Origin of the sequence: Ketobacter sp. (genome assembly GCF_003671495.1) — a bacterium.
In the GTDB taxonomy this organism is placed as follows: domain Bacteria; phylum Pseudomonadota; class Gammaproteobacteria; order Pseudomonadales; family Ketobacteraceae; genus Ketobacter.
The window spans coordinates 115,343-173,013 of the sequence record NZ_RCHN01000019.1 but is presented as its reverse complement, the minus strand read 5'-3'; the positions used below and the strand labels follow the sequence as shown (position 1 = coordinate 173,013).

Genomic DNA, 57,671 nt, shown 5'->3' with positions numbered 1-57,671 from the left:
ACACCTACGGTTCCTTCCGGGGCTGGGCCAAAGCGCACGGCAAGCACAGTAATATCGGCTACGAGCGCCCTAAAGACATGGATGAAAACCAATCCGCCAAGCTCCGGGTGGGCACCAACAATGATCCCCGCATCTCCACTGCCGAAATGCAGAAGTACACCTGGGAAAAGGCCAATACCAACACCACACAAACGCTGGTGGATGCCGCCCAACGCCTGGTGGACGAATTACCCGAAGGCACCCCGGCCGACCAGGTCTTGAAACACTGGATTGAGTCTGCCCGCCGTGCGGACGAAGCCCGCGGTGTGGTGTGGCCGGTGGTGGACCCGGCCCATGTGGCAAAAAGTGGTACCGCCTGGCAGGTGTTCCCCAATTTCCAGATCGGCCATGCGGTCAATAATGCACTGTGCTACAGCGCCCGTCCCTACGGTTATGACCCGGATAAATGTGTTTTTGAAGCAGCGGTATTCGAACTGTTTCCCGCCGGCCAGGAACCCAAAACCGAATGGGAGTTCTGCCCTCCCACAGAGGAGGACTGGTGTTACGTATTGTCCCAGGATTTCTCCAATATGGCGGCTGTACAGCAAGGCATGAAATCCGCCGGGTTTAGCGGTCCGCGCCCCAACCCCTACATGGAACGGAGCACCGCCAACTTCCATCGCAACTTGGCGCAGTACATGGGTATCGGCCAACCGGAGCCGATGAAAAATGGAAATAAATAGAGCATTGACGAAGTAGATACCATGAAAAATAACGACAATAAAACCACACGCAGCGGCCCCCTTGCCGGGGTACGGGTAATCGATCTGACCGCTATGGTAATGGGGCCCTATTGCACTCAAATGATGGCCGATATGGGCGCTGAAGTGATAAAAATTGAACCCCCTGGCGGGGATGGCACCCGCTTTATTTCACCGGGGCCCATTCCGGCCATGGGTGGGGTTTTTGTCAATGTTAACCGTGGCAAACGCAGCGTCGTCCTCGACCTGAGAAAGGAGGAGGACAAGGAAGTGGTGCGCGAGCTGATCAAAACGGCGGATGTTTTTATTCACTCCATGCGGGCCAAAGCCATCAACAAGCTGGGATTCAGCTACGAAGCGGTCGCTGCGTTGCAGCCTAACATCATTTACACCAACTGCTATGGTTACAGCCGTCGGGGCCCGGATGCTGACCTGCCGGCCTACGATGATACCATCCAGGCGGAGTGTGGGATTCCCATTGTCCAAAAAATGCTGACCGGTGACGCCAACTATGTGGGCACCATCATGGCCGATAAAATCGCGGGTATGACGGCACTTTACGCTACCGTCATGGCACTGTATCACCGTGAGCGTACCGGCGAGGGCCAGGAAGTGGAGATTGGAATGTTCGAGGCTATGGCTTCCTTTATGCTGGTGGAGCACGCCAATGGCATGTTGTTTGATCCACCGCTGGGCCCGGCCAATTATCATCGGGCGGTGGCACCGAATCGCCGTCCTTATGAAACCAAGGACGGTTATATATCTGCGCTGGTGTACAACGACAAACAATGGGGCCTGTTCATGGATGCGGTCAAGCCCCATTGGCAAAGCGAAGAGTTCGCTACCCTGGAACAACGGGCCAAGCAGATCAACAGGCTCTATGGGCTGCTGGGGGAAACGTTCAAGGAGCGCACCACGGACGAATGGTTGAGCCTGTTGCGTGAATTGGGGATTCCTTCTGCGCCACTGCGTACCCCTGATGAGCTGTTCGACAACCCACATTTGAATGCCGTTGAATTCTTCCAGGAGGTGGAATCGCCCTATGGAAAAATCCGCTATCCCGGTGTTCCCACCTGGTTCTCAAAGAGTCCCGGCACCATTGCCGCCCCCACTCCCATTGTTGGGGCTGACACCGATGCCGTGCGTGAAGAGCTCGGATTGAATATTCCTGCTGCAGAAGCCAATTGAGGATCGAACCGTGAACTTTTCATTTACCGATGACCAACAGAAAATTCGGGACGCTGTACTCAAACAGTGCAGCGAATTCAGCGACGATTACTGGCTGGAGCGGGATCGGGAGGGTGTGTTTCCCCATGATTTTCACCAGACCATGGCCAAGGCTGGCTGGCTGGGCATTGCCATGCCGGAATCCGTGGGCGGGTCTGGGCTGGGCATCACCGAAGCCGCCATCATGATGCAGGCCGTAGCGGAATCCGGTGGCGGTATGACGGCCGCATCCAGCATCCACGGACCTGTGTTCACCATGAAGCCTGTAGAGCTGTTCGGTACAGAGGAACAAAAACAGCGTATGGTGCCGCCGGTGATCAATGGCGATGACTTAATTTGTTTTGCCGTGACGGAACCCAACACCGGACTGGACACCACCAAACTTAAAACGCGCGCCGTAAAGCAAGACGGCGGGTATCGGGTGAATGGTGAGAAAATCTGGATTTCGGTTGCCAAGGTGGCAAAAAAAGTCATGTTGTTGGCCCGCACCACACCGCTGGAAGAAGTCAAACGCAAAACCGACGGACTCACCCTCTTCTTCACTGACATCGACCCGGAAAAAATGGAAGTGCGTACCATCCACAAGATGGGTCGGCATGCCGTGGATTCCAACATGCTGTTCATCAACGATCTCTGGATACCGGAAGAAGACCGCATTGGTGCCGAAGGAGACGGATTCAAGATCATCCTGCACGGTTTGAATCCGGAGCGGGTGTTACTGGCGGCAGAAGCCGTTGGACTGGGCCGGGCAGCATTGAATAAAGCCGCCCGCTATGCCAATGAGCGCGTAGTATTCGATCGACCGATTGGGATGAACCAGGGAATCCAGCACCCACTGGCAAAATGCTGGGCTCAGTTGGAAGCGGCCAACCTGATGGTGATGAAGGCCGCCACACTATTCGATCAAGGCCTGGATTGTGGCATCGAAGCAAATGCCGGCAAATACCTGGCGGCAGAAGCCGGGTTCGAAGCATGTCACACCGCCATGTTGACTTTGGGGGGGATGGGGTATGCGCAGGAGTATCACGTGGAGCGCTACCTGCGTGAGATCCTGATTCCCAGAACCGCCCCGGTCAGCCCCCACATGATTCTGAATTTTCTGGCAGAGAAAGCCCTGGGCTTGCCGAAATCCTATTAAGGTTGAGGAACCCCCATGAACGACGCCGTATTGTTTGAAACCCGAAGTGACGGGATCGCCGTCATTACCTTGAACCGACCAGAAACCCGCAATGCTTTAAGTCAGGAAATACGCCAGGGATTATTCGAAGCCTGGGATCGTTTTGAACACGATACCAGTTTGCGGATCGCCATCCTCACCGGCGCTGGGGAAAAAGCCTTTTGCGCTGGTGGCGATTTAAAAGAAATGGTGGACCGAGGCCTTAAAGTACCCCCCAGGGATATGTTCCCGGTGCCTTATGATTCGGTGGAACTGTCAAAGCCAACCATTGCTGCTGTCAACGGCGTTGCCTTTGCCGGTGGCTGGATGATCGCGCAGGCCTGTGACCTGTGTGTCGCCAGCACCCAGGCCCGGTTTGCTGTGACCGAGGTAAAAGTAGGTCGAAGCTCGCCCTGGGCTGCCCCCCTGATCCATATGATTCCGCAACGGATCATGATGGAAATTTTGCTCACCGGTAAGCCCATCACCGCACAACGCGCCTACGAGATCGGCCTGGTGAATCGTCTGGCAGAGCCTGCAGCGGTGTTGGATACCGCGCTGGAATTGGCCGCTGAGATTCTGGATGGCGCCCCCCTGTCGGTGAAGGCCGCCCGGGAAACCGTTATGCTGTCAACCGAGATGGGGCGCTCAGCTTCACTTGAAGCCGCCCGCTTCGCATCTGAATATTGTTACAACAGTGATGATGCCCAGGAAGGCCCCCGTGCGTTCGCCGAGAAGCGCAAGCCGCAGTGGAAGGGATGTTAACGTTTCAGTTTTGAATGTAAATGGGTGACCCCAGGTTGGTGCCACCATCCACCGGCAGTATGGTTCCCGTTACCTGCGCAGACAGGTCACTGGCAAAATACAGCGCCGCATTGGCCACGTCCTGGGGCGTTCCCTGCCGTTGCAATGGCTGCGTTTTTTTGATCCGTTCCGAGATATCATAGAACGTCATACCCGCGGGTATGTGTCCTGGGGCGATACAATTTACCCGAATGCCATGCACCCCAAGCTCCCGGGCAATACACTGGGTCACTTGCATCACCCCGGCCTTGGCAGCCCGGTAGGTAATCAAAGGCAACCCCGGTTTCAGGGCAGCCAAGGATGACGTGTTGATAATAGAACCGCCGCCATTCCGGGACATATAACGGGCAGCGACCTGACAACCCACCATGGTGCCAAACAGATTGACCGACATCACCCGCTCAAAATCCGCCAGATCATCTTCCAGAAAACTCTGATGAATCGCACCACTGATGCCGGCATTGTTGTACATCACATCCAAGCCACCGAAGCGTGCAACGGTAAAATCCACTAGCGCCTGAACCTGATCAGCACAGGCAATATCCACGGCTCTGAACGCCGCCGAATCACCAAGTGATTGGGCCAGGGATTGGCCCTGCTCCTCATTCACGTCGGCGATCACCACCCTGGACCCATGTTCTATGAACAGCTCTGCGGTGGCACGCCCCAGTCCACTGGCAGCGCCGGTAATAATGGCCACTTTACCGGACAGTAATTCACTCATGAATAAACGACTCTTGCATGAAGGTTAGTGTGGGAATATCAGGGAATCTGGCTGGACATGGCTTCGACCAACGGCCATAAGACCTCATCCGCGGTTTTGGTACAGAAATATTCATTGACTTGTTTGATTTTTCCGCCAGCCAATGTGAATACCATGCAGTACTGGTTGTGATAGGGCTTGCCGTCACAGGTTTCAGCATTGCCTTCAAACTCTACCACCACTCTGTCACCTTCTGCGGTGAAGCTCACGAACTCCGGCCGTAAGCCGGTGGGTAACAGCGTATTGAATGCGTCGATGGTGCCGACAATGGTGTCGTATTCGCGCACTCCGGCAAACTGTCCAAAACCCTTCGCCAGGGTAAACGCATCCTCTGCCAGACAGGCTGAGGCCGTCTTGCCATCACTGCGTCCCATAGCCTGGATGAATTCTTTTACGACGTGTTTATTGATTTCGGTCGTGCTCTGCTCAGGCGGTTGGCTCATCACGCACCCTCTCCCTGCTTGTTTTTGTGTGCTTTGGGCTTTATTCCAAACAACCCCTTGAACCAGGTAGCGCACACCAACCAGGTGGACCTCACCATACCCTTGAACATGGGCCAGGCGAAACCGGTATCGGCTGCACTTTCCGTTCCCACGCCGGCAGCCAGCTCGATCTCCGCCTTCAACTTATGCGCAAACGTTTTGACGAACTCAGGGAGCATGGGTGTACCCACCGCCTCCCACATGGGCGCCATTGGGCCGCTACCAATGATACACACCTTCAGGGTGACCTGAGTTTGATTCTGCCCCACTGCGGCTGCCTTGTAACTGCCATTGCCCTCAACGGGAAGATCATCCACTTTGAAAACGAAATCCACCTGCTGCGGCTTATCCCATTTTTCCACATGCACCTGAACCCTGTCGGTGCGGGTGACACCGGCGGCACTGACTTTGATTGTCCACTGGGAATCGTCTGCATTGATCAGTTTGCAATCCTGGTGACCGGGGAAGATGGCCGCCCAGCCTGGAATGTTCTCAACATACTCCCAGACGTCATCAACGGACGTCTCCACCAGAAAACTGTGTTCATTTTCGATCATGTTTCTCCCCTATATTCCGGTGTTCAGAGCTCAAATTGCCGCAGGGCCTTATCCAGTTCATCGCTGGGCTTACCCGCGGCGTGGCGGCCTGCCAGATAGCCATGGGTGAGACCGCGGGCGTTGGTGATTCCGCTCTGCATGAAGGCACCGTTGTCCAGGCGCGCCTGCGAGTTGCCGGCCACATACAACCCTTCCACCGGTTTGTCGTTCCAACCCATGACCCGGCAATGCTGATCCGCCATAATACCGGTTGACGCAATACCACCACCGGCAAGACGGTGCAGGCGCACCGCATAGTATGGACCCTTCTCCAGCGGCCCCAGGTTACCGTTGGGTTTGCGGGTCTGGTCACCACACATCAGGGCACCCCAGGGGTGAGTGCCCCGCTGGAAGTCCTCATCCACACCGGTTGCACAAAAGCCGTTGAAGCGTGCGACCGTGGCTTCCAGGGCAGCCTGATCCACTCCGATCTTCTGCGCCAGCTCAGCCAGGGTGTCTGCGCTGGTCCCCAACGCTTCTGGCATTTCCTGCATGGGCATAAGCGATCCAAAGGGATACTTCTCCCGCGCCTGGCGATCGAACACCGCCCAGCACGGAAAGTTGGCATGAGTTTGTGTGTTGCCATCAATGACATCGGTGGCGTAATAGATGGAACGATAGAACCCTTCATTGGCAAAGCGCTTACCGGCTTTGTTAACCACTATGGTGTGAGGTAAACCCAGGAATGGTAGCGCACCGCGCCACAATGGCAGGCCGTTTTCCTGCTCCTCACCCGGCACGTGGAAACCCAGTAAGGTGACATCCGGAACCCGTGCAATGCGCCCGCCCACCTGCCCTGCCAGCCGTAAGTGGGCGCCATCCACTGTCGGCATCACCATGGATTGAACTTCCAGTTGATGACCCAGTGTTTTGGCGTAACTGGCATTGCGTTCATAGCTGCTCACCGCCAGCACCACACCGCGATGGGCTCTCACATGGATGGTCTTGCCGTCCCGAGTGGCGCGCACACCGATGATTCGCTCCCCGTCGCTGATGAGTTCTTCGGCGTGAACGCCGGTATGAATCGGTATCTCTAGGTCCAGCGCACCTTTAACAAAATAGGCGGCCAAACCCGGGCCCGTGGTGCGTTCATCGTGGGTCAGGCGCTTTGCCATCACCTCATAATCCCAACCCGCCATATTGGCCATACCACCACCGCGGAAAATGTCCTCGTGCGTCAGGCTGTAAGGCACGTGGGGGGAAACCCGAGTCTTGCTTTGCCACTCCCCCAACGCGCTGGCGGGAAAGGGAACCGCTTCCAGATAACGACCTTCAGGCAAACCATCCTCGGAGTACGGGTAGTAGTAATCCGGCAGATCCCGAATCACAGACATCTTAAGGCCGATGGTGTCTTCAAAGTATTTGAGGGCAATGGGGCCATGCACTGACTGGTTCAGGATTGCCAGGGGCTCGCCGTAACCCATGGACAGGTTTTTTACGTAGCGGTAGCCCTTTTCGATGGAATCCTCGATGCCCGCGCCGGGTGCCAGATGATTCCCGGGTATCCACACTTCACCCATCGAATAGGCCGTCACCCCGCCGACCTGGTCGCTGCTTTCCAGTACCAGAGCACTGATACCATGATCGACGGCGGTAATCGCGCTGGTCAATCCAGCTCCGCCGGAACCAACGGCTACCAAATCCGCTTCCAGATCCCAGTGCGTGGGTAGGTTGATCGTCATATCCCTGCTCCTTCGAATTATTGTTGTAATGCGCTCAAGCTCTTCAGTGGTCGAGGTTCAGGCGAAAGGTTCTTCGCCCAGCAGTGTGCTCCGGTTCATTACCCTTCCGCAATCCAATGGATAAGGCTCCACGCGATGGATAACGCCAGTGTTGTCCCAGATCACCAGATCCCCTGGCGTCCAATGGTGGCGGTACACAAACTCCGGCCGGGTCGCCCATTCCAGGAGTTCAGCCAGCAGTACATCACTCTCCGACTTGTCCATACCTTCAATGTGTGACGCATGACAGCCGATTACCAGGGATTTTCTGCCCGACTTGTGGGTCCACACCAGGTTATGGGTTTTGCTGGGAAAGCTGCGCCAATATTCGAGGTTTTCTTCTGTTCTGGAAATACCTGCCCGGGTCATGGAGACTTCCACGCTATGAACCACCTTTAATCCGTCGATCCTTTTTTTCATATGCGGAGAGAGCGCTTCGTAGGCAGCATAGGAATTGGCAAACTCTGTTTGTCCGCCCTCTTCCGACAGGGTGATCCCCGTCAGCAAGGTCGCAAAAGGCGGTACATTGTCATGGGTGCCGTCGATATGCCAAAGGAAGGAGCCTTTGAGGAACTCTGCATGGGCGTTGGATTTCTTATCCAGCGTGATTTTATAGATGCCCTTGCCCAGCTCTTCCCGCAGACTGCCCAGGTGTCGAGCCAAGGCCATTTGCTGCACCTCATCCAGATGCTGCTCCCTGAGCACCAGCACACCACGGTCAAGCAATAAAGATCGCAGTTCGGACGCCACTTCCGGACGACTCAATGCCTCTGTGGTGACACGAATTTCAGATCCTATGTGCTCGTTCAGCGGATGCACTTCAAATACCATGTTACCGATCCCCCCGATCTGGGCTGTGAGCGTTACGTACCGGTGAGTATCCGCAGGGTTTTAATGGTACGGATACGTATCATATTTCATATGATACGTTTGAGTACTAATAAAGGTCAAGGCCGTTTCAGTAAGTTATTTTGATTTCGCTACCATTGCGCCCGTGCAACCAGCAAAGTATGAACGGCACGATCCACCCAACGCTTGCGTTCTGCTGCAGTAACCGTTTGATTGGTCAACATGAGGTTGGTGTACCAGCCGCGAATCATGAAAATAAACACTTCCGCCACCGCTTTGGGGTCCTGACATGGGATTCCGTCCTCTATGGCACAATCTGCAATAAAGGCCTGTATGCGGGCGACCCCCAACTGGGTACGCTCCGCCGCCGCAAGACCCAGCTCGGGAAAGCGACTGGCCTCGCTGTTGATGAGCCGGTTTACCTCCAGCATCTCGGGCTTGAGACTGAATTCCAACATATTATTGGCGTAGGATTTCAAGCCGTTTTCGAGGTCGTGGGAGGTGGAGTGAAGTTTGGACTTAAACTTGGGATTGCTATTTAACTGGAGATTGCTTTTTAAATAGGAGCCAGGATCGATGCGACTGATCTGCTGCGACACGACCGCACGAAACAGGTCCTCTTTGCATGGGTAACGGGAATACAGCGTGGTTTTAGAAACAGATGCATTCTTCACGATTCTTTCAAGAGACGCGTTGCCATAACCCCGCTCCAGAAACTCTGCCAGTGCCACTGCCAGCAAATGATTTTCCAGCTCCGCAGCCTGCTCCGGTGTGGGCCTGCCGGCACTACGATTTCTTTTGTTATTTGTTTGGGATGTTTTGGCCATCGGTCACCCTGGATGCGCTTAGATCTGTTAATCGTTACGCCTATTATAGGGTCACCGCACGGAAATAAAAAAAGGCTGCCGAAAAGACCCGGCAGCCTGATTCAAGGTTTGGAACGGGAAATGTTTACTGAGCACCCTCCGCATACCAGGTGCGGAATTCGTCGTAATTGGGCGTATCCTTGTTTTCATTGCCACCATGATTGGCTACGGGGTCAATGGGAACGTGAATCACCACCGGCTTGCCCATGGCAAATGCTTCCTGGATCGCAGGGCCTAATTCCTCGGGTTTTTCCACGTACATCCCGACGCAGCCCAGGCCGTCTGCGATTTTGTCGAAGCGCACGTTCTTGCCCCAATGTACCCCGGGTTCATTGGTATTGCCGTGACCAAAGGTGCGCTTGTATACACCCACCTCAAGCCCCCACTGATTGTCCACGGCCACCACGGTGACGATGGGCAGGTTGAATCGGGCAGCGGTTTCCAGCTCACCAATATGGAAGAGGAATGCCGAATCGCTGGTGGTGAACAATACCGGTCGTTTTCCACCATCAGCGATGGACGCACCAATCGCATAAGGTAAGCCTGTGCCAAGATGACCGAAATTCTGGTTCCAGATCACGTCATGGGGCTTGCACTGCAGGTATGTCCAGGTGAAGATGACCGAACCGCCCCCATCCCGGACATGAATACCGTTTTCCGGAAAGGCTTTTGTGGCCTCGGTTACCCAGCGGGCAGTGTGCATTTTGCCGCTGTCCGTGGTTTTGCTCTCGGCTTCTGCTGCCAGATCGATTAAGCGCTGACGATCTTCCTCGATCCAACGGGCCAGATCGGCGCTGGGCTTGCGGGGGCTGTCTTTAAGCGCTGCAGAAAGTTGCGGCACCACTGTACGCAAATCACCGACCAACGGCACATCGATGGGACGGTTTTGGCCAATGGCCTCATCGTCCAGCTCTACATAAATCCACTTGCGACTGTCTTTGTTGTTTTCCCAGTGACGCCAGCGACCATAGTGAACCGGCTCACCCAGCTCCGTGCCTATAGCAAGACAGAGATCCGATTGGGATACCGCTTCATTGGCAATTTTGGAGAAACCGTAGGGGAAGGTTCGATCTTCCATACCGGGGATGAACGCAGTACCGCCGGAGGTCTGGACAATGGGGCAACCCATCAGCTGCGCCAGCTCTTTCACCTGCTCACCACCGCGGGAGGTCTGGACCCCGTGGCCAACCAGTAAGATCGGATTGCTCGCAGCTTTGATCAGCTCAGCCGCCTTCGCCACCATGTTGCCGTCCGCACCGGGTTTCACCAGACGATAGACTTCCGGCGCAACCGGCTCCGGTACATCCAGCTCTTCCTGAATGATGTGGGAGGGATATTCAATGTAACAAGGGCCAGGAGTCCCGGACTGGGCCACTCGCAATGCGTGGCGGATGATCTCGTCGGTCTGGTCCGCGTATTCAATGCTGGCGCTGTATTTTACCGAGTTTTCAAACAGCGGAGCCTGCTTTACAAACTGGATACGGCCTCTTCGTACACGTTGCTCTGTAACCCGAGCCCGTTGTCCACCCAAAAAGATAATGGGTGAATTCTCAACCTTGGCGCACATCATGGCACCGGCGGCGTTGGCAATACCCGGCCCCAGTGTAGCAATACACAGCGCCGGTGTGCCTTTCATGCGGGCGTAACCTTCAGCCATAAAGCCCACGGCCAGCTCATGATGGGGTGCGACCACATTCCAGCCACGCTTTTCCGCGGCGACAAACATGTGCACGAAATTGGGATCCGGTATGCCGAACAGCGTGTTGATCCCTTCGGCCTCAAAGAGCTCCAGAATTCGTTCGTATACTTTTACTGCCATCGTCACTATCCCTTTAATTGTTGTTGGTATTAATACGCGTCTTCAGCTTCAGCGCCGTATCCCGCTTTAAAATCTGTATACCAGGATTTGAATTCTTCGTAGTTCGGTGCGTCCATTGCATTGGCGTCCGCATCAATGGGTACCTGGATCACGGCCGGTTTACCGCTGGCAATGGCCCGCTCCACCGCCGCGGCGATATCCTGCTCCCGCTCCACATATTCACCGTGGGCACCAAACCCTTGGGCGATCTGGTCGAACCGAACCCAGTTGCCCCAATGGGCTTCGGTCTCGGGAGAGTCGGGCCCGACCTGCTTGCGCCAGCAGCCCACTTCCAGGCCCCAGGAATAATCGCAACCGACCACACAGATCACCGGCAGCTTTTTGCGTACTGCGGTCTCCAGTTCGGCAATGTGAAACATAAACGACGAGTCACCGGTGACCAGTACCACTGGGCGTTTCCCATCCGCTGCGATGGCCGCGCCGATTGCATAGGGTAAGCCGGTGCCAAGGTGGCCCGTGTTCTGGTTCCATACCAAATCACGGGGCTGGTACTGGCTATAGGTCCAGCCAAAGATCGTCACAGAACCACCGTCTGCCGCATAAATCGCATCCTGTGGAATGGCTTTGGTGGCTTCCACAATGAATCGCGCCGGATGCACCGGGTCAGTGCCGGAAGGAACGGATTCCAACAGCTGCGCTTTCCACTCGGTTTGCTGTTGTTTCCAGGACTGGAATTCGCTGGAAGCGGACCGGGGCGTCGCTTTCAGGGCATCGATCAGCTGCGGCACGATGTCACGAATATCCCCCACTAACGGCACATCAATGGGCCGATTCACGTTCATGGCCATTGAGTCCCGCTCAATATGAATCCATTTACGCTGTGCGTCGTTCTTTTCCCAGTGGCGACCAATCCCCATATGCACCGGTTCACCCAGCTCGGTCCCAATTGCTATGCATAAATCTGAGGCATCGGCAGCAGCGCGACCGGCCGGCGAAAATCCATATGCGAAGGTGCGATCCTCCATGCCTTCGATCACCATGGCACAGCCGGAAGTCTGCAGAATGGGGCAATCCATCAAGGTGGCCAGTTCGCCCACCACCTGATGGGAGCGGGAGGTAAACATGCCCTGCCCCACCAACAACACTGGATTTTTTGCCTGCTGAATCAGCGCCACGGCGCGCGCAATCATCGGCGCACTGGCTGCCTGCTCCACCAGACGATATTGGCTGGGTGCCATCAACGGTGGCCAGTTATAGGTTTCGTGGATCACACTTAAAGGCAACTCCACATAAGCTGGACCCGGTTTTCCTGACGTGACCTGGCGAATGGCCTCGCGAATAATTTCATCGCACTGATCCGGCTCTTCTACAATTCCCACATACTTCATCATCGGTTTGAAATTGGAGACCTGATCAATAAATTGAATTCGGCCTTTGCGCGCGCGCTGATAAGCTACCCGCGAACGTTGCCCGCCGAAAAAGATGGTGGGAGCATTTTCCTTGGCGGCCACAATCATGGCGGCGGCCAGGTTTGAGATGCCTGGCCCCTGGGTGCCGAAACAGGCGCCGGGTTTACCGGTCATTCTGGACCAGGCGTCGGCCATAAAACCACCGGCTTGCTCATGATGGGGTGCAACCACATTCCAACCACGGCGTTCGGCCGTCATCGCCATATGGATGAAGCCGGGGTCAGGAATCCCAAACAGCGAATTGATTCCCTCTTGTTCCAGCAGGTCCAGGATGCGTTCGTAAACCGGTACAGCCATGTGTGAAAATCTCGTTGCAGTTATGGTTTAAGCTTAACTCCGGCCACGTTTTCATGGCAACCGGAGACAACGTATATTTGTACGGACATCATTAATATAATTAGCAATTAGCTTATGTATTCCGCACCTATATTGAATCTATTTGTCCGTATATATTGCTCTTTGCGTTCTCCATCAGAAAAAAAGCCCGACATTTGCCGGGCAAACTTCCTGACTAGAGACAAAACTCTGTTAACCCTTGGACGCCATTTCAAAACTGTACCGGAGGTGGTCCAAGTGCCCGGTAGGCACCGGTGGAAATACCAGGGAATTTTCCGGGTCGCGAATGGCTGCGATCTGCTCGGCCACCTGTTCAATGGTCCAGGCGGGTTTAAAGACCCCTTTGGTTTCAGCGGCATAGGCACGGGCAATTCGACCCGCTATCGACACCAGCATTTCGCCGGTGATTGAGCAACTTTCATGGGCCATCCAGGCTACTGCAGGTGCCACCAACTCCGGGTCCATTGGCGGATACTTGCTGGTGTCCAACCCCTCAGCCATCCGCGTCACCGCACCGGGTAGAATAATATTGCTTTTGACGCCGTACGCTTCCCCTTCGATCGCCGCCACATTCGACAACCCAATCAGACCCGCCTTCGCCACGCTGTAATTTACGACACCGGCATTGCCATACAGGCCGTTGATTGAACCCGTTAATACGATGCGTCCGTATCCAGCATCACACATATGGGGAAACGCTGCTCGCACAACGTGAAAACCACCCCGCAGATGCACATCCAGCACGGTTTCGAAGTCTTCAAAGGAAATATCTTTGAGGGCGGCCCGACGGACAATGCCCGCGTTATGAATGACAATGTCAATGCGCCCGAAATTATCCAGAGCGGATTTGATGATTGACTCACCGCCTTCTGCGGTGGCCACGGAATCCACGTTGGCGACAGCCTCGCCTCCTGAGGCGAAAATCTCTTCCACCACCTGTTGAGCGGGGCCGACATCATTGCCGTCCCCCGACATGCTGACGCCGGGATCATTCACCACCACCTTGGCACCGCGGGAAGCCAGTAGCTTTGCATAGGCTGCACCCAACCCTCTGCCAGCACCCGTTATCACCGCGACCCGACCATCAAATCTCAACTCTTCCATTGGGCTATACCTAACATTGTTATTCGTTATTCTTGGAAATGTTCTTCTGTCTTGGGATTTACCACATCTGAACGATGGTCAGACAGCTTCCCGGGGCAACCAGCAGTGACTATTCCAGCCTGGCTGCATTACTGCCATCCATATATGTCCGGTCACATTGTAATTCCATTAAGCATATCCTACCCATCCATGCCGGGCTCAGTAAACTACTATCGCATAGATGTCCGGACAAAAACTGAGATTCGGCCGGCCAACCAAAACAAACATTCGATATGCTGAACAAGCTTGAATAATAACTGATGATTCGTTAGTTTTATCACCAGATACTAACGCAGTTCTCACCGAATAGGAATGCTCAATCCCAATGGCCACCCCATTGCTACCGTTGATGCGCAGCGCCGATCGCGCGCTCGAGGAGCTAAAGCAGTTAGCCGGAATAACGCGTGGGCCTCTTACCGGTGGGAGGCTCCTGTATGAGCGCGCGCACATGCTCGCTTTGGCGCGCAATGCGGACACGCCCTATCAGCACATACCGGCCTGTCGCTTGATCCAATGTGCAGACGGCCTGCTGGCGGTGAATTTGCCCAGAGATTCTGACTGGGAGCTGATACCGGCATGGCTCGGCCCCTCAACCCAGCGTGACATCAAAACCCCAGGTTCGGCTGAGATTGAAACGGGTGATTGGGAATCTCTAACGAACCTGTGTTTGTCTGCGCCTTCGAGCGAATTGCTCAGTCAGGCCATGCCCCTGGGGCTGGCGGTGTCAAGGGCAGATGATCTGCCCCCTGCTCCCCTCCTGCCCTGGGAGAGTCGTGCGTTCACTGCGAAGAACCCGAGCCCAAGCACTGAACCGGGTAACAGAAGACGTCCACTGGTGGTGGACCTGTCTTCGCTTTGGGCTGGCCCCTTGTGCGGCCACCTCCTTTTGGAATCAGGCTGCCATGTGATCAAGGTGGAGAGTACAGACCGGCCCGATGGCGCGCGCCGGGGATTGCCCGAGTTCTATCAGTTACTCAATCAAGGGAAGGCATCCGTGACTCTGGACTTCAAATCCCCACGCGAGGTTGAGCACCTGAAGCGCTTAGTCGCCATGGCAGACATCGTGATTGAAAGTTCACGCCCACGCGCCCTGAGAAACCTGGGCATTGTGGCGGAGGACCTGCTCGCGCAGGGGAAAGGTCAGGTTTGGGTCAGTATCACTGCCCATGGCAGGGAGGGTGAAGCCGCAATGCGGGTTGGGTTCGGAGATGATGCGGCGGCAGCAGCCGGGCTCAGCCGGGCCCTGTATGAGGCGACCGGCGAGTATGGATTGGTAGGCGATGCCATCGCGGACCCGCTGTCGGGGATCTTCGCGGCCCTCGCCGCCTGGAAGAGTCTGATGAGTGGTGGAAACGAACTGCTCTCGATCTCGCTCCGTCAGGCCGTGAGTTATTGCTTACAGCGTGAATTGCACGAAGATCGAAACCAGGTTCACAACAGCTTGCGTCAATGGCTTGCCCTGCAGAATAATCTGGAGCCGCTTTACCCTCAGGGCCCACGGTTACCAATCCGGGATACCGCTGCGCCCGGCCAGCATAACGCACAGATTCTCAATAGCTTAGACGCTGTTTCCGCTGCCACTGAGCAGCATCAGCCACAGTTCCTTCATCGCATTGTTGAGCTTTTTGCGACTGATCCGGGTCTGGCCGATCGCCCGGTAGTTGACCCCCGCCAAACGCTCCATGGAGGTGAACAAAACCAATGCGAGCGATAGGGGGTTGTCCGTATCTGGCCGTGCCTGTGCCACCTTTTGCTCCAGGCTTTCGATGATATCCCGCGTGGATTCAAGGCGATACTGCAGAAAACGCGGGTTTCCCTGGTCTGCCTCCTGATTGCGCACACGCAGCTCCACCGAGTGTTTCTTCCAGATTTTCATGTAGGCATCAACGAACTCCGAAACCTTTTCCGCCCTATTTTCAGCGCACCAATCCTGGCTCAGCACGTCCATGATCTGATTGAGATCCTGATCGGCTTCCTCAACACAGGCGAACAAAACATCTTCTATATCAGAGAAATAGACATAGAACGTGGAGGTGGAAGTGGATGCTTCCGAGGCGACCTCTGCCACGGTCAGATCCTTGTACGACGCATCGCGAATCAAACCCAAGGCCGCATCCATGATGCGTTTGCGCATGATCAGTCCCTTGCGCCCCATCTTCTGTCCGTGCTTGTTCAGCAGCTCACGTTCCACCCCAATCCTCCAGAAACCAGTGGATGACCTTAAAAATTCCGGCCCATAAAAAACTGATGATTATTCACTTTTATGATAGATTCGTAAATGCTTGTCTGGTGATAGACCCCGTAGCCAAGGCCCAGTGATAACATGACATCAAAACATCTTGCTGCCGATTTACATTCTGTTAACTTGCCGTTTCCGTTGACCTGCGGGATCGTCTCTGTCTTATGCTGATCCGCAACGCAGAACTCTATCAGGGCGGACAGACTCAAGGCGAGTTGAGTGATCTGTATGACCTTCGCATCCGCGACGGCGTGATCCAGCAGATTGGCACCCTGATGCCGATTCCGGGTGAGCCGGTGATAGAGGCTGGTGGCGCCGCGTTGTTGCCAGGGCTCAATGATCACCACATCCACTTCCTCAGTTACGCGGCATCCCTCAACTCAATCGATTGCAGCCCCGGCAATGTGCCCTCCGCCCATGACCTGGCAAACCTCCTTACGATACAATCGCCTGCAGCGGACTGGTTGCGAGGGGTTGGTTACCATGAGAGTGTCGCCGGGGCAATTGATCGGCACTGGCTTGATCAATTTTGTCCACATCGACCCCTGCGGATTCAGCACCGCACCGGGCGGCTTTGGATATTCAACTCATTGGGCGTCGAGCGGCTGATCCAATCCAATCAGAACCTGCCAACCCCATTGCCCCTGTGCCGTGACAGTGTCCGTTCCGGGCGCTTTCTTGACGTAACTTCGGTTATTTCAACACTGGTGGGTCGGTCACTGCCACCGGTACATCAGGCCAGCAAAAACCTGGCGCGCCTGGGTGTCACCGGTTTTGCGGATATGACCCCCAGCAATGATTCTGCAACGTTTGATCTGTTCAGTGAGCTGGCACGCAACAACACACTGCTGCAGCGTGTGCACCTGGCCCGCAACCAGGCTTTCTCCCCCCCCTTGCCGGCAGAGGGGGGCAGAATCAGCGCGGGCCCCGTCAAAATACATCTGCATGAAACCCGCCTGCCCCCACTGGAGGAATTGGTTGCACGCATCACCGCCAGTCACCATTTCGGTGTGGCGGTGGCGATTCACTGCGTGACGGAAATTGAAATGCTGTTCAGTCTCCAGGCCCTGGAGGAAGCAGGTCCACTCATGGGCGATCGTATCGAACACGCCTCGATGACACCAGACTACCTGCTGGAGCGCATAAAGGCCTTGGGAGTGACCGTGGTGACCCAGCCCCACTTCATCGCACGTAAAGGCGACACCTATCTCCAGGACATCGATCCCAGCGAACATAACCACCTGTATCGGGCGCGCTCCTTCCTGGATCTGCGAATTCCACTGGCAGCAAGCTCCGATGCCCCCTTCGGCGACGTGGATCCCTGGGCCGCCATGCGAGCAGCCATTTCCCGCCGCACGCAGCAAAATGCCGTGTTGGGCGCGGGTGAAGCGTTGAGCCCGGAGCAGGCTCTCGCCCTTTTCCTGGGGGCACTGCACAGGCCCGGAGAGGCCCGCACACTCATCGAAGGCGCGCCGGCAGATCTGTGCCTGCTGAGCTTGCCCTGGGCCGCTGCCAGAACCCGCCTGCTGCAGGAGGATGTGCGCCTGGTTCTCGCTCATGGACAGACAATTTACGAGGCAATGGGCAAGCTGGCATCAACGTCCTCACCCTACTCCGCAATGGCGTCGATCAACCCCCAACGCAACGCGGTTTGAGCATCAATTTTTTTATTCAACAAGACCATGTAAGCGGTTCTACGACGCCCGATGCGCTTGGAAATACTGACACAACCCCCGGCTCCCGGGATCAATCCCATGGATAATTCGGGCAGCCAGAACAGGGTCTTTGGTGAGGCGGTAACGTACCCACCACAGGCAGGTAATTCTATTCCACTGCCAATGCAGGCCTTGTGCACATGAAAGTGGAATTTATCAGGGGAGGACAGAATCAACCTGGCCGGAAAAGCCCTGGATCGGATCTGATGGGCAAAGGCCGGGTCGCTCACCGTGCCGAATTCTGATAGCGCTCCCCCGCTGCTGAAGCAACGTCCGTTGGCGGAAATCCGGGCCCGCCGGATATCCTGATCCATCAACACCACATTCAGTGCTTCAAACAGCGCGTCCCGCAATTCAACGGTGTAGGCATTGTCATTCCCAGGACGGTTTAACACCAGGTCCAGTTGGTCTCCTCGGCGCGTCACCAGGATCGGTGGCCCGGCGTCGGCATCAACCGCTTGCGCCGGTTGCCCTCCCTGCTTTGCCAGCCAGCCTTTGAATTCCGAGCCCGACTGCAAGGTGGCATAGCCCAGGGATTCCACCACCAAACCGTCCACTGGTGAAAGGTTTTCCAGGGTGCGCAGCACTTGCACCAACACCGTGGCGGCCTGGGGGAATTGCTCAATGTTTTTCAGCAGGCGCGTCAGCTCCGATTCCTGCTCGATCACCACGTCAACGCAGTCTGCGGCCAATTCGGTGTCAGCACCAAGCCCTATCACCGGGCAAGGTTGCCGTTGACACCAATTCCCAAACCGTTTCAGTTCCGCCTCGGGCAATGTTGACAGGTCTTTCAGGTGGAGGATCAAGGCAGGCTGGCCGCTCTGCTCCAGCAGATCAGCGATGGATTGCAACATTGCTGAACGATAGCAGGTAGCGTCCAACGCCATGTGGGCCGCACTCATCTGGGTTCAATCGCTATCTGAAACCGGTCCAGGAGCTCATTGACCGGGTCGACCACGTAATGTTTGTTCTGCCGGTAGTCATCGTGTACCACCTCACCATCCCACACGATGATATCCAGATCAATACAACGGGGGCCGGACTTGATGGGCCCTTTCACGCGACCCAGGCGCTTCTCAACATCTTTCAAATATTGATTAAACGCCTCGTATGTCAGTTCGGTGCCAACATAATAGGCACCATTCAAAAAATCCGGTTGCAACTGATAGCCATCCGGCGCAGTCTGGATCACCTTCGCTTCACCCAGCAGGGTCATTTCAGCCTGCAAAATCGCTCGGGATTTCTGCAGGTTGATTTCCGGCTCAATGTTGGTGCCAACCGAAACAATGGCATAGTGCGAACACTTCTGAGGACTGGGCTGGGAACTCATTCCGATCCACCCGGATAGTTTTCGTGATTCCTGCCCACTTGGTTAATGGACTCACCACCATCCACGGTGAGGATCTGGCCGGTAACAAATTCATTTTCCAGCAGATAACCCAGAGCGGCCATCAGCTCCTTGTCCTGACCCTGGCGCTGCAGTGGGATGCCTTCCAACCGCCATTGAACGTAGTCATCCGTACGGGTTTCACCGGGCAGGGTCACGCCAGGGGATATCCCGTTCACCCGTAAGAAAGGGGCAAATTCCAGGGCGGCCAGTCGGGTGTATTCCGCCAGGGATTTTTTGGAAAGCAGATAGGCGGCATACTGATACTGGTGATACCCAATCTTGTTATCAAGAATGTGAATCACCTGTGGTATTGGAGCATTGTGGTCTTCTGATGAGTTCGCATGCTCGCTGGCGATCTGATTTGCAAAACTGGCGGTCATCAGAAAGGGTGTCACCAGGTTCACACGAAACTGCGTCTCCAGTAAGGTGCGATCAGTTTTGGCTGACGGGGCCGCGGCATAGGCAGAAGCATTGTTCAGCAGGCAGCGCAAGTTGGGAAAGACACGCCTTACGCTTGCAAGGTAGGCATCCGTATCAAAGGGTTGGGTAAAATCCTGAGGAAAAACCTCGGCTGCGCACCCCAGCGCCTGTAACTCCGCCGCCAGCGTCCGGGCCGGCTCCAGTGAACTGTTACAATGAATGGCGACGTCATAACCCAATGAGGCCATGTGGCGGGCGAACAGTTTACCCAGGCGGGTTCCCGCGCCACTGATCAGTACTGCAGAAGACTTCACTCTATTCTCTCGTTCAATATCAGGGTTACTCGTTTCTCGTCATGGTTGCCAGTTCGGCTACAAAAGGTTCACTGCGGCCAGGCCTGTAACGAGTCATTTTTTGTTCTTATCCCAGATCGCCGATTTCAAGTCAACCGGCCACACGGGGCGACACACTCTGCGCCAGGCCGGTCCAGCAAGGTAACTCATCAGGCCCCGCTGAACATTCCATATACTCCGGCAGGGATTAAGGTATGCTCCAGCCCGCCCCTGTGGCGACCTCCTATCCCCCTGATATTTATGGATATGTGCATCATTCAATATAGAAAACAGGGGCTTTTGAGGCGCAGCAAGTCACATAATGGGCCTTCCTTCCCGCGCTCAATAAACTTAATTCATACGCATTGCAGATAAAATTTTCCCACGCCATAATACTAACCATCAATGTTGTTCATTAAACCGATGCCGTGCCAGTGTTGGTAGCAATTGAGACTTGGCGGCAAGTGGTTACAATTGAGGGTTCTGGGGAACCCGGAATTCGCCTGATCCAGGCAACGATAATAAAAAAACAAATAACAAGAAGGAACGGATTTCAATGATCAATACACTCCGGTTGAATACCGCACTCGCGGTGCTTTTCTCCCTTTGCATCAGTGGGTGTTCGGTACGGGACATGGCAGCCAGTGGCATGGTGTCCTTTGGCAACGAATATATGAGTCCCTGGTTTATGGCCTCCAACGATACTGACATCATGTGCGCTATGGGTGAAGGCATGGCGGCCATGACCTACCCCATGGGTCCCAATATCGATCCGCTGATTCCCATGGTTACCCTCGCTTCCGGTATGTGTGCCGACGAGAAGGCCAAGCAGGAGGAGCTGAGGTTTCTGCGCGCCATGAACAAAAACGACGTACCCACCGCTCAGGATGCTCGCACGCTGCAAAAGCGCTGGACTCGCCTGGCGGCCCAACGGCAATACTTTGGCTATCAAGCCGCCGTTCGTTATTTTGGTGAACCCGGGGAAGAGTGCCCCGACTTCCATGATGACAATGAAGAAATGGCCTACATGTTCGGCATGTTCGGGGGCATGCAAGCGGTGCAGATGGACCTGGCCGTAGGTGGTGCCGCTGGCGTGCCACTGGACGTGCTGCCCAGGGCCATGGACGGACTGAAGTGCGTGGACAGCGATAAATTCTGGGGCATCCCCAACGCCGTGGCGGCCGTTGTCGATATCACCAAAGCCCGTTTGGATGATGACAAAGCGGCCATTCAATTAGGTATGGATCGGCTGAATCTGGCCGCACGGACCGGTGAAGCTGAAGGTGTGCGTATGGTTCACTTGATTGAAGCCGCTATGTACATGACTCAGGGCGATGAAAATGGCATTAAAAACGTCATTCGCAAACATGTTAAGATGAAGGAAGAATATCCTGCCAATCCCAAACTGAATCTGTTGGACGAAATGGCCACCCGTGGCTTGGTACTGATTTCCGACAAACTCTGGACTGAGCACACTGGACAGCGCACTCCTTTTGGTAAATTTGGCACCTTCTGGGATGACCAGCTTATTCCCGCTGACACATTGGATATCGACGATCTTTTGTAAAAGAACACTGAGGGAAAAATAATGAAAACAAAAATGAAGAAAGCTTTCTCTGGTCTGTTAACTGCACTCGGCGCCACTCTCATTATGGGCAACGCTCAGGCAGAGCCCGTCCCCGTCAAAATGTGCGCATTCATGTTCATGGGCGAAGGTGGCCCCGAGCATCAAGCACTCATGGATTATCAGGCTGCCGCCCTGAACTGGGGTGCAAAAATCGAATTGAAATCCTATGTGCACGATAAGATTGTGGTTGAAGAGCTTAAGTCCGGTGCCTGTGACATGGCAAACATGCCCAGCCTGCAGGCCCGCAACTTCAACAAGTTCACCGGCACGCTGGATGCCCCGGCTGCAATGCCAACCTATGAACACTTACGCACAGTGATGCAGACCCTGGCAAAACCTTCTGCCGCCAAGTACATGCGCAACGGCGACTACGAAGTCATTGGCATCCAGCCTGCTGGTGCGGTGTTCATATTCACCAACGACAACAGCATCAAAAGCATCTCGGATCTGGCAGGCAAGCGTATGGCGGTGCTCGACACCATGCCCGAAATGCGCCAGCTGGTTGTGGATCTTGGCATGACGCCGGTTTCCTCCACCCTGACCAACATCTTTCAGAAATTCAACAACAACGCCATTGATATCACCGGTGGCCCTGCCATCGTCTATAAAATGATGGAGTTGGACAAAGGCCTGCGTCCCAACGGCGGCATCCTCGAGAACCCCGTTATGCAGGGCAATATGCAGTTCGTGGCCCGCTGGAGCAAATTGCCAGATGGCTTCGCCCAGAAATCCCGCGAGTTCTTTGTGAAAAATTTCGATCAGACTTTGAAGACCGTGCGCGAAGCAGAAGAAGACATTCCCAAGGATCTCTGGATTCCGCTGGAGGGACAAGGACGCGAGGAATACCATACCCAAACTCGACAGATTCGGCTTGCCTTCCGCGAACAGAATGTCTATGACGCCAAAATGCTGACCCTGTTGCGCAAAATCCGATGCAACAAAGAGCCTACGTTAGCTGAATGTACCGATCCCAACGCCGAATAATAAAAGCCGAAAACGGTAATCGCTGTGAATGAGTTGATCATGCAAGGTAGTAGTGAATCCAAGTCCAATTTCTTTGAGCGATTACCGGTTATCGCCATCCTGTGTTTGCTGATTTTTATCATTTTTGCCCGCACTGGCGAAAGCATGCATGGTCAGCTCACACAACTGGGGGCCTATGTTTGGGACGATTATTTCGTACTGCGGTCAGAGATCAACGATCCCAGCTGTGACCCCAACATCAACGTTCAGCAACGTCTGGATGAGCTGGAAGCCCAGGCGACGGGTTCCTCAGATGATTTTGATCTGTTCGATGAAGGCTTTGATCGGGATGCCGCCAGGACCTCCCTCGAAAATCAGGTTCGCCAGTGCATACAGGAGCATGCCCTGGTGGACCAGCTCAAGGCCAAGGTGACCCCGTCGCTTGAGCTGTTCAGCTCAGTGGAACACAAATTCTCAGAGATCAGCATCTTTTCCACCGACAAGCAACAGATCCTGCTGTTAACCCTGTTATTTATGGCTGCGGCGGTGGCCACATTACAACGCCATCACATCGGCTTTCGCCCGATGGTATCCCGGCTGGATTTCAAAGTATCCCTTTCTCTGCAATTGATTGCCAATACAGCGCTGGCGGCATCGGCCTGGAAATTCCGTTTCAATATGATGGATTCGCAAATCCAGTCATCAAATCCGGAACTGGTGACCGGTATGGTCGTCGGCACCACGGTGTTGGCGCTGCTATCTTTAAAAGACCTCTTCAGCATCCCGAAGGATGCCCCCACCGGTGGCACCCTGGGCCGCGCTTTGCTGTCAGTTCCGCTCTATACCATGGTTATGCTGCCATTTGCGTTTATCGTGATCATCAACCAGGGCAACCTGGCTGGCCTGTCCCTTTATTTCAGCGCCTTCTTCGATCAGTCCGGAACCTATATGGATGTCGCACTTTATCTATGGTGTGGAATGCTGTTGAAGCAGACCCAGGTTGGGGAACGTATTTTCAGTTTGTTTACCCCGTGGCGGCTGCCACCGGAGATTCTTGCCTTCGTTGCCATCGCCGTTATGGCGCTGCCAACAGCTTACACTGGTGCATCTTCGATTATTATCCTGGCGATGGGTGCAGTGGTGTATCGGGAGCTGAGAAAAGTGGGCACCCGACGCCAGCTGGCGCTGGCCGCCACCGCCATGAGTGGAAGCTCAGGCATTGTGCTCAAGCCCTGCCTGATCGTGATCATCGTGTCTATCCTGAATAAAGAAGTGGTCACAGACGATCTGTTTTATTGGGGGGTACGGGTATTCCTGCTCACCGCCCTTGTCTTCTTTATCTATGCCATGATCGTGCGGAAAGATCCCCTGCGGATCGCATCCATCAACGAAGCCTTGCCGGTATCGCTGAGTCGAGCACGCCCTATTTTGCCTTATGTTGTTATTTTCCTGCTGGTGACGTTGGCGTATTTTTGGGTTCTGGACGCCCGCCTGGATCAATTCTCCGCTCCGGTTATTCTGCCGGTGATCATATTCTGGATCATTGTATTTGAGCGCTCCTTGAGTAAAGACGAGCCATTGTATGATGAACCTGAACGCATCAACACATTGCCCGGCGCACTGACCAAGTCAATGAACGATGCATCGATCCATATTGGTGGGATGCTGATGTTGATGTCCACCTTTATGATCATGACCAGCCTGGGTGGAAAGACCGTTGCCGCCACCTTCCTCTACGACATCGATAACCCCTATCTGATTATGGGGGCACTGATGTTGATGTTCGTGTTGATCGGGATGTTTATGGAATCCATGGCGGCTGTGGGGCTGGTGTCCCTGGCCATCGCGCCCATTGCCTACCAACAAGGTATAGATCCTGTGCATTTCTGGATGACCTGTCTGGTGGCACTGGAATTGGGCTATCTCAGCCCGCCCGTGGCTCTGAGTCATATATTCACACGCCAGGTGGTGGGTGAGGAAGAAGCGTTAGCCGCTTCACAAGAAGGTGACAACTTTTACTATCGCCATGAGCGCCTGCTGCTTCCGTTGATGGTAATGGGCACCACGCTGATACTGGTGGGGTTTGGTCCGCTACTGTACGGCATTAACGGCTAATCACCCCCTGAGCCCAACCATTCACCATGGGCCAGCGGGACCAGTTCGCCCTCCTCATTCTGCACGGCAATGAGTTTCACCGGGTTTTTCTCCACCGCCTCAAAACGGTTCCAGTGGGTGTGTTCCCGTTGTACCACCAGATTGCAGGTATTGCCGGATTCTGAGTACTCCACCGAATCCAGATACTGCTCCACTTCTTCACACAAATAGAAATTACAGACGTCAGAGCGAAACTCCCTCGGAACGCTGCACCCTTCTCGAGTCTGGTTGATGCAGGCGCCTACCACGGAGCGCTGGGGAATCTTCTCTCGATAGTACGCCAGTAGTGACTCTGCGCTCATGCCCTGATGTTCCATCAAGCGACGCATGGTGATGGGTTGAAGGTAGCCGTGATTCCCTCCGGCGGAGCAGCAACCCCCTTTACACAGACCGCACATCTGTTGCACGCCCTGCGCCAGCGCCGGATTGTCTTCCAAACGTTGATCCTGATTGATCAGGCTTTCGTGCAGTACCGAATGTTGGCCATCCAGAAGTGATTCAAAGCTCTCCGCCGCCTCCGCCTGGGAGATAACATCCTGCAGATGTTCACAATACGCGTCAATGCGGTCTGGCTCGGGTGGTGCCGTCTCGGCCAGCCCGCTGGGCAGTTGAGTCACTCTGATCTCCTGATGAGCGAAACCCGCCACATACGCCTTGAGAGCCGCCGCGATCCGCTCGTTCTCCGCATGTTCTGTCTGTTTTAAACGCTCAATGTGTTTTTGCTTTTCCACCTCAACATGGCGTTTTTGAAGAATCAACTGCTGCTGCCTGGCGAAATGCTGTTTATAAAGGGCCGGGCTCATGCTGTGTTGCTGCTTGAACAAGGTTTGGCACTGCACGTTACCGCAAATCCTGGGTTGATCGCGGTGTAACGGGTTGATCACGATCGGTGCATCGCACACCGTACATCGGTTGGGTTGAGATCTGTGCTTGTGTTGATTGCTAAAGTCCATGACTTCGTCTTTTGGATGAGTTAAGTGCGCCAATAACCCTGTCTGGATCAATGCTTTGCCCGCATCGAATCAATAAAATTCGTTTAAGTGTACCACCTTGACAGTATTGAGTGGACCCATCATGGACAACCAAATACAGCGATTAAGCGAGTATCCGTTCAGAATATTCTTTGTTTCCACTGCTGCCTGGGCGCTGTTGGCGATACCGCTGTGGATATTGACGCTCCAGGGAAGCCTGTCCCATGCCCCTACCCTTGATCTGCTGGTGTGGCATCGTCACGAAATGCTCTTCGGCATGGTGAACACCGGAATTGCTGGCTTTCTGATGACGGCCGCCTGTGTCTGGACCCAGAGCGATCGCCTGCACGGACTGCCCTTGGTCTTGCTGTGGTCCGTATGGGGGGCCGGCCGTGTGCTCAGCTATATGGATTTTGGGGTACCTCAGGCGTTAGTGGTGGCTGTTAACCTGATGTTTCTGCCACTGGTGCTGCTCGATACCGGCATACGGATCTGGAAGGCCCGTCAGCGGCGCCAATATATTCTGCTGTTGTTACTGGCCCTGTTGTGGGTCACTGAGGCGGGCGTGCTGCTCGATCCTCAAGGTCCCTGGCATGAGACGGCCATCCTGGTTCTGTTCACCCTCATGGCAGTGGTGGGCGGCCGCATCACTCCAGCATTCTCTTCCTCATGGTTAACCGGTCAGGGTCGCAAGGGACAACAGGTCCATACCAATGCAAAGCTGGATCTGGTCGCCATCGTTCTGCTGCTTTTAGTGGGCTGCAGCCTGCTGACCCGGCTCGACACGCTTACGATTTGGCTCTCCATGGGGACCGCTGCCGTACACTTGTTCCGCCTGGTGCTGTGGCGCGGATGGCTGGTCCGCGCTGAACCATTGTTGTGGGTTCTGCACCTGTCCATGCTGTGGATTCCGCTCTCTCTGATACTGCTCGCAACTGGCCGCATGGGTTTGACCGGTATTCAAATTTGGGTGCACGCCGCAGGTGTAGGGGCAGTTGCTTCACTGATACTGGGGGTCATGGCTAGGGTGTCCCTGGGGCATACAGGGCGCCCCCTGATTCTGCCACACCACATGGGTGTGGCGTTCGTTTTGATTCAGGTCTGCGCCGTAATCCGCGTGGCCACCGCAGCGGCTCTGCTGCCCTGGCAACTGGGCATATTCCTCAGCGGGGCTATCTGGGTGATCTGTTTCGGACTGTTTCTATGGCGCTATTCCCCAATATTGACTGCCCCCCGTGCGGACGGAAAACCCGGCTAGCACAAGCGCTTCATTTGATCGTGGTCAACCCGGCACTCAGAGGGTTTGTCTATACTGAATGCTCTACATCGGGAGAGTAAATATGACTGCAGATCTAACCCAAAAACACGCAGAATTAACCCAAAAACGCGACGAGTTGCTGCAACGGCTGGATGCCATCAAGCAGGATTACCGCAGCGGATTATCAGCAGATTCCGAGGAGCAGGCAATTCAGCTGGAAAACGCAGAGGTACTAGAGGAAATCAGCCGGGTAACCAATGAGGAACTGCAAAAAGTCACTCAAGCCCTACAACGAATTGAACGCGAGATTCAGCAAGGTTAAGCCTGCTACTGCGAACCCACCTTGAAGCCCAGTAAATTCACTTCGGATGCCTTGTCGATAGAAGTGCCGATGCCTATTTTTCCAACCCCCTGCAAAGTGGTTTCCCGGCGGTGTAAGCGAAGGGAAACCCCATCGCTTTCCCGTTTACCTTTCTGAGCTTCCACAAAGGTTCCATTGGTGCTGTGATCGATCAGCACCACCTCCCCCCAACGGAACTCGATTTTTGCATGGGCCCGGGATGCCAGGTTGCTGTCAATAATCAGGTCACATTGACTGCCCCGGCCGATGACAAACGCCGCCTGGCCCGCCATCAGATCATAGACTTTGCCAAGGTAGTAAAGCTGTACCTGCAGTGGAGCACTGTCGATCTGGGTCAGCTGGGTCATCTGGGTGGCATTGACCAGTGAAGTGGCATCCTCCCTGTCCCAGATCACTTCACGTACGCGAATGGGGCGGGATTTACCCTTCACCCGGGCGGTTTGATAAGGACGCAACTGGAACTCGGTGGCATCCAGATCTGTGACCGTGGCATCGGTGGCAATGATCCGACCGGCTTCACACAGGGATGCAACCCGTGCAGCAACGTTGACGGTATCACCAAAGGGGTGCCCCTCGTCGTACTCAATGGGGCCAAAATGATAACCAATGCGGATTTTCATGAAATGCCCGTTGTGTACGGGGCTGGAAAAGAAGTGTTTCTGCATATCCACTGCAGCTAACGTCGCATCTTCGACCCTGGCAAACATCAGCATGGCCTCGTCGCCGATGGTTTCCACCAGATGCCCCTGGTGTCGTTGGGCGTGCTGCACAATACGCTGCAAAGATTGGGAGATACACTCATGAGCATCCGTATCACCCAAGCGCTCGTACAGCTGAGTACTTCCGGATACGTCTGCAAACATAATTACGATATGATCAGGGTAGTCGATCCGCCCTTGACCCGGCACCTGTTCCGACAAGATATTGGCCCGTGAGGTTGAGTGTGCGTTATTATGGTTAGTATACAAAACTATTTGAAACTGTAAAAAATCATGAATCAATTTAAGGCGAATGAACGCAAACCCCAGGGTTTTACTGTGCCCTTGGAAGAGATGCTGGGCTCCATCAAGTTCAACGAACAGGGTTTGGTGCCGGCCATTGCACAGCAGCACGACACCCGGGAAGTGCTCATGATGGCGTGGATGAATCTGGATGCTCTCAAGGAAACGCTCGCCACAGGGCAGGTATGCTATTGGTCCCGTTCCCGCAAGGGCTTGTGGCGTAAGGGGGAAAGCAGCGGGCAGGTTCAGAAACTGATTAGCTTGGCATTGGACTGCGATGGCGACACTGTGCTGCTGCAGGTGGACCAGACCGGTCCCGCCTGTCATACCGGTAGACGCCATTGCTTCTTTTACGAAGTGGCAGAGGATCAGGTGCAGATCCAGGGAGAGGTGCTTATTTCCCCCGAAGACTTGTATAAGAAATAAGCAGGCCAACATCAACGCCTGGTCAGCAGGGACAAAAAAGGGGAGCAATGGCTCCCCTTCCCACAAGTGGTACTTCTACGTGTCCAACATTCGTTACATCGCTCTCACGGCGCGGAACACCTCAGAGCATCAAGTGTGGTTTTCAGCCAGATAGAACCAGGTATCCAGAACCGAATCCGGATTCAGGGACACACTGTGAATGCCAACGTCCATCAACCAGCGCGCCAAATCCGGATGATCTGAGGGGCCCTGCCCGCAAATGCCCACGTACTTGTCCGCTTTGATGCAGGCTTCGATGGCCTTCTTCAGCAGGGCTTTCACCGCCGGATCGCGCTCATCGAACAGGTGGGAAACAATCCCGGAATCACGATCCAGACCCAGGGTTAACTGAGTGAGATCATTGGAGCCAATGGAGAAGCCATCAAAGTGCTCGAGGAACTCGTCGGCCAACAAGGCATTGGTGGGCAATTCGCACATCATGATCACCCGCAGACCGTTTTCACCACGTTTCAAACCGTTGGCTTCCAACAGCTTGATGACCTGCTCCGCTTCGCCAACGGTACGCACGAAAGGCACCATCAGTTCCACGTTATCCAGGCCCATCTCTTCACGCACCTTTTTCATCGCCCGGCATTCCAGCTCGAAGCAGTCACGGAAGCTCTCAGAGATGTAACGGGATGCACCGCGGAAGCCCAGCATCGGGTTCTCTTCTTCCGGCTCGTAGAGTTTACCCCCGATCAGATTGGCGTATTCATTGGATTTGAAATCCGACAATCGCACGATCACCTTCTTGGGATAGAAGGAAGCAGCCAAGGTAGAGACACCTTCCACCAGCTTCTCAATATAGAACTCAACAGGACCGGGATAGCCGGAGATTCGGCGTTGTACCGCCTGCTTCACATCCTTGGGCAGGGTTTCAAAATTCAACAGCGCCTTTGGATGTACCCCGATCATGCGGTTGATGATGAATTCCAGGCGGGCCAGACCGATCCCCTCATTGGGCAGGGCCTGGAAATCAAAAGCACGATCCGGGTTGCCGACGTTCATCATGATCTTGAACGGCAGATCCGGCATGGACTCAATGGAATTCTTCTGTACGTCAAATACCAGTTTGCCATCATAGACCAGCCCGGTATCCCCTTCTGCGCAGGACACGGTGACTTCCTGGCCTTCCTTCAGAATGTCGGTGGCATCACCACAGCCCACGACTGCCGGGATTCCCAGTTCACGGGCGATGATGGCCGCGTGGCAGGTACGTCCACCCCGATTGGTAACAATCGCAGAAGCCCGCTTCATGATGGGCTCCCAGTCCGGGTCGGTCATGTCGGTGACCAGCACATCGCCGGCCTGCACTTTATCCATCTCACGTAAACTGGTGACCAGCTTGACGGCACCGCTGCCGATACGGTGGCCAATGGAACGGCCTTCCACCAACACCTTGCCCTTCTCCTTGAGCAGGTACCGCTCCATCACATTGGTCTGACGGCTTTTTACGGTTTCCGGACGGGCCTGCACGATATAGAGCTTGCCGTCATCCCCATCCCGGGCCCACTCCACATCAACGGGGTGGTTATAGTGCTTCTCGATGATCATACACTGCTTGGCCAGGGCCTGAACTTCTTCGTCCGTGATTGAGAAACGTTGACGGTCTTCTTTATCCACGTCGATGGTTTCAACGGACTTACCGGCAGTGGCTGCACTGCCATACACCATCTTGACCGCTTTGCTGCCCAGGTTACGGCGCAGAATGGCCGGACGCCCTGCTTCCAGGGTGGGCTTGTGCACATAAAACTCGTCGGGATTCACCTGACCTTGAACCACGGTTTCACCCAGGCCATAGGCCGCCGTGATGAACACGACATCGCGGAAGCCGGATTCTGTATCCAGAGAGAACATCACCCCACTGGAGCCGGTTTCACTGCGCACCATGCGCTGGATTCCTGCGGACAATGCCACGTGACGATGCTCGAAACCCTGATGCACGCGGTAGGAGATGGCGCGATCATTGAACAGGGAGGCAAACACTTCTTTGACGGCGTGGAGAACGTTTTCTACGCCATGGATATTCAGGAAAGTTTCCTGCTGACCGGCGAAGGAGGCATCCGGCAGGTCTTCCGCAGTCGCTGAGGAGCGCACAGCAACGGACATGTTCTCATTGCCATCCTGCAATTTTGCATAAGCATCCCGGATGGCTTTATCAAGCGCTGGCTGCAGCGGCGTCTTGATGATGGATTCCCGGATTTCTTTCCCCACCTCAGCCAGCTGGTTCACGTCATTGATATCGAGCTTGTCCAACTGATCGTGGATTTTCTTATCCAAACCACTTTGTTCGAGGAATTCACGATAAGCCTGGGCGGTGGTGGCAAAGCCACCGGGTACGGAAACTTCTGCACCGGAAAGGTTACTGATCATTTCGCCGAGCGAGGCGTTCTTGCCACCCACAGTCTCAACGTCATGTTTAGTCAGATCCTGGAACCAAATTACATAATTGCTCAAGGTCGTTCTCCCTACCTTGTAAAAATGTGGAATCTAGGCACTTGTGGTGCCCGGCCAAAAACGTGTACAGGATAGTACCCGTTTCCTGTGCCATGGCTGACGGTTCGCTGCCGAATATGAGCAGGAATAATGCGATGCAAGGGGTGCTTTCATCCATTAGCAGCCACGCGGCATTTCTTTTTAAGACGCAAGATTCTACTAAAAAAGTCAATAAATTACTCGTTCTAAATGGGCATTCAAGTTAAATTATTGCGACAGTTTTACCCCGACTGGGAAGCACTCATGAAGCGTACGGTTTTTTTCATATCCGATGGTACAGGCATCACCGCCGAGACCTTGGGACACTCACTTTTGGCCCAATTTGATACCGTGGATTTCGATCAGGTCACCATTCCCTACGTGACGGATGAGGCCAAGCTGCGCCAGGCCGTCTCCAGGATCAACAAGGCGGCAATGGAAGACGAGTTACCACCCCTGGTGTTCAGTACCGTCATCAACGACGAAATCCGCTCTCAACTGGGTCAGAGCAAAGCCTTCATGCTGGACATTTTTTCCAGCTTCCTGAAACCCCTGGAAGGCGCGCTGGGGGCTGAGTCCTCCTATTCTGTCGGCAAGTCCCACTCCATCGTGGACGATAAAAGTTACCAGGTACGGATCGATTCCGTTCACTATGCCCTGGATAATGATGACGGTGCCCGCACCCGCCATTATGATCTGGCCGACGTCATCCTGATCGGCGTATCCCGCAGTGGCAAGACCCCCACCTGTCTCTACCTTGCCCTGCAGTTTGGCATCAAGGCCGCCAATTATCCGCTCACTGAGGATGACCTGGATGACCTGAATTTACCCCGAGCCCTGCGGGACCATCGCAGCAAGTTGTTTGGCTTGAGCATTGAACCTGAGCGTCTCGCCGCGATCCGCACTGAGCGCAAACCCAACAGTCGCTATGCCTCCATCAACCAGTGTGAGAGTGAAGTGCGTGGCGCCGAAGCCATCTTCAATCGCTTCGGGATTCCCTTCGTCAACAGCACCCATGCCTCCATTGAGGAGATCTCAACCAAGGTTATTGAAGCGGCTGGAATCAAGCGAAGACTTGCTTAAAAACCAGATAGTTATCAATCATAATTAAAGTCAAATCTATCCAGTCCGGATGATGAATCTGATATCACAATCACTGCCGTACCAACCCAGCAGCCTGGAAATATACTCCCGCGTGCGTCATCTGGGTCACGGGCTGTTGCTGGACAGCGGCACCGGTTATACGGATCAACTGGATGTCATCACGGCAGCCCCCATCAATACAGTGGAACTGCAGGAGAGTAGCGGTTTTGCGGCGGCTCTCAGCACCGTTCGAGCGCAACTGCAGGCGCACCAATGTGCGGGTGTGGATATACCCATCGCCCCGGGTTGGTTCGGGGTGTGGAGCTACCGTCTTGGCGAAGTCACCGAGTCGGTCAGGCTGAAGCCTGGCCAGCTACCCTATCTCTGGATGGGCTTCTACCCCGCCATCATACTGAATGATCACTCAAGTCAAGCAACGCGGCTGGTGTACCTGGCTGGATTTGAGCAGGAGGCCCTCAGGCTGCGATCAGCATTGAGATGCAGCCCCGAATCCGTTGAGGCGTTTAATCTGGAGGGCCCATTCAGCGGTAACCTGTCCCTGCCAGACTACGAGCGGCGATTCCGCCAGGTTCAGCACTACATCCGTCAAGGCGATAGCTATCAGATCAACCTTTCCCGGGAATTCAGCGCCCCCTATTCCGGTTCCCCATGGCAGGCCTACCGCTTGCTGCGCTCCGAACATTCAGCCCCTATGGGGGGCTACCTGGAGACACCGGATTGGGCATTGCTCAGTCTCTCCCCCGAGCGATTTATTCAATCGAGTGGCAGCCAAGTGGAGACCAAACCCATTAAAGGTACTCGCCCCCGCAGTGACGATCCACAGGTGGATAGGGATCACCGCGCCGACCTTGCCAGCAGCAGCAAAGATCGTGCAGAAAACCTCATGATCGTTGACCTGCTGCGCAACGACCTGGGACGGAGTTGCGTGCCAGGCTCCGTCAAAGTGGATCAGCTGTTTGCTGTCGAAACCTTCAGCTCGGTGCATCATTTAGTGTCCACCGTAACCGGCGTTCTCATGAGCGGTGTGGATCCTCTGGATTTGTTGTCCGGCGCATTCCCCGGCGGCTCTGTGACCGGCGCCCCCAAGCGCCGCTCAATGGAAATTATTGAAGAACTGGAACCCCATAGCCGGGATTTTTACTGCGGTAGCCTGCTGTACCTGGATGTGTGCGGACGACTGGACTCGAGTATTCTGATCCGCAGCTTGGTGGCACAGGATGGCAACCTGCGTTGCTGGGGTGGAGGTGGAATCGTTGCCGATTCCACCTGTGAAGCGGAGTATCAGGAAATCAATGACAAAATTGGAAAGCTTCTCAAAACCTTGCAATAACCTATTGATTTAATAGGTTTACTTGGGTTTTTCTGTTTAGAGTGTCAGATCCCGGATGGATGCTTTCAGGAATTCCTGCTTGAGCTCTTCATAGGTATTCACTGCAGGGAACTGCGGAAACTCCTCAATCACATTCTGGGGAGCCTTGAAAAGAATGCCGGCCTCCGCTTCGCTCAGCATGGTGGTGTCGTTATAGGAATCACCGGCCGCAATACAGCGATAGTTCAGGGAATGAAACGCTTTCACCGAAGAGCGCTTCGGGTCCTTCTGGCGTAGCTTATAGTCCACTATCCGGCCATCATCGGCCACTTCCAGACGGTGGCAAAACAAGGTGGGCCAACGTAACTGGCGCATCAGCGGCTGGGCAAACTCGTAGAAGGTGTCCGACAGAATCACCACCTGAAAACGCTCGCGCAACCAATCCACAAATTCCAATGCGCCGTCCATCGGCCCCAGGGAATCGATCACTTCCTGGATTTCATTGAGGCCCAACTTATGCTGATTGAGAATCGACAAACGTTGTTTCATCAACACATCGTAATCGGGAATGTCACGGGTGGTGGCCTTCAGTTCTTCGATGCCGGTTTTTTCAGCAAAATTGATCCAGATTTCGGGAACCAGAACGCCTTCCAGGTCAAGACATGCAATTTCCACAACATTCTCCGCTTATAAAGTGATTCGAAAGCCTTTTGCTGCGCAACTCTATCGGTATTCTCAACCAGTTGCAATCCACAGCCCTGATGGCTGTCCTGATGCCTAAGTGTGATTTCAAATCAAGCAGTTATTCCTTGCGGTTATATTTGGCGTCGATTCTTGTATTTCGGTCCCCTGGTCATGTCTGCTAGAATACGCGCCCTCTGAGAGGTTTGAAGCACATTTGCAGTGAGTAGAGAGGCGAGCATGAGTTTAACCCAAGCAGACGCGCAGGCGTGGAACAGCGAACTGGAATCCAAATCACCCCAGGACATTCTGGCGGCCGCACTGGATAAATACGACAACCTGGCGATCTCGTTCAGTGGCGCTGAGGATGTTGTGCTGGTGGATATGGCCGCCAAACTGGGTAAATCGTTCCGGGTGTTCACCCTGGATACCGGCCGCCTGCACCCGGAAACCTACCGCTTCCTGGAAAAAGTCCGCACCCATTATGGTATTAAAATCGAAGCCACCTTCCCGGAAGTGGCGCAGGTAGAAGCTATGGTGAACGAGAAAGGTATGTTCAGCTTCTACCAGGACGACCATAAAGAGTGCTGCGCCGTCCGCAAAGTGGGCCCGCTGCGTCGCAAATTGTCCACCCTGAGCGCCTGGGTTACCGGGCAGCGCAAGGATCAAAGCCCCGGAACCCGTGTGGACATTCCGGTAGTGCAGATCGACGGCGCCTTCTCCACCGAATCCAACCAGTTGATAAAATTCAATCCTCTGGCAAACTGGAGTTCCCAGCAGGTTTGGGCCTACATCCGCAGTAACGAGGTGCCCTATAACGAGCTGCACGAGAAAGGGTTCATCAGTATCGGTTGCGAGCCTTGTACACGTCCGGTGCTTCCCAACCAGCATGAACGCGAAGGTCGTTGGTGGTGGGAGGAAGCCACAGCCAAAGAATGCGGCCTGCACGCCATTAACGTTGATAAAAAATAGCGAGAAGTTGCAATGAAAATCACTTTGGTTAAGAAAATTCTGGCTGACGGGTCACCCTGTAAAAAGTGCGGTGATGTCATCGCGCGGCTGGAGGATTCTGGCCAAATGTCGCGCATTGACGAGATCCTGGTGGCCGACGAGCGCGACCCCACCAGTGCCGGCATGCTGATGGCAGCTGAACTGAATGTGGATCGGGCGCCCTTCTTCGTCGTGGATTATGATGATGGGCGCCAGAGTGTCTATACGGTCTACTTCAAATTCGTAAAGGAAGTTCTGGAGCAGGAAACCGAAGAGAAGGACGAGTTGAAGGAAATTCTGCACAACAACCCGGACCTGGATTTCCTCTGAGGCTTGCCTGACAGTCAACGTAATACCGCAACAGACGCAACACAAAAAAAGCCCCCGGCTACCTAAGTAACCGGGGGCTTTTTTTGCTGAGGAAACTGGATTAAAGCACGGGTAACTGTATATGGCTGAACAGCTCGTCCAGTTCAGAGCGGGTATGACGATCCACGGCCTCGTTCACCACCTCTTTGGTCAGGTGGGGAGCAAACAACTCGATGAATTCATACATAAAGCCACGCAGGAAAGTGCCCCGCCGAAAGCCTATCTTCGTGACGCTGGGCTCGAACAAATGGGACGCGTCCAAGGCCACCAGGTCCGGATCATTATCATCGCAGGCCATTTTGGCCACGATTCCCACACCAAGCCCCAACTTCACATAGGTTTTGATGACATCTGCATCGGCGGCAGTGAACACCACCTTGGGCGAAAGACCTTTGTCCAGAAAGGCATCATCCAACTTGGAACGCCCGGTGAATCCGAAGGTATAGGTAACAATCGGTTGGCGGGCCACTTCCTCCAGGGTCACTTTGGAGGACTGCGCCAAAGGATGATTGCGTGGAACGATGATCGCCCGGTTCCAGCTATAACAGGGCATCATGATCAGATCACCAAACAGCTCAAGAGCTTCGGTCGCTATGGCGAAGTCTACGGTGCCGTCTGCGGCCATCTCTGAAATCTGGATGGGTGTACCCTGGTGCATGTGCAGTGATACTTCAGGATACTTATCGATGAAGGTTTCGATCACGCTGGGAAGCGCATAGCGGGCCTGGGTGTGAGTGGTCGCCAGCGAAAGACTGCCCTTCGACTCATCGCTGAATTCCTGGGCCACCTGCTTGATGCTATCCACCTTGCGGAGAATCTCTCCGGAGATTTTGAGGATGGCTTCCCCTGCGGGCGTCACCCGGGTCAGGTGTTTGCCGCTGCGGGAGAAAATCTCGACCCCCAGCTCATCCTCCAGGAGACGAATTTGTTTGCTGATTCCAGGTTGCGATGTATAGAGGCTTTGTGCGGTGACTGAGACATTCAGATCGTGTCGCGCCACTTCCCAGATGTAACGCAATTGCTGAAGCTTCATGGATCTCCCTCCCCCTGCTTTTTATAGTTGGCTCTCGGGGTTATAACAATATGAAAATATATTCCTTTGCAGAATAGGCCAGAATCTATAAATTTACCAACCACAAAACTTCAGATTGTTAAATTTTTTTCTGTTATTTCTATTTTAACTTAGAAGAGATTGCCGGCGGCGTCTATGGATTTTGCAGTATACATATTGGCTGGGGCAGCCGTCGGCTTTGCTGTGGGCGTTACCGGTGTCGGTGGCGGCTCATTAATGACCCCCCTGCTCCTTCTGTTCGGCTTCCCCCCCCATATCGCTGTGGGCACTGACTTGCTCTATGCCTCCATAACCAAGGCCGGTGGTGTTTTCGTCCATAAACGTCAGGGCACCATACGTTGGAACATCGTATTTTATCTGTTTGCCGGCAGCCTGCCTGCCAGTTTGGCCACCATCTATGTCCTGCATAACTATTTTCCCGACGCGGATTCCTATTCCGGAATCCTGACGTCCATGCTGGGGGTTATGCTCATTGTCACCTCCATCGTGCTGCTGCTGCGCAAAAAAATCATGGCCGAGAGCCATGAGCAGAACAAAACCGGTTTTCTGGCCCATATCCAGGCGCACTCACCACGCTATACCTGGATGATGGGTATTGTGCTCGGTGTAATGGTGACTTTGTCATCGGTGGGGGCCGGGGCCTTCGGTGCTGCGGTCTTACTGATGCTCTACCCCAGACTGCCGGCCATTAATGTGGTAGGTACCGATCTGGCCCACGCCGTTCCCTTAACCCTGGTGGCAGGCACAGGTCACTTCTTTCTCGGGAATGTGGATTTCATGTTGCTGGGCGCCCTGCTGATCGGATCACTGCCGGCCATTTACGTGGGCACCAAGCTGGCCACGCGCCTGCCCGAGAAGTTGCTGCAACCCATGCTGGCCAGCATGCTGTTGGCACTGGGCGTTAAATACGCGTTTTTCTGAGTGGCTGCGGGATGCTGCGAGCCCCCGCGGCCAGAGTCGGTACCAGATAGATAGGAATGTGAGACAGCTGCAGCACCTTGGACGCCACTGAACCAATGGCAGTATTGTGGTCTGAATGCCCCCCGTGGCTCCCCATGACAATGATGTCCGCATCTATGCTGCGCGCGGTTTCCAGGATCACTTCACCGGCTTCCCCGTCCAGCACCAACACATCCTGTATACAGTCCCGCGACGCCCTCATATCGATGAAGTCCTCTTCAAACGCCTGCCGGACCCGAGCCCGGATCGTCGTCATCACCGCCTCGTAACCATGCAGCTTCAGCGCTGCCTTATCCTCTTTGGGAACATAGGTTTCCAACAGCGCACCCGCAAACACGCTCACAGGCTCCACCGCATGAATGACCGTCACCCGGGCATTATGCTTGGTGGCAAGCTCGCAAACGTGCTCAAGGATAAAAGGACCGAAGAGCCCCAGATCTGTGGCATACAAGATATTTTTTAACATTAATTAACAGAACTTCCACAGCGAAAAGTACAATCTTTGACCATTTTTAAATCATAGCAGGATGCGCGGTAATTGCCCGGAAAGATTCGCGTAAATCACTGGCACACAAGAAGTAAATTCAGTTAGGCCAGCAGCCGCTTGCCGCAGGCCGATAAAATGCCAAAATCGCGAAACACACCACATTACGGGCATTACTAATTGGTTTAATTCGAGGATGCTGACTATTTTTTGATTAACAAAACATGTCCGATTTCAAAAACGTATTTGGGTAGTCGTTGCTGTATGAAATCCATTAGCCTTTGGAAAACATTATTTGCCGGTGCTGGGTGTATGACGATCCTGGCCAGCTCCGGATTGAAAGCGGCAGAGACCGATTTCCTGAATGTTTCCCTGACGGAGGAGCAAAGTCGTCTCCTCAATGGCTACCACCAGCCCACCCACGGCAATTACAACATTCACAGCCTCTCCCAACAGGGAACCGCCATCGCGCTGGTCAGCCTTAAGTTCACCGCTGAAACCAACCTGATGAAAGGGAACACTATTGAATTGGGCGCCAAGTACAACGCCTGGACCATTGATCCGCTCTCCGCAGAAATCGATGTGAGCTCTATTGGCACCACCTTCTCAGTGCAAGCCCCCTTCCAGAAAGCCCTGGATTTCTCCAAAGCCATCCGCGACAAAGTGGAACTCTGCCCGGAAAAAATCATCGACAAAATGGTGATCGACGGCGCCGTCGGCTTCAATTACAACTGGTAGAACGTTCAACGCCCCTGATTGGCAACTCCGTGAACCACGTGTCCAGCCGCCACATGCTCGCTGGCGGAAACGCAGTGGCCTTCCTGATCATCGAAGAACACATCCGCACCAAAGGCTTTAAGAAAAGCGCCTTTGTCCAATCCGCCCAGAAATATCGACTCGTCAATCCGGATATTCCAGTTACGCAGGGTCCGCACCACGCGCTCGTGGGCCGGCGCAGAACGCGCAGTGACCAGAGCAGTCCGAATGGGGCAGTTCTCCTCTTCGAATTGAGATTGAAGGTTATGCAGCGCCTGGAGGAAAGGCTTGAACGGCCCGCCCCGCATGGGGGTTTTGGCGGCGGCGCGCTCCGACGCGGTAAATGCCTCCAACCCCTGGCTCTGAAAGATCTGCTCGGATTCATCCGAAAACAGCACGGCGTCACCATCAAATGCAATTTTCAGCTCTGCCGCGAGATTCTTGGTGGGGGATTTGCTGGGGGAGATGATGCTGGCGGCTGCATAACCCAGCTCCAGCGCGTTGCGAACATCCTCGGGATTGGTGGAAAGAAACAGGTGAGCGCCGAAGGCCTCAACGTAGCGATAGGGGCTTTTGCCGCCGGAAAACGCCGCCCGGGTGATGGGCAGATTCCAATGTTCGATGGCGTTAAACACGCGTAAGCCGGTATCGGCCGAGTTGCGGGACAGCAGAATCACTTCAACACCACCGCCTCCGCCCACCAGGTCGTTGATGGCCAGCAGCTTTTTCACCAGCGGGTAGGCCTCGCCCGGCTCCAGCGCCGTATCTTCGTTATCGATCTGGTATTGACGATAGGCTTCCAGCCCCTCCTCCCTGAAAATACGGTGGCTTTCGGACAGGTCGAACAAGGCACTGGAGGACGTAGCAATGACCAGTTTACCGTCAAACGTAATGGGCATGAATCCTCTCCCGACGTACTCATTATGGAAAAACTATCAGATTAATGAAGATATTTTGCTGTTTATAGGGGCCCATGTGTGCAACTGTAACTCCGATTGGGCTAGAATCGATGCCTTGCCCATGATACACAAAAGCCAGTTTAAATAGGATTCAAATACAATGTCACAAAACAGCGTCGACAACTTGAATGTTGCCTCGCAGGAGTTGCTGGTTACCCCTAACCAGTTGAAACAGGAGATTCCCCTCACCGACAAGGCCCGTGAAGTGGTACTGAAAGGTCGGGAGGATGTGCGCAACATTCTTGACAGAAAAGATCACCGTTTGTTTTTGGTGGTTGGCCCCTGTTCCATTCACGACGTTGAAGCCGCGAAAGATTACGCCCAGCGCCTGCAGAAATTAGCCGAGGAAGTGTCCGATACCCTGTTACTGGTGATGCGAGTGTACTTCGAAAAACCCCGCACCACCGTAGGCTGGAAAGGCTTGATCAATGACCCCTACCTGAATGACACGTTCAAAATTCAGGATGGCTTGCACATTGCCCGCAAACTGTTGGTGGATTTGTCCGAAATCGGCCTGCCCCTGGCCACCGAGGCGCTGGACCCCATCTCCCCCCAGTATCTGCAGGATTTGATCAGCTGGTCCGCCATTGGCGCCCGTACCACCGAATCCCAGACCCATCGGGAAATGTCCAGTGGCCTGTCGTCTGCAGTGGGCTTCAAAAACGGTACTGATGGCTCCCTCACCGTGGCGGTGAATGCATTGCATTCCGTATCCAGCCCTCACAGTTTTCTGGGCATCAATCAGGAAGGCCAGGTGGCCATCATCAACACCCGTGGTAATGCCTATGGACATGTGGTGTTGCGGGGTGGCGGTGGCAAACCCAACTACGATTCAGTGAGTGTTGCCCTGGCGGAGAAGGAACTGGCCAAAGAACAGCTCTCCCAGAACATCATGGTGGACTGCAGCCACGCCAATTCCAACAAAGACCCAGGGCTTCAGCCTTTAGTGATGGAGAACGTGACCAACCAGATTCTGGAAGGCAACAAGTCCATCGTGGGCCTTATGATTGAAAGCCATCTTCATTGGGGTAGCCAGAAAATCACCGAGGATCACAGCCAGATGCAGTATGGGGTCTCTGTGACCGATGCCTGTATCGATTGGGAAACCACCGAGAAGAGCATCCGGGAAATGCGGGATAAGCTGAAAACTGTACTGCCTGCCCGTTAATGAAGTAGCAGCCTGAGAATCAACTCAACAAAAGAAAGACCCATAAAAAAGCCCCAACGAAAGGGGCTTTTTTATGGCCTGAGTTTTATGGCCTGAATGACCAGACCCTACTTGAAATACGCGTTCTCAGTAACGCTGTGGTCTGTTTCGTCAGTCACCCGCTTTAGCTGGGGGACCTTTTCCAGCAGGGTTTTCTCGATGCCTTCCTTCAGGGTAACGTCTACCATGCCGCACCCCTGGCATCCGCCACCAAACTTCAACACCGCGACGGTGTCGTCTTCAACCAACCCGATCAGTTGGACATTACCGCCGTGGGACGCGAGCTGAGGGTTGATCTCGCTGTACAGGATATAGTTGACCTTCTGCTCAACGGTTGCGTTGTCATCGATTTGGGGTACCTTGGATTTGGGCGCACGGAACGTCAGCTGCCCACCCATGCGGTCCTTGGCATAATCGATCACGGCGTCTTCCAAAAAAGGAATGCTGGCCCCGTCAATGAAAGCATTAAACCCTTCCAGCTCCAGTTTGGTGTCGGTGGGCTCTTCCTCCCCGCGGGAACAATAGGCCATGCAGCACTCCGCATGGGGGGTGCCCGGGCGCTCAACAAAAATACGAACACCCATGCCTTCGTTATCCTGCTTGGCCAACAGATCCAGCAGGTATTCCTGGGCAGATTGCGTAACGGTAATAAAGCTCTTTGCCATGGTTCAACCTTCAATTCGTGGCGCATCGACAAGGATACCGGGTCTTCCCCCTAAAACCAAGTACAGCGCTCGGGTATTGGTCAGAAATTGAATTATTCAGAGACCAACATGAAAATTAATCAATATCGTGATGTCGGTGATGGCCGCGCAGTCTGTTACAATTGCGCCCATCCGCCACATACGAAATATTCTAAGAGTCTGATTTTAAGATGAAAACCCTAGAAGATCGCCTGTCCAGCCTGCAATCCGCCCTCTCCCAACGAATTCTGATACTGGATGGCGCCATGGGGACCATGATACAGGGCTACCAGCTGCAGGAACAGGACTATCGGGGGGATATCCTGGCAGACCACCACCAGGACCTGAAGGGAAACAATGATTTACTGTCGTTGACCCGCCCTGATGTAATTGCCGCCATACACAAGGCTTACCTGGATGTGGGGGCGGACATCATTGAGACCAACACCTTCAACTCCACTGCGGTTTCCCAGGCGGATTACGACCTGGAGTCCTGGGTGTATGAGTTGAATCGGAAAGGTGCCGAACTGGCGCGTGAGGTGTGTGATGCCAAGACGGCTGAAACTCCGGACCGCCCGCGCTTTGTGGCCGGGGTGCTGGGCCCCACCAGCCGTACCTGTTCTATTTCACCGGATGTGAACCGCCCCGAGTTCCGAAATGTCACCTTTGATGAACTGGTTGAGAACTACACAGAAGCCACCCGGGGCCTGGTGGATGGTGGCAGCGACATCATTCTGATTGAGACCGTTTTCGACACGCTGAATTGCCGGGCTGCCATCTTCGCCGTACGCCGCTTTTTCCGGGAGCAAGGTGTTGAACTACCCATCATGATCTCGGGCACCATCACCGATGCCAGCGGGCGGACACTGTCGGGTCAAACCACTGAGGCGTTCTATAACTCCATCATTCACGCCAAGCCCCTCAGCATCGGCTTGAACTGTGCGCTGGGAGCTGAGCAGCTGCGCCCCTATGTAGAGGAACTGTCCCGGGTGGCCAGTTGCCGGGTCAGTGCGCACCCCAATGCGGGCCTGCCCAACGAATTCGGTGCCTATGACCAGACTGCTGAGGAAATGGCCGAGATCGTTAAGGAGTTTGCCACCAGCGGGTTTGTCAACATCATCGGCGGCTGCTGCGGAACCTCCCCCCAGCACATCGAGGCCATCGCCAACGCCATGGAGGGAATCGCGCCCCGCATTATCCCCGAGATCAAGCCCGCCTTGCGCCTGTCCGGCCTTGAGCCCTTCAACGTGGACGAAACGTCGCTGTTTGTGAACGTCGGTGAACGCACTAATGTCACAGGTTCAGCCAAGTTCCGCCGCCTGATCAAAGAAGAGAATTTCGAAGAGGCGTTGCAGGTAGCTCGGGATCAGGTAGAGAACGGCGCCCAGATCATCGACATCAACATGGATGAAGGCATGCTGGATTCCGAGCAGGCCATGATCACTTTCCTTAATCTGGTGGGCTCAGAACCCGAAATCAGCCGAGTCCCCATCATGCTGGATTCCTCAAAATGGGAAATCATTGAAGCCGGACTCAAACGTATCCAGGGCAAAGGGGTGGTGAATTCCATCAGTCTGAAGGAAGGCGAGCAGGAGTTTCTGGAGAAAGCGCATCTGTGCATGGAGTACGGTGCCGCCATTGTGGTGATGGCTTTCGATGAATCCGGCCAGGCCGACACCGCCGCCCGTAAGCAGGAGATCGTCAAACGCTCTTACGACCTGTTGATGACCATCGGCTTCCCGCCCCAGGACATCATCTTCGACCCCAATGTGTTCGCGGTGGCCACGGGGATCGATGAACACAACAACTATGCAGTGGATTTCATCGAAGCCTGTGCCTACATCAAACAGCACCTGCCCTATGCGTTGACGTCCGGTGGTATCAGTAACGTCTCATTTTCGTTCCGTGGCAATGACCCGGTGCGGGAAGCCATTCATGCCGTCTTCTTGTATCACGCCATCAAAGCCGGCCTCACCATGGGGATCGTCAACGCCGGGCAGTTGGCGATCTATGAGGAAATACCGGCGGAACTGCGGCAGCGGGTGGAAGACGTCATTCTTAATCGCCGCGACGACGCCACCGACCGCCTGCTGGAAATTGCCGAGCAGTACCGTGGTGAAGGTGGACAACGCCCCAAGGAAGACGACGCCTGGCGTGAGATGCCAGTGACCAAACGACTTGAGCATGCCCTGGTGAAGGGTATCACCACCTACATCATTGACGATACCGAAGAGGCCCGCCTGCAAGCCAAGCGCCCCATCGAGGTCATCGAAGGGCCATTGATGGATGGCATGAACGTGGTGGGCGATCTGTTCGGCCAAGGTAAGATGTTCCTGCCGCAGGTGGTGAAGAGCGCCCGGGTCATGAAGCAATCCGTCGCGCACCTGATCCCCTTTATCGAAGCCGAAAAGGACGAAAAAACCAACGCCAAAGGTAAGATCCTGATGGCAACCGTTAAGGGCGATGTGCACGACATCGGTAAGAACATCGTCGGCGTGGTGCTGCAGTGCAATAATTTCGAAGTGGTGGATTTGGGTGTAATGGTGCCCTGCGAAAAAATCCTCGCGGAAGCCAAAAAGCACGAAGTGGACATCATTGGCTTGAGCGGCCTGATCACCCCATCCCTGGATGAGATGGTGCACGTCGCCAAGGAAATGCAGCGCCTGGACATCAATCTGCCACTTTTGATTGGCGGGGCAACCACGTCCAAAGCGCACACGGCCGTGAAAATCGATCCCCAGTTTGACAAGGCACCCGTGGTATATGTTGCAGACGCTTCCCGCAGTGTGAATATTGCGGCCAACCTGCTCAACGCCACCCAACGGGAGGCGTTGCAGGCCCAGGTCAGTGCTGAATATGAGGTTATCCGGGAACGTAATGCCAATCGGGGCAATCGCACCCGGTTGCTCAGTTACGCCGATGCACAGGCCAATGCCGCGCAGACGGATTGGTCCAGCTACACTCCCCCCCAGCCCACCTTCACCGGGGTTAAGGTTTTCTCCGACTACCCTTTGGAAGAACTGGTGGAACGCATCGACTGGACACCATTCTTCATTTCCTGGGAACTCTCCGGCAAATACCCGGCCATTCTGGAGGATAAGATTGTGGGCGCCGAAGCGTCCAAATTGTTTGCCGATGCCCAGGCGATGCTGCGTAACATCATTGACGAGAAGTGGCTGCAGGCGCGAGCGGTAATAGGCTTCTGGCCTGCCCAGCGTATCGGCAGCGATGATATTGCCCTGCTCAACGACGATGGCTCGGAGTTGGCGTCACTCCATCACCTGCGCCAACAGACCGACAAAGCCAACGATCAACCGAATTATTGCCTGGCCGACTATGTGGCACCGGCCGGCAGCAAACGGGACTATGTCGGTGGCTTTGTGGTTACTGCCGGACATGGAGTGGACGAAAAAGTCGCGGAGTTCGAAGCAAACCATGATGATTACAATGCCATTCTGCTGAAATCCCTGGCCGACCGACTGGCGGAAGCCCTGGCTGAGCGCATGCACGAACGGGTGCGCAAGGAATTCTGGGGATATGCCGGTGACGAGACCCTGAGCAACGAGGAACTCATCAAGGAACGTTACTCCGGCATCCGTCCTGCACCGGGATACCCCGCCTGTCCGGATCACACCGAAAAGGCCACCCTGTTCGAGCTGTTGGATGGAACAGAAAACACCGGAGTGGAACTGACTGAGCATTTTGCCATGTATCCCACCGCAGCCGTCAGTGGCTGGTATTTCTCTCACCCTGAATCACGGTATTTTGCGATCGGCAAAATCAACCGCGATCAGGTGGAAGACTATGCGGCGCGCAAGGATATCAGCGTGGAGGAAGCCGAACGCTGGCTGAGCCCCAACCTGGCTTACGAGCCCTGATGGAATAGAGCAACCATGACCCACTTTTGGCCTACCGGGCCGCGCCTGCAACAGATCATGACACTGGCGCTGCCCATCATGGCCGGCATGCTGTCCCAAAGCATTCTCAATATAGTAGATACCTGGATGGTATCCCATTTGGGCAGCGATGCGCTGGCGGCGGTGGGCATGGCCAGCAACACCAACTATCTGGCGTCCGCGGCGGTCATTGGACTGGGCGCAGGCGTCCAAGCTATGGTGGCCAGGCGGCGGGGTGAGAATAACACCGGCCAGATGGCGCTGCCCCTCAACACCGGTCTCTGTATCGCCATCGTCATGGCGCTGCCCCTGTTCCTGATTTTCTATAACGGTGCGGCTCCCATCATGGCGTTCCTGATCGATGATCCTGCCGTATCGCCCATGGCGGCAGATTACTTCGCCATACGCATTGTGGGCTTGTTTGCCCTGGGCATGAACTTCAGCTTTCGAGGCTATTGGAACGGGATCAATCGCTCGACGGTGTACATGCGCACCTTGATCATCATGCACGTTGCTAACGTATTTCTCAGCTATGGGCTGATCTTTGGCGCATTCGGACTGCCGGAATTGGGGGTAGTGGGAGCGGGCCTGGGAACCACCCTCGCCCTTTACCTGGCCAGTCTGTTGTACGCAGTTCAATGCTGGATGATGGCCCGTGATCATGGATTTCTTCGAGCCCTGCCCAGCTGGCCCCAGGTCAGGGATACCCTCAAACTGGCGCTGCCCAACTCCATCCAACAGGTCTTCTTTGCCGGGGGCCTGACCATGCTGTTCTGGATCATTGCCCAGGTGGGCACTCATGAGCTCGCAGTCGGCCATGTTCTCATTACCCTCATTCTGTTTTTGATACTGCCGGCTATGGGCCTGGGAATGGCGGCCACCTCCCTGGTCAGTCAGGCCCTGGGGCGGGCCGACCCAGAGGACGCACATCGCTGGGGCCTGAATATCACCCTGCTGGGGATGGCATTCCTGTGGGTAATCGCATTGCCTCTGATTGTGGTGCCTGAGTGGGTTCTCGGGGTATTCTTTCAAGAGCCGGAGCTAATTGAATTAGGCCGTCTTCCGGTTCAGATCACAGGGCTCTTTATTGGGCTGGACGCCTGCGGCATTATCCTGTCACAGGCGCTGTTGGGAGCAGGAGCAAGCCGGGCAGTCATGAAGATCAGCATTGTGCTGCAATGGGCCTTTTTTATCCCGGCGGCCTTTCTGGTTGGCCCCGTTTTGGGATACGGTTTGCTGGGAATCTGGATATTCCAGTTGCTGCAACGCCTGCTACAGGCGGTGATCATGGCGGCGCAATGGCGCGCACGGCGCTGGGCAGACATCAAAATCTGAGCACACAGGATAGCTAGCAGGATAGGTAAATGACTGAACAGCAAGAGTCTTTGGAAAAGAAAGAGGGCAAGAAAAAGGGGCGTGGCATCCTGGGGCTCCTGCAAAGCACCGTTGCCGCTATCTTTGGCATACAAAGCGATAAGAACCGGGAGCAGGACTTTAAACAGGGGGATGCGTCCCAGTTCATTGCGATGGGAATCATTGCCGTCATCGCGCTGGTCATCACCATGATTGTGGTGGTAAACAATGTGCTGGATGCCGCCGCAAAATAGTCCGTCTGCTTGATCACGTAGTGCACAGAATAATGATTGATATTCATAAATCAATATATTGATATTTCAAAATATTCCTTTTATGAATAAAGCCATACTGGTACCCTGCTCGCCTCAAAATCGCACGATCCTCTGTATTAACCGCCCAAACCCCTAGTTTTCATAGGGTTACGGGCCGTCAAACGCAGTAAACGAACTGAAGTTATGTACGCATATACCGAATACGATCAGCAACTGCTGAATGAGCGGGTAGCTCAATACCGTAACCAGACCGAGCGTTTTCTGGACGGTAAGCTGTCTGATGAAGAATTCCTGGCCCTGAGGCTACAGAACGGGCTCTACGTTCAACGCCATGCCCCCATGTTGCGGGTGGCCATCCCCTACGGCATGCTGAACAGCACCCAGGTGCGAATGCTGGCTGAGATCTCCCGTGATTTCGACAAGGGCTACGCACATTTCAGCACCCGGCAGAACATCCAGTACAACTGGCCCGCCCTGGAGCAGGTGCCAGATATTCTGGAAAAGCTGGCCTCAGTGCAGATGCACGCCATCCAGACCAGCGGCAACTGTATCCGCAACGTGACCACCGACCAATTTGCCGGCGTCGCCACCGATGAGCTGGAAGACCCACGCCCATGGTGCGAGATCATTCGGCAATGGAGTACGTTCCATCCGGAGTTCGCCTATCTGCCCCGTAAATTCAAGATCGCGGTCAACGCATCCGCATCCGACCGGGCGGCCATCAAATTCCACGACATTGGTGTCGAAATCGTACAGGATGCCACGGGTGCCACTGCCTTTGACATCTGGGTGGGCGGTGGCCTGGGCCGAACGCCGATTGTGGCAGAAAAAGTGACCGAAGCCCTGCCACCCAAATATCTGCTGTCTTATCTCGAAGCCATCCTGCGGGTGTATAACCGCTATGGGCGCCGGGACAACAAGTACAAGGCCCGCATCAAGATTCTGGTCAAAGCCCTCGGTGTGGAAGCCTTCCGTGAGAAAGTGGAAGCGGAATGGCAGTACATGAAAGACTCAGAAATGGATCTGCCCGAGGCAGAGATCCAGCGTATGCGGAGCTTCTTCCCCCTGCCCGCTTATGACACTCTGGCGGATAATCCCGCTGAGCTGGTGGCGAAGCGTGCAGAAAATCCCGGTTTTGATGCCTGGATTAAACGCAATTGCACCGCGCATAAGCAGCCGGGCTATATGGCTGTGACGCTGTCCCTGAAAGCAACCGCAGTGGCTCCTGGGGATGTGACCACTGAGGAGCTGTATGCTATTGCCGATCTGGCGGATCGCTACAGTTTCGGTGAAATACGCAGTACCCACAAACAGAACGTGGTGCTGGCGGACGTGCGGCAGGATCAGTTGTTTGCCCTTTGGAGTGAACTCAAACCGTTGGGCTTTGCAACCGCTAATATCGGTTGCCTGACTGACGTCATCTGCTGTCCGGGTGGGGATTTCTGCTCCCTGGCAAACGCCAAATCCATACCCATCGCAGAACAGATCCAGCGCCAGTTTGACGATCTGGATTACCTCTATGATCTGGGTGAGATTGAACTCAATATATCCGGTTGCATGAACGCGTGCGGACACCATCACATCGGCAACATCGGCATTTTGGGCGTCGACAAGAAAGGTGAAGAGTACTACCAGGTGTCCTTGGGTGGTTGCTCCGGCCGTGATGCCAAGGTGGGTAAAATCATCGGCCCGTCGTTCTTTGAAAATGACATCGCCGGCGTCATCACCAAAATCATTGATGTGTACGTGGAAAAACGCATTGAAGGTGAATCTTTCCTATCCACTTATGAGCGAGTTGGAATGGCCCCATTCAAGGAGCGTGTCTATGCCGCGTAAAATCATCAAAGATCGGGCCATCGTCGACGACTCTTATACACAGGTTACCGATGTCAGTCAGATGCCTGCCAGTGGAGACATTCTGGTGGCGCTTGACCTGCTACTTGAAAACCCATCCGTTCTGCCTGCCCAGGGCGGCGCGTGGGACGGAAAAATCGGCATTAAAGTGACCGGAGACGTGGAGCCCGAGGCTCTAGTGGAGTACCTGGATAAAGTCGACCTCATCGCCATCGAATTCCCGGTGTTCCGGGATGGTCGCGGCTATTCCCTGGCGCGCATCCTGCGGGACCGCCTGGGCTTCCAGGGTGAATTGCGAGCCTGTGGCGATGTGTTGCGGGATCAGATGTTCTACATGCAGCGCTGCGGTTTCAACAGTTTTGAGCCCCGTGATGATCGCAGCATCGAGGAAGCGTTGAACGGGCTGTCCGATTTTACCGTCACCTATCAGGCGGACGCGGTGGAGAAACGGCCTATTTACCTGCGCCGCCCATGAAACACGGGTTCCACACCTAAAATTGCAAAAGCCGCCATCGTGCGGCTTTTCTTTTGCTTCCGAATACACAAAAATGCAGGTTAACCTCATTCATATTGCAGATCTTCAATCTGCGGACCCATCGGACTGGAGTCATTCCATGCACGAGCAAGTACAAGATTATTACGGTAAGACCCTTCAAAGCAGCCAGGATTTGCAGACCAATGCCTGTTGCACCGATGCCAGCCTGCCGGACTATCTGAAGCCCATCCTATCCAAGATTCACGACGAGGTCATGACCCGCTACTACGGTTGCGGGCTGATCGCACCAGATCTGCTGGCCGGCATGCGCATCCTGGATTTGGGCAGCGGGTCCGGTCGCGACTGTTATGCCCTGTCGGCGCTGGTGGGTGAAACCGGATTTGTGGTGGGCGTCGATATGACCGACGAGCAGCTGGCCGTAGCCAACGCTCATCTGAACTACCATGCGGATCAATTTGGCTTCAAGGCACCCAATGTACAGTTCCTGAAAGGCTACATCGAAAAGCTGGATCAACTGGACCTGCCGGACAACAGCTTTGACATCATCGTTTCCAATTGCGTCATCAACCTGTCACCGGATAAGGAAGCGGTATTAAAGCAGGCCCACCGTTTGTTGAAGCCCGGTGGAGAGATGTATTTTTCCGATGTTTATTCCAGCAAGCGGGTACCGCAGGCACTGGTATCCGATCCCCTGTTGTACGGTGAGTGCCTGAGCGGTGCCCTGTACTGGAATGATTTTGTCAACCTGGCCAAGCGCTGCGGATTCGCAGATCCGAGGCTGGTGGAAGACCGGCCACTCACCATCGACAACCCTGCCATTGAAGCCAGAATCGGCCACATTGAGTTTTTCAGTGCCACTTATCGTCTGTTCAAGATTGAGGGACTGGAACCCGCCTGCGAGGATTACGGCCAGGCGGTGATCTATAAAGGCACCATTCCGCACAACCCTCATCACCTTGTTCTGGACAAGCATCACTTTATTGAAACCGGTAAAGTGTTCCCGGTGTGTGGCAACACCTACCGCATGCTCAATGAAACCCGCTACAAAGACCATTTTGAATTCGTTGGCAACTGGGATACCCATTTCGGGATTTTCGAAGGCTGCGGTACGTCCCTGCCCTTTGACCGCATGCTACTGGCAACCAGCAATGAAAGTGGAGGTTGCTGCTAATCAACCCGCTCTGGTTAAACCAATTTTGCTACACTGAAATCAACGTATTCGGGGTTGATGTTTAATGGGTTCTGAGTCCATCGTTTTTTCGATCTTTCTGATTTTCAGTGGTGCGGCGGTCATCTCTTCGTTTGCCCTGTTCACCCGCCAACCGCTGATTATCGGCTACATCGTATTGGGCGGTCTGTTCGGCCCCTATGGATTGGATCTGGTATCCGACAGCAAGACCCTGGAGCAGATCAGCCACATCGGAATCGTCTTCCTGCTGTTCCTGCTTGGGCTGGATCTGCAACCCCGTAATTTCGGTAAGCTGATCGGTCGCAGTGCCCTGGTGACCGTCACCAGCGGGGTTATTCTGTGTCTGCTGGGCACTTTCATCTGCCACCTGTTTGGATTCAGTTGGATGGAATCCGGGGTGGTGGGTGTTTCGCTGATGTTTTCCAGCACCATTATCGGCATAAAGCTGCTGCCCACTACCATGCTGCACCACAAGCACACCGGTGAAGTACTGATCGCCATTCTGCTGATCCAGGACATCCTGGCCATCATTATCTTGATTCTGTTGTCAGGCACCGGCCATATCGGCGATGTTGGGGCCTGGTTGGGAGTGGGCATTGCGCTGCCCGGACTGTTATTGGGTGCACGTTATTTTGTGCGCTGGATCATTCTGCCCTTACTAATGAAGTTTGACCGCTTCCACGAATACATCTTTCTGCTGGCCATCGGTTGGTGTCTGGGGGTTGCTGAATTAGCGGAAGCTTTGGGGCTGTCATTAGAAATCGGTGCGTTCATTGCGGGTATCAGCCTTGCCAACAGCCCCATTGCCCAATACATAGCCACCAACCTGAAGCCGTTGCGGGATTTTTTCCTGATACTGTTTTTCTTCTCGATCGGCGCCGGCTTTAACCTGGGACTGGTGGGGGAAATCTGGCTACCCAGCCTGTTGATTACCGCCCTGGTGTTGGTATTGAAGCCCGTCTTCCACGCCAAACTACTGCAGGCAGTGGGCGAATCCAAGCACCTGTCCTGGGAGGCGGGCTTCCGCCTGGGTCAAACCAGTGAGTTTTCGCTGCTGATCGCATTCATCGCCAGCGCGCAGGGGCTGATTGGCGTGGTTGCAGCCCATGTCATCCAGGCAACAGCCATTCTCACGTTCCTGATGTCTACCTATATCGTGGTCTTTCGCTTCCCGACCCCGATTGCCATTTCAGATCGGTTGCGCAGGGACTGACGTTAGCGAGTACGCCTGAGGGTGTACATAACCACTCCGGATATGGCCAACAAGAGCAACAAGAGACCACCCAGATCCATCAAAACCCAACCCCAACCGCCGAACCAGCGACCGGCGTGTACGTCCAGGATGAAGCGCTCCCAAGTGAGATCTTTTACCCGAAACTGCTCCTGAATGCTTTCACTGATGGACTGAGGGACCGGTACCAGAGTAGAGACCTCATTCCGAACGCCATCCACGGGTACTATTTCGAGTGAATCTGGGTCTAGGGTATAGCGCTGGGTTGGATACTCAAGAATCAACACATCTTCCCCCCTCTTCTTGCCCAACGACTTCAGGCCCGGCTGGGGCAGAACGCTGATGGTTTCCAACAGATCACCCTCCCCAGTGAACAACATGACCTGCTCCAGACACGCCGCTGCAACCATCTCGGATAGCTCAACCACACTGTGCAGAGGAGTATTGCAGGAGGCGATCGGCGTTTGATCCAAAAACAACTGATAGCCTGAAATAATCCAGTATGAACCGCCGTGTTGAATACCTTCATACTCTGATGGTCCTTCAAACCCATAGCTATGCAGAATCCACTGCGTTGAAATCGGGTCTCGATCCCATCCCAACTGACTACTGTGGTTCAACAGGATGCCGGTAACCGACAATATCAAGAGGATCACACAAGCCACCAAGCCCAAACGCCGGTGCCAGTGCCACAAGGTACGAATTAATGTAGCGCGTTTCATTCTAAAATCTGCTTATGAAGATAGAGAGCCCATTTGGTTACATTGGTCACCGCATTGACCGAAAGCGTAGCACCACTGATTCCATCAATGTTACGATCCAAGTCAATGTTATCGATCAGTTGAGCCCCTTCAAATTGCTTCTTGAAAAAGTCATGTCTGACTTCCCCCCCTCTGGATTCCCGGTACACGAGGATTTCAACGCCTTCCACTTTGGCATCTTCCACAATGACACCGATGGTGATGGGTTGCTCTTTGCCGATCTTATCCAGTATCCAGGCACTGCGCCCGTTTAAAGACCAGTATCGTATTCGCAGCTCTGAAGGGGAATGGCCTAAAAGTTCTTCTGCATCGAGCTTTCTTTGTGAAGTCAGCCAAACCACTCCGGTGTTCGGTTGTCCGCCCGGGAAAGCCATGGCCAGGAATGAATCTTTGGTGTGATAAACCTGCTCAGGCAATCCAGGCCCGGCCCAGCATAGCAGGTAGGTTACGAGAATTAATTTGAAGAATTTCATATACGCAAAAGCCCTGGCCGTTAAGCCAGGGCTAATTTGATTGATGAACTGGATTCGATCAGAAGCTCCAACCGATACCCAAGTTAAAGCCTTCTTTTGTGTTGCCCGGTTCATTGGTCTTCTGTACATCCGCTTTCAATGCGACCGTATCCACCAACCAATAGTTGATCCCCACATCCATTTGCTCGTAGTTGGAATCTACATCATCGTCAGCCGCTTGGTTGTCCCACTGGCTATAGCGGGCAAACACTCCCACTTTTTCAGAGAACTTGTAGGACGGCTCAACATACCAACCGGTTTGTTCGCTGGCGCCAGCCGCGATATCGTCCAACGCACTGTCGATATCCCAAGTGGCATAAAGTGCGCGCAGTCCGATAGGTCCTTTTCGTAAATCAACATGAGTTTCAAGAAGCAAAGCGTCTACATCTTTTACCGAGCCGACCACATCGCCTTGCAGTAAATCCGTGTTGTATTGACCGGTAAAGCCGACTTGCACCCCGGGCATACCATTCCAGACGATCCTGGCGGTATACGCCATATCGGTTGCGTTGGCCTCACTGGCTTTCTGGCGTCCATCGCGAACCTTGAAATCGCCGTCCGCAGCATCCAGATACAAACCAGAACTGACCGACGCATCATAACTTACGCCTGTGAACATTTCGCCCGACGCCATCACGCCGCCTTCCCACCAGGTGGTTGGAATGATGTTCTTCTCAACATTGTTGCGCTCAACACCATAGAACGTGTCAGGTTCATGCACCTCGTTCAAAATGCCCACTGGAACCAGGAACACACCCGCTTTTGCGCTGTGATTGTCTGCGTATTGGTATTTGATAAACGCTTGCTCGACTTCAACTTCTCCGTTTTTGCCTTCACCGGCAACCGTATGCTCCACCTCTAATTCGGAGAAGAAGCTGACTTTGTCATTGAAGCGATGTCCAAAGAACAGAACAAAACGGTGCAGATCGAGCTCCACCGTGTCTTTCGAAGATTGCTGGCTATTGATGTTGTTGTAATGTAATTCGGCGTACCCACCGAAACTGGTATCGGCCCACCACCCATCTGAGCCGGAATTACGATTGCTCTCTAAAGCGTCAGTCAACGCATCCAATTGCGCTTGCTGCTGCTCCAGCTGTTGTTTTAGAGCCTGAATTTCATCTTGTGTGGCGTTGGCGACATTGGCGAGCACGGTTGCTGCAACCGCAGCGGCAATGGCAGTTCTATTCAATTCCAATTTTACGATCCCCCTCTCTTTTTATGACGCTTTTGTTACGGGGGCAGAATTTAAACCATCACGCACCAATAATGCAAATCTATATTATTTAGATTTGGGTTGAGAGATCACAATCTGACTACAAAACGACCGCAATGTTGGCCCTCAAGCACCATTTGAAGACACTCTGAAAGTGAATCCATTCCAATGACGCGGGTGGTCGAATCTTTAAAATGGTTGAAATCGGGATACATCCAATGCTTCCCAATCATTTCCCAGATGTCTTGTTTCACGTCCAATGGTAGCTCAACAGAGTCCACGCCCAGGAGGTTGATGCCACGCAGAATGAAGGGAAAAATACTGGTATTGATCTCAGTTCCGGCCACCATGCCACAGCACGCGACACTGCCACCGTATTGGATGGACTTAAGCACATTACTGAGAACAGGGCCGCCTACCGTATCGACCGCTGCTGCCCACTGCGGTTTATTCATGGGTCGTTTTTGGCCTTCAACCAGGGTTTCACGATCGACAATGCTGCTGGCGCCAACGTGTTTTAGTAAATCATCCTGATTGGATTTTCCGGTAGACGCAACCACCTCAAATCCCATATTGCGCAATAGCCAAATGGCGATGATGCCAACCCCCCCAGTGGCCCCGGTTACCAACACAGGGCCCTGCTCCGGAGCAATACCCACCTGCAGGAGCGTATCCACACTCATGGCTGCGGTAAAGCCTGCTGTACCAAACACCATGGCATCTTCGGCACTTAAACGCTGTGGGCGGTGGATTACCCAACCCGCGGGAACCCGGATTTTCTCGGCGAATCCACCGGCAGTATTCATCCCCAGGTCATAGCCCATCACAATTACCGGGTCCCCTGGCTGGAAGTGGGGATCGGTGGATGAAACAACCGTGCCGGCAGCATCAATACCCGGTGTGTGAGGAAAATTACGGGTTACTCCCCGATTGCCAGAGGCAGAAAGCGCATCTTTGTAATTGATGGAGGAGCACTCAACGTTAACGACGACGTCCCCAGGAGGCAAATCATCCAAAGCACGCTCGATGACACTGTGTCGAAACCCGTCGCTTGTCTCCTCAACCCAAAATGCCCTGAACGTCTCCGCCATGTGATTTCTCCTTAAATCAGATTTTTTCCGCGCAATTGAGAAGTGCCCAGGACTCGAGATACAGCACGGGTGAGCGCCCCCTCCATCGCAAACCCAAGGCGATCCGCCATGCTGCGTTTCACCTCGAAGGACACCTCAAAAATCTCACACTCTCGGCTGATTTCATAGAGGTAGTCTTCGCTGGTCTGGATGCCGTCGATCAATCCTTTCTCCAGGCACTGTTGCCCATACCAGTGTTCACCCGTTGCCACTGCATCCACATCCAGGCTCGGCCGATTGCGCTTGATCAGGTCTTTGAACAGGACGTGGGTTTCTTCGATTTCCTCAACGAATTTCTTTTTGCCCTCATCGGTGTTCTCCCCCAGCATGGTGACCGTGCGCTTGAACTCACCGGCGGTATAGATATCGTAATCCACGTCGTATTTGCGCAGAATCCGGTTGAAGTTAGGCAGCTCTGCCACCACTCCGATCGAGCCCAGAATGGCGAAAGGCGCAGCCAGGATTTTGTTGGCGGTGCAGGCCATCATATAGCCGCCACTGGCGGCCACTTTGTCCACGCACACCGTCAAGGGAATTTCCTTCTGCCGGAAGCGCTCCAACTGAGAGGACGCCAAACCATAGGAATGCACCTGTCCCCCTGGACTTTCCAGTCTGAGGACGACCTCGTCCTGCTTTTCAGCCATGGTGAGCACAGCGGTAATCTCGTTGGCGAACTGCTCTACCCCACTGGCTTTCACGTCACCATCGAAGTCCAACACAAATACCCGTTTCTTGCGTGGTTCCTCTTTGTGCTTCTTTTTGGACTTCTCTTCTTTTTTGCGGTCCTTTTCGATCTGCTTCAATTGATCTTTGTCCAGCACACTGTGTTGCAGGGCGTCCCGCAGTTCCTCGTAAAAATCGTTCAGGGGGGTGACGATGATGTCACCTTTATGGTCCCGACGTTGACGGGATTGCGCGGTGGCAGCCACTACGGACACGATCATGAGAATGGCAATAACAATGGTCACGGCCTTGGCAAGAAACAGGCCGTACTCAGACAGAAATTCGATCACAAATGAACCTCGGGTTAGAAATCCTGATGATTATACGAGGCCATAAGATAACGCAAAGGGGCCGGGAATCCCACCTATTCCCATTGGCGGATGGCGATGATGGCACGGTCGTTTTCCGGTCGCGCAATCAGTCCGTTGCTGGTCAGCTGGATAGTAAACAAGGCACCGTCAGCCATAGGCAGGAAGGTGGCGCTGCCGTACTCGGCGTCAAACCAGTGCACATGACGCGAGAGTGAATCAATCGCACTCCACAGGTCGAAGCCGATGTCAGGGTTGCTAAGCGCGTACACGCTGCGGGGTTTGGAACGCTCATCCTCCAGGGTAAAATAGCGCCCCTGAATACGGTCAAGCTTGTATCCAGGCCGCCCGCCCAGGCTGGCCAACAGACCCTTCCACTTGATCACCCGGGCGTCCACCTGCCACAGGTCACCGGTGATCTCGAATGGCATCTCGGAACCACCGGCCGACATCACCACATTGGCCTTGTAAACCTGCTCATCCAGCTTATCGAAGCTGATGGTGGCCACGGTGACTTCTTTGTCGACCGGCCGATAGGCATTGACGTTAAGGGCGGTCAACCCCATCAGGATGGCCAAAATCAGAAAAACAAAGCCGACAGTGCCCTTTACCCAGCCCAGGAACCAGTCCTTGCGCAGCAACATGAACAAGGCGATCGCCAGGAAAATCAATCCGACGATGGCAATTGGGGCTGTGATCCATTGATATTGCATAGCCTGGGTCCGTTATGAAATTCCGTGCGCCGTCATTTTCTTCACGTAGCCTGAGATCAGCTCGTGGGATATGGAACCTTTGGGGGGAATCATGGGCAGTT

General features: G+C 54.3%; 53 protein-coding genes and 1 pseudogene (2 of these 54 running past the window's edge). 26 read left to right on the top strand and 28 right to left on the bottom strand.

Features of this window, described 5'->3' with window-relative positions; genetic code table 11:
* The 4 genes in view from D9N14_RS09910 to D9N14_RS09895 are tightly spaced (at most 21 nt apart) and all read left to right on the top strand, a layout consistent with a single transcriptional unit that may run on beyond the window.
* Nucleotides 1-722, top strand: the 3' portion of a protein-coding gene (locus D9N14_RS09910) for an aromatic ring-hydroxylating oxygenase subunit alpha (RefSeq protein ID WP_290579215.1). 649 nt of this gene lie to the left of the window's left edge; the window shows 722 of its 1,371 coding nt (coding positions 650-1,371); its start codon lies beyond the left edge, outside the window; its stop codon occupies nt 720-722.
* A gap of 21 nt (nt 723-743) precedes the next feature.
* Nucleotides 744-1,928 (top strand): CaiB/BaiF CoA transferase family protein, encoded by a 1,185-nt coding sequence (locus D9N14_RS09905; RefSeq protein ID WP_290579214.1) that lies wholly within the window; start codon nt 744-746, stop codon nt 1,926-1,928.
* 10 nt (nt 1,929-1,938) lie between these two features.
* The gene (locus D9N14_RS09900; RefSeq protein WP_290579213.1) at nt 1,939-3,105 is read left to right on the top strand and encodes an acyl-CoA dehydrogenase family protein; all 1,167 of its coding nucleotides are present in this window, start codon (nt 1,939-1,941) and stop codon (nt 3,103-3,105) included.
* Between the two features lie 15 nt (nt 3,106-3,120).
* Nucleotides 3,121-3,888, top strand: a complete 768-nt coding sequence (locus D9N14_RS09895; RefSeq protein WP_290579212.1) for an enoyl-CoA hydratase/isomerase family protein — start codon at nt 3,121-3,123, stop codon at nt 3,886-3,888.
* A gap of 4 nt (nt 3,889-3,892) precedes the next feature.
* Here D9N14_RS09895 and D9N14_RS09890 read toward each other — a convergent pair whose 3' ends face one another.
* From D9N14_RS09890 to D9N14_RS09850, 9 genes are all read right to left on the bottom strand, one after another.
* Entirely contained in the window at nt 3,893-4,651 is a 759-nt protein-coding gene (locus D9N14_RS09890) for an SDR family NAD(P)-dependent oxidoreductase (protein ID WP_290579211.1), read from the bottom strand.
* 38 nt (nt 4,652-4,689) lie between these two features.
* Complete coding sequence (locus D9N14_RS09885; RefSeq protein WP_290579210.1) at nt 4,690-5,133, bottom strand: nuclear transport factor 2 family protein; 444 nt, start codon at nt 5,131-5,133, stop codon at nt 4,690-4,692.
* Nucleotides 5,133-5,729, bottom strand: a complete 597-nt coding sequence (locus D9N14_RS09880; protein WP_290579209.1) for an SRPBCC family protein — start codon at nt 5,727-5,729, stop codon at nt 5,133-5,135. Before D9N14_RS09880 ends, D9N14_RS09885 begins: the two co-directional genes overlap by 1 nt.
* Nucleotides 5,730-5,752: 23 nt before the next feature.
* A complete protein-coding gene (locus tag D9N14_RS09875; protein ID WP_290579208.1) occupies nt 5,753-7,450 on the bottom strand; it encodes an FAD-binding protein in 1,698 nt (565 codons plus the stop codon).
* 57 nt (nt 7,451-7,507) lie between these two features.
* Nucleotides 7,508-8,320: a TauD/TfdA dioxygenase family protein gene (locus D9N14_RS09870; RefSeq protein ID WP_290579207.1), complete on the bottom strand. Its 813-nt coding sequence runs from the start codon at nt 8,318-8,320 to the stop codon at nt 7,508-7,510.
* 149 nt (nt 8,321-8,469) lie between these two features.
* Entirely contained in the window at nt 8,470-9,165 is a 696-nt protein-coding gene (locus D9N14_RS09865; protein WP_290579206.1) for a TetR/AcrR family transcriptional regulator, read from the bottom strand.
* Nucleotides 9,166-9,289: 124 nt separating this feature from the next.
* Nucleotides 9,290-11,023: a thiamine pyrophosphate-binding protein gene (locus D9N14_RS09860; protein ID WP_290579205.1), complete on the bottom strand. Its 1,734-nt coding sequence runs from the start codon at nt 11,021-11,023 to the stop codon at nt 9,290-9,292.
* A 29-nt stretch (nt 11,024-11,052) separates the two neighbouring features.
* The gene (locus D9N14_RS09855) at nt 11,053-12,789 is read right to left on the bottom strand and encodes a thiamine pyrophosphate-binding protein (RefSeq protein WP_290579204.1); all 1,737 of its coding nucleotides are present in this window, start codon (nt 12,787-12,789) and stop codon (nt 11,053-11,055) included.
* Between the two features lie 231 nt (nt 12,790-13,020).
* Nucleotides 13,021-13,932 carry an SDR family NAD(P)-dependent oxidoreductase gene (locus D9N14_RS09850; protein ID WP_290579203.1) on the bottom strand — a complete coding sequence of 304 codons (912 nt, stop codon included), beginning with the start codon at nt 13,930-13,932 and terminating at the stop codon, nt 13,021-13,023.
* 364 nt (nt 13,933-14,296) lie between these two features.
* Between D9N14_RS09850 and D9N14_RS22695 the strand changes: the two are divergent.
* Nucleotides 14,297-15,352 (top strand): annotated as a pseudogene (locus tag D9N14_RS22695) (CoA transferase); the annotation flags it as partial.
* A 177-nt stretch (nt 15,353-15,529) separates the two neighbouring features.
* On the opposite strand, the gene D9N14_RS09845 reads toward D9N14_RS22695, so the two are convergent.
* The gene (locus D9N14_RS09845; RefSeq protein ID WP_290579202.1) at nt 15,530-16,162 is read right to left on the bottom strand and encodes a TetR/AcrR family transcriptional regulator; all 633 of its coding nucleotides are present in this window, start codon (nt 16,160-16,162) and stop codon (nt 15,530-15,532) included.
* A 212-nt stretch (nt 16,163-16,374) separates the two neighbouring features.
* Between D9N14_RS09845 and D9N14_RS09840 the strand changes: the two genes are divergently transcribed.
* Entirely contained in the window at nt 16,375-17,865 is a 1,491-nt protein-coding gene (locus tag D9N14_RS09840) for an amidohydrolase family protein (RefSeq protein ID WP_290579201.1), read from the top strand.
* Here the strand turns inward: D9N14_RS09840 and D9N14_RS09835 are convergent.
* From D9N14_RS09835 to D9N14_RS09825, 3 genes are read right to left on the bottom strand one after another with little or no spacing between them, the layout of a single operon-like run.
* Complete coding sequence (locus D9N14_RS09835; protein ID WP_290579200.1) at nt 17,820-18,827, bottom strand: enoyl-CoA hydratase/isomerase family protein; 1,008 nt, start codon at nt 18,825-18,827, stop codon at nt 17,820-17,822. The two genes, D9N14_RS09840 and D9N14_RS09835, sit on opposite strands and share 46 nt — an antisense overlap.
* The gene (folK, locus tag D9N14_RS09830) at nt 18,824-19,255 is read right to left on the bottom strand and encodes a 2-amino-4-hydroxy-6-hydroxymethyldihydropteridine diphosphokinase (RefSeq protein WP_290579199.1); all 432 of its coding nucleotides are present in this window, start codon (nt 19,253-19,255) and stop codon (nt 18,824-18,826) included. The genes D9N14_RS09835 and folK overlap by 4 nt, the downstream gene beginning before the upstream one ends.
* Entirely contained in the window at nt 19,252-20,049 is a 798-nt protein-coding gene (locus tag D9N14_RS09825; protein WP_290579198.1) for an SDR family oxidoreductase, read from the bottom strand. Before D9N14_RS09825 ends, folK begins: the two co-directional genes overlap by 4 nt.
* A 574-nt stretch (nt 20,050-20,623) precedes the next feature.
* On the opposite strand from D9N14_RS09825, the gene D9N14_RS09820 reads away from it, so the two are divergent.
* From D9N14_RS09820 to D9N14_RS09810, 3 genes are all read left to right on the top strand, one after another.
* Nucleotides 20,624-21,634: a hypothetical protein gene (locus D9N14_RS09820; protein WP_290579197.1), complete on the top strand. Its 1,011-nt coding sequence runs from the start codon at nt 20,624-20,626 to the stop codon at nt 21,632-21,634.
* A gap of 132 nt (nt 21,635-21,766) precedes the next feature.
* Entirely contained in the window at nt 21,767-22,678 is a 912-nt protein-coding gene (locus tag D9N14_RS09815) for a putative solute-binding protein (RefSeq protein WP_290579196.1), read from the top strand.
* Nucleotides 22,679-22,717: 39 nt separating this feature from the next.
* Nucleotides 22,718-24,772, top strand: coding sequence for a TRAP transporter large permease subunit (locus tag D9N14_RS09810; RefSeq protein WP_290579195.1), 2,055 nt, complete (start codon nt 22,718-22,720; stop codon nt 24,770-24,772).
* On the opposite strand, the gene D9N14_RS09805 is transcribed toward D9N14_RS09810, so the two are convergent.
* Nucleotides 24,769-25,650, bottom strand: coding sequence for a hypothetical protein (locus D9N14_RS09805; protein WP_290579194.1), 882 nt, complete (start codon nt 25,648-25,650; stop codon nt 24,769-24,771). The genes D9N14_RS09810 and D9N14_RS09805 overlap by 4 nt on opposite strands.
* A gap of 235 nt (nt 25,651-25,885) precedes the next feature.
* On the opposite strand from D9N14_RS09805, the gene D9N14_RS09800 reads away from it, so the two are divergent.
* The gene (locus D9N14_RS09800; protein ID WP_290579193.1) at nt 25,886-27,040 is read left to right on the top strand and encodes an NnrS family protein; all 1,155 of its coding nucleotides are present in this window, start codon (nt 25,886-25,888) and stop codon (nt 27,038-27,040) included.
* A gap of 82 nt (nt 27,041-27,122) precedes the next feature.
* Nucleotides 27,123-27,362, top strand: a complete 240-nt coding sequence (locus tag D9N14_RS09795; protein ID WP_290579192.1) for a hypothetical protein — start codon at nt 27,123-27,125, stop codon at nt 27,360-27,362.
* Between the two features lie 5 nt (nt 27,363-27,367).
* Here the strand turns inward: D9N14_RS09795 and D9N14_RS09790 are convergent, their stop codons facing one another.
* Complete coding sequence (locus D9N14_RS09790; protein WP_290579239.1) at nt 27,368-28,309, bottom strand: adenylate/guanylate cyclase domain-containing protein; 942 nt, start codon at nt 28,307-28,309, stop codon at nt 27,368-27,370.
* Nucleotides 28,310-28,393: 84 nt separating this feature from the next.
* Between D9N14_RS09790 and hisI the strand changes: the two genes are divergently transcribed.
* Nucleotides 28,394-28,828, top strand: a complete 435-nt coding sequence (gene hisI, locus D9N14_RS09785) for a phosphoribosyl-AMP cyclohydrolase (protein ID WP_290579191.1) — start codon at nt 28,394-28,396, stop codon at nt 28,826-28,828.
* Nucleotides 28,829-28,957: 129 nt separating this feature from the next.
* Here the strand turns inward: hisI and ppsA are convergent, their stop codons facing one another.
* Nucleotides 28,958-31,324 (bottom strand): phosphoenolpyruvate synthase, encoded by a 2,367-nt coding sequence (ppsA, locus tag D9N14_RS09780; protein WP_290579190.1) that lies wholly within the window; start codon nt 31,322-31,324, stop codon nt 28,958-28,960.
* Nucleotides 31,325-31,606: 282 nt separating this feature from the next.
* Here ppsA and D9N14_RS09775 point away from each other — a divergent pair, with 282 nt between their 5' ends.
* Nucleotides 31,607-32,425: a pyruvate, water dikinase regulatory protein gene (locus tag D9N14_RS09775; RefSeq protein ID WP_290579189.1), complete on the top strand. Its 819-nt coding sequence runs from the start codon at nt 31,607-31,609 to the stop codon at nt 32,423-32,425.
* A 52-nt stretch (nt 32,426-32,477) separates the two neighbouring features.
* Nucleotides 32,478-33,776, top strand: a complete 1,299-nt coding sequence (gene pabB, locus D9N14_RS09770; RefSeq protein ID WP_290579188.1) for an aminodeoxychorismate synthase component I — start codon at nt 32,478-32,480, stop codon at nt 33,774-33,776.
* 36 nt (nt 33,777-33,812) lie between these two features.
* On the opposite strand, the gene thrH is transcribed toward pabB, so the two are convergent.
* Entirely contained in the window at nt 33,813-34,430 is a 618-nt protein-coding gene (gene thrH, locus D9N14_RS09765) for a bifunctional phosphoserine phosphatase/homoserine phosphotransferase ThrH (RefSeq protein WP_290579187.1), read from the bottom strand.
* Between the two features lie 246 nt (nt 34,431-34,676).
* Here thrH and D9N14_RS09760 point away from each other — a divergent pair, with 246 nt between their 5' ends.
* The gene (locus D9N14_RS09760; protein WP_290579186.1) at nt 34,677-35,408 is read left to right on the top strand and encodes a phosphoadenylyl-sulfate reductase; all 732 of its coding nucleotides are present in this window, start codon (nt 34,677-34,679) and stop codon (nt 35,406-35,408) included.
* 12 nt (nt 35,409-35,420) lie between these two features.
* The gene (locus tag D9N14_RS09755) at nt 35,421-35,756 is read left to right on the top strand and encodes a hypothetical protein (RefSeq protein ID WP_290579185.1); all 336 of its coding nucleotides are present in this window, start codon (nt 35,421-35,423) and stop codon (nt 35,754-35,756) included.
* A 100-nt stretch (nt 35,757-35,856) separates the two neighbouring features.
* Here the strand turns inward: D9N14_RS09755 and cysB are convergent, their stop codons facing one another.
* Nucleotides 35,857-36,828: an HTH-type transcriptional regulator CysB gene (gene cysB, locus D9N14_RS09750; protein WP_290579184.1), complete on the bottom strand. Its 972-nt coding sequence runs from the start codon at nt 36,826-36,828 to the stop codon at nt 35,857-35,859.
* A gap of 174 nt (nt 36,829-37,002) precedes the next feature.
* Here cysB and D9N14_RS09745 point away from each other — a divergent pair, with 174 nt between their 5' ends.
* Complete coding sequence (locus D9N14_RS09745; protein ID WP_290579183.1) at nt 37,003-37,788, top strand: sulfite exporter TauE/SafE family protein; 786 nt, start codon at nt 37,003-37,005, stop codon at nt 37,786-37,788.
* On the opposite strand, the gene D9N14_RS09740 is transcribed toward D9N14_RS09745, so the two are convergent.
* Nucleotides 37,769-38,293, bottom strand: a complete 525-nt coding sequence (locus D9N14_RS09740) for a universal stress protein (RefSeq protein WP_290579182.1) — start codon at nt 38,291-38,293, stop codon at nt 37,769-37,771. The two genes, D9N14_RS09745 and D9N14_RS09740, sit on opposite strands and share 20 nt — an antisense overlap.
* Nucleotides 38,294-38,623: 330 nt before the next feature.
* Here D9N14_RS09740 and D9N14_RS09735 point away from each other — a divergent pair, with 330 nt between their 5' ends.
* Entirely contained in the window at nt 38,624-39,049 is a 426-nt protein-coding gene (locus D9N14_RS09735) for a hypothetical protein (RefSeq protein ID WP_290579181.1), read from the top strand.
* Nucleotides 39,050-39,054: 5 nt separating this feature from the next.
* Here D9N14_RS09735 and D9N14_RS09730 read toward each other — a convergent pair whose 3' ends face one another.
* Complete coding sequence (locus tag D9N14_RS09730) at nt 39,055-39,966, bottom strand: 5'-nucleotidase (protein ID WP_290579180.1); 912 nt, start codon at nt 39,964-39,966, stop codon at nt 39,055-39,057.
* 160 nt (nt 39,967-40,126) lie between these two features.
* On the opposite strand from D9N14_RS09730, the gene D9N14_RS09725 reads away from it, so the two are divergent.
* A complete protein-coding gene (locus D9N14_RS09725) occupies nt 40,127-41,194 on the top strand; it encodes a 3-deoxy-7-phosphoheptulonate synthase (RefSeq protein ID WP_290579179.1) in 1,068 nt (355 codons plus the stop codon).
* A 107-nt stretch (nt 41,195-41,301) separates the two neighbouring features.
* Here the strand turns inward: D9N14_RS09725 and nfuA are convergent, their stop codons facing one another.
* Nucleotides 41,302-41,898 carry a Fe-S biogenesis protein NfuA gene (gene nfuA / locus D9N14_RS09720; protein ID WP_290579178.1) on the bottom strand — a complete coding sequence of 199 codons (597 nt, stop codon included), beginning with the start codon at nt 41,896-41,898 and terminating at the stop codon, nt 41,302-41,304.
* A 209-nt stretch (nt 41,899-42,107) separates the two neighbouring features.
* Between nfuA and metH the strand changes: the two genes are divergently transcribed.
* The 7 genes from metH (at nt 42,108) to D9N14_RS09685 (ending at nt 52,192) form a co-directional block, all read left to right on the top strand.
* On the top strand, nt 42,108-45,794 hold the full coding sequence (gene metH / locus D9N14_RS09715; protein WP_290579177.1) for a methionine synthase: 3,687 nt from the start codon (nt 42,108-42,110) through the stop codon (nt 45,792-45,794).
* Nucleotides 45,795-45,809: 15 nt separating this feature from the next.
* Nucleotides 45,810-47,147 carry an MATE family efflux transporter gene (locus D9N14_RS09710; RefSeq protein ID WP_290579176.1) on the top strand — a complete coding sequence of 446 codons (1,338 nt, stop codon included), beginning with the start codon at nt 45,810-45,812 and terminating at the stop codon, nt 47,145-47,147.
* Between the two features lie 29 nt (nt 47,148-47,176).
* Nucleotides 47,177-47,419 carry a DUF2970 domain-containing protein gene (locus tag D9N14_RS09705; protein ID WP_290579175.1) on the top strand — a complete coding sequence of 81 codons (243 nt, stop codon included), beginning with the start codon at nt 47,177-47,179 and terminating at the stop codon, nt 47,417-47,419.
* A gap of 204 nt (nt 47,420-47,623) precedes the next feature.
* Entirely contained in the window at nt 47,624-49,276 is a 1,653-nt protein-coding gene (locus tag D9N14_RS09700) for a nitrite/sulfite reductase (RefSeq protein ID WP_290579174.1), read from the top strand.
* Nucleotides 49,266-49,769, top strand: coding sequence for a DUF934 domain-containing protein (locus D9N14_RS09695; RefSeq protein ID WP_290579173.1), 504 nt, complete (start codon nt 49,266-49,268; stop codon nt 49,767-49,769). Before D9N14_RS09700 ends, D9N14_RS09695 begins: the two co-directional genes overlap by 11 nt.
* 139 nt (nt 49,770-49,908) lie before the next feature.
* Nucleotides 49,909-50,961 carry a methyltransferase domain-containing protein gene (locus D9N14_RS09690; protein WP_290579172.1) on the top strand — a complete coding sequence of 351 codons (1,053 nt, stop codon included), beginning with the start codon at nt 49,909-49,911 and terminating at the stop codon, nt 50,959-50,961.
* Between the two features lie 64 nt (nt 50,962-51,025).
* Entirely contained in the window at nt 51,026-52,192 is a 1,167-nt protein-coding gene (locus D9N14_RS09685) for a cation:proton antiporter (RefSeq protein WP_290579171.1), read from the top strand.
* 2 nt (nt 52,193-52,194) lie between these two features.
* Here the strand turns inward: D9N14_RS09685 and D9N14_RS09680 are convergent, their stop codons facing one another.
* From D9N14_RS09680 to nudC, 7 genes are all read right to left on the bottom strand, one after another.
* On the bottom strand, nt 52,195-52,932 hold the full coding sequence (locus D9N14_RS09680) for a PepSY domain-containing protein (RefSeq protein ID WP_290579170.1): 738 nt from the start codon (nt 52,930-52,932) through the stop codon (nt 52,195-52,197).
* Entirely contained in the window at nt 52,929-53,444 is a 516-nt protein-coding gene (locus D9N14_RS09675; protein ID WP_290579169.1) for an FMN-binding protein, read from the bottom strand. Before D9N14_RS09675 ends, D9N14_RS09680 begins: the two co-directional genes overlap by 4 nt.
* A 58-nt stretch (nt 53,445-53,502) precedes the next feature.
* A complete protein-coding gene (locus tag D9N14_RS09670; protein WP_290579168.1) occupies nt 53,503-54,678 on the bottom strand; it encodes a porin in 1,176 nt (391 codons plus the stop codon).
* Nucleotides 54,679-54,785: 107 nt separating this feature from the next.
* Nucleotides 54,786-55,787 (bottom strand): YhdH/YhfP family quinone oxidoreductase, encoded by a 1,002-nt coding sequence (locus D9N14_RS09665; RefSeq protein ID WP_290579167.1) that lies wholly within the window; start codon nt 55,785-55,787, stop codon nt 54,786-54,788.
* An 11-nt stretch (nt 55,788-55,798) separates the two neighbouring features.
* Nucleotides 55,799-56,836 (bottom strand): protease SohB, encoded by a 1,038-nt coding sequence (sohB, locus tag D9N14_RS09660; RefSeq protein WP_290579238.1) that lies wholly within the window; start codon nt 56,834-56,836, stop codon nt 55,799-55,801.
* A gap of 77 nt (nt 56,837-56,913) precedes the next feature.
* Nucleotides 56,914-57,570: a phage holin family protein gene (locus D9N14_RS09655; protein ID WP_290579166.1), complete on the bottom strand. Its 657-nt coding sequence runs from the start codon at nt 57,568-57,570 to the stop codon at nt 56,914-56,916.
* A 12-nt stretch (nt 57,571-57,582) separates the two neighbouring features.
* Nucleotides 57,583-57,671: the 3' end of an NAD(+) diphosphatase gene (gene nudC / locus D9N14_RS09650; RefSeq protein WP_290579165.1), read on the bottom strand. It continues 742 nt past the right edge of the window; the window shows 89 of its 831 coding nt (coding positions 743-831); its start codon lies off the right edge, out of view — the gene reads right to left on this strand; it ends in the stop codon at nt 57,583-57,585.

Bases quoted from the DNA above. Each gene is read 5' to 3' on its own strand.
- D9N14_RS09905 (WP_290579214.1), top strand. From the start codon at position 744: ATGAAAAATAACGACAATAAAACCACACGCAGCGGCCCCCTTGCCGGG.
- D9N14_RS09895 (WP_290579212.1), top strand. From the start codon at position 3,121: ATGAACGACGCCGTATTGTTTGAAACCCGAAGTGACGGGATCGCCGTC.
- D9N14_RS09890 (WP_290579211.1), bottom strand. From the start codon at position 4,651: ATGAGTGAATTACTGTCCGGTAAAGTGGCCATTATTACCGGCGCTGCC.
- D9N14_RS09885 (WP_290579210.1), bottom strand. From the start codon at position 5,133: ATGAGCCAACCGCCTGAGCAGAGCACGACCGAAATCAATAAACACGTC.
- D9N14_RS09880 (WP_290579209.1), bottom strand. From the start codon at position 5,729: ATGATCGAAAATGAACACAGTTTTCTGGTGGAGACGTCCGTTGATGAC.
- D9N14_RS09875 (WP_290579208.1), bottom strand. From the start codon at position 7,450: ATGACGATCAACCTACCCACGCACTGGGATCTGGAAGCGGATTTGGTA.
- D9N14_RS09870 (WP_290579207.1), bottom strand. From the start codon at position 8,320: ATGGTATTTGAAGTGCATCCGCTGAACGAGCACATAGGATCTGAAATT.
- D9N14_RS09865 (WP_290579206.1), bottom strand. From the start codon at position 9,165: ATGGCCAAAACATCCCAAACAAATAACAAAAGAAATCGTAGTGCCGGC.
- D9N14_RS09860 (WP_290579205.1), bottom strand. From the start codon at position 11,023: ATGGCAGTAAAAGTATACGAACGAATTCTGGAGCTCTTTGAGGCCGAA.
- D9N14_RS09855 (WP_290579204.1), bottom strand. From the start codon at position 12,789: ATGGCTGTACCGGTTTACGAACGCATCCTGGACCTGCTGGAACAAGAG.
- D9N14_RS09850 (WP_290579203.1), bottom strand. From the start codon at position 13,932: ATGGAAGAGTTGAGATTTGATGGTCGGGTCGCGGTGATAACGGGTGCT.
- D9N14_RS09840 (WP_290579201.1), top strand. From the start codon at position 16,375: ATGCTGATCCGCAACGCAGAACTCTATCAGGGCGGACAGACTCAAGGC.
- D9N14_RS09835 (WP_290579200.1), bottom strand. From the start codon at position 18,827: ATGAGTGCGGCCCACATGGCGTTGGACGCTACCTGCTATCGTTCAGCA.
- folK (WP_290579199.1), bottom strand. From the start codon at position 19,255: ATGAGTTCCCAGCCCAGTCCTCAGAAGTGTTCGCACTATGCCATTGTT.
- D9N14_RS09820 (WP_290579197.1), top strand. From the start codon at position 20,624: ATGATCAATACACTCCGGTTGAATACCGCACTCGCGGTGCTTTTCTCC.
- D9N14_RS09815 (WP_290579196.1), top strand. From the start codon at position 21,767: ATGTTCATGGGCGAAGGTGGCCCCGAGCATCAAGCACTCATGGATTAT.
- D9N14_RS09810 (WP_290579195.1), top strand. From the start codon at position 22,718: ATGCAAGGTAGTAGTGAATCCAAGTCCAATTTCTTTGAGCGATTACCG.
- D9N14_RS09800 (WP_290579193.1), top strand. From the start codon at position 25,886: ATGGACAACCAAATACAGCGATTAAGCGAGTATCCGTTCAGAATATTC.
- D9N14_RS09795 (WP_290579192.1), top strand. From the start codon at position 27,123: ATGACTGCAGATCTAACCCAAAAACACGCAGAATTAACCCAAAAACGC.
- hisI (WP_290579191.1), top strand. From the start codon at position 28,394: ATGAATCAATTTAAGGCGAATGAACGCAAACCCCAGGGTTTTACTGTG.
- D9N14_RS09775 (WP_290579189.1), top strand. From the start codon at position 31,607: ATGAAGCGTACGGTTTTTTTCATATCCGATGGTACAGGCATCACCGCC.
- pabB (WP_290579188.1), top strand. From the start codon at position 32,478: ATGAATCTGATATCACAATCACTGCCGTACCAACCCAGCAGCCTGGAA.
- D9N14_RS09760 (WP_290579186.1), top strand. From the start codon at position 34,677: ATGAGTTTAACCCAAGCAGACGCGCAGGCGTGGAACAGCGAACTGGAA.
- D9N14_RS09755 (WP_290579185.1), top strand. From the start codon at position 35,421: ATGAAAATCACTTTGGTTAAGAAAATTCTGGCTGACGGGTCACCCTGT.
- cysB (WP_290579184.1), bottom strand. From the start codon at position 36,828: ATGAAGCTTCAGCAATTGCGTTACATCTGGGAAGTGGCGCGACACGAT.
- D9N14_RS09745 (WP_290579183.1), top strand. From the start codon at position 37,003: ATGGATTTTGCAGTATACATATTGGCTGGGGCAGCCGTCGGCTTTGCT.
- D9N14_RS09740 (WP_290579182.1), bottom strand. From the start codon at position 38,293: ATGTTAAAAAATATCTTGTATGCCACAGATCTGGGGCTCTTCGGTCCT.
- D9N14_RS09735 (WP_290579181.1), top strand. From the start codon at position 38,624: ATGACGATCCTGGCCAGCTCCGGATTGAAAGCGGCAGAGACCGATTTC.
- D9N14_RS09730 (WP_290579180.1), bottom strand. From the start codon at position 39,966: ATGCCCATTACGTTTGACGGTAAACTGGTCATTGCTACGTCCTCCAGT.
- D9N14_RS09725 (WP_290579179.1), top strand. From the start codon at position 40,127: ATGTCACAAAACAGCGTCGACAACTTGAATGTTGCCTCGCAGGAGTTG.
- nfuA (WP_290579178.1), bottom strand. From the start codon at position 41,898: ATGGCAAAGAGCTTTATTACCGTTACGCAATCTGCCCAGGAATACCTG.
- metH (WP_290579177.1), top strand. From the start codon at position 42,108: ATGAAAACCCTAGAAGATCGCCTGTCCAGCCTGCAATCCGCCCTCTCC.
- D9N14_RS09710 (WP_290579176.1), top strand. From the start codon at position 45,810: ATGACCCACTTTTGGCCTACCGGGCCGCGCCTGCAACAGATCATGACA.
- D9N14_RS09705 (WP_290579175.1), top strand. From the start codon at position 47,177: ATGACTGAACAGCAAGAGTCTTTGGAAAAGAAAGAGGGCAAGAAAAAG.
- D9N14_RS09700 (WP_290579174.1), top strand. From the start codon at position 47,624: ATGTACGCATATACCGAATACGATCAGCAACTGCTGAATGAGCGGGTA.
- D9N14_RS09695 (WP_290579173.1), top strand. From the start codon at position 49,266: ATGCCGCGTAAAATCATCAAAGATCGGGCCATCGTCGACGACTCTTAT.
- D9N14_RS09690 (WP_290579172.1), top strand. From the start codon at position 49,909: ATGCACGAGCAAGTACAAGATTATTACGGTAAGACCCTTCAAAGCAGC.
- D9N14_RS09685 (WP_290579171.1), top strand. From the start codon at position 51,026: ATGGGTTCTGAGTCCATCGTTTTTTCGATCTTTCTGATTTTCAGTGGT.
- D9N14_RS09680 (WP_290579170.1), bottom strand. From the start codon at position 52,932: ATGAAACGCGCTACATTAATTCGTACCTTGTGGCACTGGCACCGGCGT.
- D9N14_RS09675 (WP_290579169.1), bottom strand. From the start codon at position 53,444: ATGAAATTCTTCAAATTAATTCTCGTAACCTACCTGCTATGCTGGGCC.
- D9N14_RS09665 (WP_290579167.1), bottom strand. From the start codon at position 55,787: ATGGCGGAGACGTTCAGGGCATTTTGGGTTGAGGAGACAAGCGACGGG.
- D9N14_RS09655 (WP_290579166.1), bottom strand. From the start codon at position 57,570: ATGCAATATCAATGGATCACAGCCCCAATTGCCATCGTCGGATTGATT.